Consider the following 57,671-nt stretch of genomic DNA (forward strand, 5'->3'; position numbering starts at 1 on the left):
AGGCCTTAATCTGCACCTTCTCATACCTGGGAACAAAACCTTGGATCGGCCGATCTACGGAGAGACAGCCTTCACTTTCCGGTATATATACCATGGCTGCAGAGTGGCTAATGATTTTGGGATTGAACAGAGCAATTTCTTGATCATCCCCTTGATCATCTGTTAACAACGCTGCGAACATGCGTTTATTCAGGCCAATCTGATTAGCAGACAAGCCTACGCCTGCGCGGAGCTTATATTTTTTGCTAAGTTCAGGGTCTTGACTGTTCTTCAGAAAGAGCAGCATTGACGCCATTTCCTCTTTGTCTTCTTCACTCGGCGGAATACTAACTGGCTCTGTAACCGTTCTGAGGATAGGATCCCCTTCACGCACGATATCGTCCATCATTATGATATAGTCTTTTTTAAATTTACTCATAAATTAAAAACTCATCCACCTTCGTACTTATTATTTGTTCTAGATAGAACATTACATTGAGCTTAGATGTATTTATTATATTATTTTATTGTCATCATGACACTGTAGCCCTATCAAAATACCTTATTCTTTCTCATCATACAATAAAATGACTCATAATACCGTAGCTAATAGAGAAATGTCCTCGTTCTGCACAAAAGAAAACAGAAAAAAAGCTCCGCACGGAGCTTTTCGTTTTATTTGTATTTATGCCAGTCCATATCACTAGTACTTAACAAATGCTCGAAGTTATTATCCAACTGCTTCTGCTTTGCCTTGCGTTCTTCCTCAGCTTTGAGCCGAGCTTGCTCCTTACGCTGTTCTTCTTCCCGCTTCATATCCGCCGCCGTCTCTTTCAGCTTGCTGAGTACATCGGCACTGAGTAAATCTTTTAACGTAGCTGGTTTATCCTCAGAAGCAACGGGAGCTACATGACGTGTTTTCTTTTTGGCCATCTTCAGTTCACCTCAGTTATCTCTGACTTCCCTGTAAGTTCAGAACTAAAGTATCACAGAGTCAAAATCACTGTCAACCACGTCCCAATCCAGCTAGAAAGACGTTTAAGTTGAAGTGGAAGCTGTCCAGCAGATCAAATGGAAGACCGAAACCACCTAACCGCTCCAGTGATGCAAACCCATGAATAAGGCTCCGTAGTCCACGAACAGCATATAATGCTTCTTGTTCACTAAGCGAGTAGTCACTCAGTAATTGAATTGCTAGATGAACAAGGGCCTCGCTCGCCCGGCTAAATTCATCATCTCTTTGATCAGCAGTGATTTGAGCTCCTTCATACAAGCCAGGATGCTCAAAGGCATAATTGATATATGAAGTAGCAAACGCTCGAATCCCCTCTTCACCACTTAGACCCTCTGTAGCTGCGACAATACGAGTATACAATTGCTCAAGAGCATAGGTAGCTATCCTTCTTCGAAGTTCATCCAGTCCATTGACATGATTGTATAAAGAAGGTGAACGAATTCCTAACTTTTGCGCTACGGACGATAAGGTTACGGCACTTATGCCCTGATGATCAGCAATTTCTAAGGCGGCTTGTAGAATCAAATCAGCATTAAGTCCGGCTCTAGGTGACATGATGATGAGTCCCTTCTTCTTTGACAGCTCCGAATTTCCGCTCTGCTATCTTGATCGCTTTCTCAATGGAGTGCTTAGGGTTCATTATCATATTGCCATGTCCAGCAGCCAATAACGTTGGTTGCAACGCAATGAACTTACGAGCGCTCGCAAGCGCCTCTTGTTTATTCCATGTAGCCAGAGCCGGGAAGGGGAACCATGGAGTCATCGTGCCACTGACTGCAACACTTGTGCGAGTGTGCATCGCATCGCCTACCACCAATGCACCACTCCGACGATCCAGCAATGATATTGATCCTGGAGTGTGACCTGGGGTTGCAATGACTAAAAGTGAGCCAATTTCGTCACCGTCTGCAATGAGTACATCAGGACGGGTTTGAAGTGCTTTGGGCACACCTCCACGGATAGGAGTCTGGGCTTCATTAGGATCGAGTGAGGCATCCCCTTCCATCAACCTCGCATCTCTCGATGAAACGTATACTGGGACCTCAGGGAATTGGGACTTTAATGCATCAAGTGAACCAACATGATCATCATGAACATGACTAAGAACAATACGTGTTAGAGGTTTACCAATATTGTTAATCGCTTGAACAATCCCCTTCGCACTGTAAGGTAGCGCTGCATCAATCAACGTCACCCCCTCTTCTTCTTCAACTAAGTAACAATTAACAGGAAAAAGCCGCGGGAGAAATGATAATTGAATTAGGTTTCCCTTTTGAATGATTCTCATTTTATACTCGCCTCCTAATAAACTAATGCCATTAGCTTTAATTTAAACTAATGGCATTAGTTTTGCAAGCCTATTTTTATTCACAAGGTTATGTTAAACGTTATTGTTGATATTCGAAGCTACGAACGAACGTCCTATAATAAGGGCAATATCACTGTTCGGAGATGATTTACCCATGGATTTAAAGGAACTGAAGTGACCTTACAAATCCCCCTCTGCAACGAACGAGGAGAAGGAATACGAGAATACCTCATCGAATAAGAAAAATATGTTGATCAAATCGTGCCTGTTTACTGTAACCGACACGAATACCAAACTTAGGCTAGCATCAAACATAAATTATTGCAGTTAGAAGGGAGTAAGGTATGGCAAATATCGAGCACTTGCAAACCGTAAATGTACCAGCGTCGAAGGTATATGAAACATTAACCACCGCTGAAGGACTGTCGGAAATATGGACCAATGAACTCATTATTAATAATCAAATTGGCTTTATTAATGAATTTCGATTTGGCAGCAATGACATAACTAAGATGAGAATAGAGGAATTGATCACTAATAAAAAAGTCGTTTGGCAGTGTATAGATTCAGATTCAGAATGGATTGGTACGATTATTTCCTTTGATATTCAAGAGAAGAACGGGAAGTCTTTTATTACTTTGCGTCATACGAACTGGAAAGAAGTAACACCATTTTATCGCTCCTGTAACTACAACTGGGCTATTTTCCTTTATAGTCTCAAATCCTATTGTGAAGATGGCGATGGTATCCCCTATCATAAACGTAAGTTTTAATAATTTAAGTTATGCGGCTCATTCCACTCATGGGGAACGAAAGCTTAATAAACCACCTTTTCACCAAGGTGGTTTTCTTATGGTCGAATTTCAACATTAGAATTTAACATATCCATTCACAAAAGAACTCCGGAATCTAATGATTTCCGGAGCTCTCTACATGAACGCAATTATTTAGCTTGGCTATGTTCAACTCTCTGAGCCTTTCCTTCTGCCGTTCCCGGCCAAAACGCCCATTTACCTAACAACATCGTTATTGCCGGAACGAGCAGTGGACGGACAATAAATGTATCTAGCAATACACCGATGGCGCAAATCGTACCAAAATGTACTAATACCTGAATCGGCAGTGTGGCTAGGACAGCAAAAGTACCTGCCAATATCAAGCCCGCCGAGGTGATGACTCCTCCCGTTTCCGACACGCCTTCACGAATGGCTTCTTTGAGCGGCATGCTCTTTCTCTTCTTCCAGATACTAGAGATCAAGAAGATGTTATAATCCTCACCCAATGCAACGAGGAATACGAAAGCATATAGAGGAATGAGACCCTGAATCGCACTGGCACCCATTACATCATGAAGAACAAACCACCCTAAGCCAAGAGCCGAGAAGTACGATAATACGACGGTCAAAATCAAATAAATCATCGCAATGATCGACCGTAGATAGACTAATAGCAAGATTGCGATCAAACCGATTACGATCGGAATAATCACCTGTTGATCACGTGCATTCGTCTCCTCCGTATCATACTGGGTTGAAGTTAGTCCCTGGACCCAAACTTTATCCTCCGGTGATGTTATGCCTGCATCCTTCAAGACCTGCACCGCAACACTTCGTATATCAGGAATATGCTTCATCGCTTCATTGGAATAGGGATTCATACTAAATTCTAAGTCTACAGCGTGAATATTACTATTGTTCTTTCCTTGTGTGATATCTGACACTTTGCTGAGATAAGGTAGATCAGAGAAAGCTTCCTTAAGAGGAACTTCACTACCTTGCGTATCTACCATAAGTTTAACTGGTGCCAGTTCCCCAGGGGTGAATTTTTCTGCTATAACCGCGAATCCTTCTCTGGAGGGACTTTCTTCGGGAAATGAAGACATGATATCCACAGTATATTCAATGCGGAATGTATTCATAGCAAAAGCTCCAAGCAGCACTAAAGTAACAACTACAACCATCCACGGTCTTTTTGTAACAATCTTACCGATCCAATTGCCGACTTTTTTATTTGATTTGACGATCTTGGGCTGAGTCTTCCCATTCTCCCGTGCTCGTTCAGCCTCCATCTCTGGTGTACGGGGAATTTGCGGGAAGAAAGAAACCCTTCCGAAGATTGCCAGCAATGCGGGAACCAAGGTAAGGCTCGCAATGCCCATGATCAATATCGAAAGACTAAACGGTATAGCAAAGCGATGTACAGCTCCATACTTAGCGAATAACAATACAAGTAATGCCATGACAACGGTAAATCCACTCATCGCAATGGCACCGGATGAGTCCTTGAATGCTCTTACCAGAGCCTTTGTTTTGTCGTCTTCTTCTTTTAATAGTTGTCTGAATCGCGATATTAGGAACAAGCAATAGTCCGTTCCCGCACCAAACAGCAAGACGGTCATGATCGAGATTGCTTGTGAATCCACTGTGATCCAGCCCAAATCAGCCATTTTCCCTAAGATAGGGCTAGTCACTCCATATGCAAAACCTACAGCAATTAAAGGTATAATAGCCAAAATGGGAGATCGATAAATTAACAGCAACAGTACCAACACCAATAATACCGTAGCCATGAGTAGTGTCACATCTGCATTAGAGAATAAACCTACTGCATCAAGTGAGACGCCAGCGGGACCAGATACACGAGCGGATAACTGTCCTTGTTCGTCAAGCTTAACCGAGAATGGATCACTCCCAAATTCAGCCTTCGCTTGCTCCTGAATCTTCGCCACTCCAGCCTTAATCTGGTCAGAATCCGTGCTCTTATCGAAAAAGAAAGGTAAGACAATAGCTGAGCCATCCTCGGAAGCCTGCTGTTTCAGTGCAGGTAAAGGAATACGATCAAAAGGCACCACCAATTTCTGCCCTTCCACTGGATTCTGTGTGAAGTAAGCTGTTAATTTCTGCAGATTCTCATAATCCTCATCGAGGAGTCCACCATCCCTTTTCCATACGAGTAACGCCGGTAAACCAGCTTCGCTTGGAAACTCCTGTTCAGCCAATAATGTTGCTTGCACCGATGGCTGCTGGGAATCAAGGTTTGCAGCATTGTTATCTTCTTTCTGATTGACTCCCGGCAATGCTACACTGAGCACCCCTGTAAGTAATATCCATACGACCAGCGTAATCCATTTTGTCCTTTTCCCAGCAACAAAGTGGCTTATACTCTCCAGTAAGTTAGCCATTAATTTTCCCATCTCCCATTTCTCTTTTTTTTGAGAGTGACATATATCACTTTATTAATTATATATACCGGATGGTTAATTATCAATCACATAAAAATATTTTTTTATCCAACGCCGTGTTTTGTCCTCTTTAAATAGCTTATGATATAATAATTCGTTAGTACTAGGTATAGAGGTGATCGGATGAAGCCCTTAAACAAACGGCCCCTGGGAAGGCCTCCCGTACAGCAGGAAGGCTTGCCTACCTCCAAACATATTTTATTTAACGCCTCCAAACTCTTCATGGAAAAAGGATTTGAATCCGTTTCAATGAATGAGGTTGCTAAGCAAACTGGTGTAACTAAAGCAACGGTCTATTATTACTTTCCAACCAAGACAGACTTATTCGTAGCTTCGATGATCGAGGTGCTATCCCGTGTCGACGAACGAATCAGAGTACTTCTAGAGCAACCCGGCAGCTTCTACAATCGATTGATTCATGTTGCAACAAACTACTTAAAGGTCCCTCAGGTCCATATGGATGGAATGCTTGAAAAAGTGAAACACCATTTAACAATAGAACAGCACCAACAATTGATCGCACATGAAAATGCATTATTTCAACGATTGCAGGAGGGCTTTAATTCTGCCAGCAAAAATAATGAAATCGTATGCGACAATCCTGTACTAGCCGCTCATATTTTTGTGTCCATGCTAAAGGTTGGGGAACGTAAATATACCGATGATGAGAAATTATTTGCATCCCCGGAGGAAGCGGCTGAAGGAATCGTATCCTTTCTATGGAGAGGAATTCATAAATAATTTGCATGTTAAAGGATGAGAATAAAATTATGGCTTTTGGCGTCAAAAGAGAAGAACTTCAAGCCTGGAAAGAGGCCGTGTCCCGAGGGGAAATTGCTTTTTTGACTCATTTTTGGCTAGATCCCCGTTTTCCTGGAATAACTACTGTAACCAAGGTAGGTTGTTCAGATTTGCAGCGCCTTGCATCATGGTGTACCGAGCACGACCTTCCACCTGAGCATATTCATCATCGTTCTCCGTTTCCCCATTTCGATCTCATCGGTCCAAAACAGTCAGAGATCCTCCGCCAGGAACAACTTTGGGACCAACTGGAACGCTTCAAATTACAGTAAAATATATGAGGATGGAAGCAATAAATTACAGTACTCCCTAGATGTCCTTTAGGGGATACTGTTTTTTTTGGCAATTTACATAAAAGGAGCTAGGGCTTGAGACGGAGGAAGAATACATCTTGAGCCGCTGTTGTCACGCTTCCTTATTAAATAAACTGTTAATAACATGTTCACCGGGTACATATGCTTCAAGTTTTAGTAGTAAACATTTAAATAAAATTTTTCACTTCACAAAGGTACTACATTAATCTAATGTATATTATGGAGAATTATAACAAGAGAGAAGACCATATTGAAGGGAGATTTCCATGTCCAGTAATGAAAATGCTTCACCCGTTTCTGAAAGTTTATTTCGTAATCGGTTCTACCAAACGGTCCTTATTTCGAATATCTTTCTACAGATTGGTATTTGGGTTAGAAACTTTGCTATCCTCATGTTTGTAACGGATCAGACTAACAATGACCCTCTGGCCATTTCACTTATTTCTGTAGTAGAATTTGCTCCAATCTTCGTATTCTCGTTTATCGGAGGGGCCTTTGCAGACCGTTGGAAACCGAAGAGGACCATGATTTGGTGTGATTTTCTGTCCGCGGTTTCAGTATTCGCAGTGCTACTCACTCTATTGTATGGATCATGGGAAGCCGTTTATTTTGCAACATTTGTCTCAGCTATCCTATCGCAATTCTCGCAGCCTTCCGTCATGAAGCTGTTTAAGCAACATGTTCATCCCGAGAAATTACAGCAAGGGATGGCCTTATTCCAGTCATTAGTTGCCATCTTCATGGTGCTTGGCCCATCACTCGGTATATTCTCATACCATCAATTCGGAATCAAAATTTCGATAGGCGTTATGGGTGTCGCTTTCTTATTATCTGCAGTAGTATTATTCCGACTACCTCCTGATGTGGAAGTACAGAAACATCCAGATCAACAGAAATCCAAATTGTTACGCGAACTAGCCGATGGCTTCCTCTATGTATGGCGTAGTCCAGTATTGAAGGTACTTGGAATTACATTTGCGATTGCAGGGTTCTCCATAGGTACGATTCAGACATTATCCTTATTCGTTGTTACGGAACGGTTAGGTCAACCAAAAGAATTCCTGCAGTTCCTGATGATGATCAATGGAATCGCCATGTTAATCGGAGGCGCCGCCATCGTAACACTCGCTAAAAAGTTTGCTCCCCAGATGTTGCTGGCTTTTGGTATAGCGGTTAGTGCTGTATGTATCGTGGGTATGGGCTTCTCCACCAGTGTTCCATTAACTTTAACTTTGCAGTTCATTAATGGTCTGACTATGCCCTGCATCCAAATCGGTATTAATACGATGATCCTTCAGTGGACAGAGCACTCTTATGTAGGCCGTGTTAACGGCGTACTGAGCCCGATGTTTATGGGAATGATGGTTATTATGATGTCTTTAGCTGGTGTACTCAAAAAGTTCTTCCCGCTAGTCGAAATCTTCGCCGTTTCCGGGATTGTGATGCTCGTGGGTGCGATCATTCTTATTCCGATATTCAAACATAAACCACTTCCTGCACTCACCCCAGAAACCGCTAATCCTTCTTAACATAAAATCGTTCACATGAAAAAGAGTCCTGATCAGAGGATCCACTTGGATCACCTGTTATCAGGACTCTTTCTTCTAACCTACTGAATTATCGCTTATTAAAAATATCCGTTAGTACCGGAACAATTTGCGATTTACGGGATACAACGCCTTTAAGAATAGCTTTGTTATCGGCCAATTTCACGCCGTAAGCCTGTTCAACAGCAGCGGCATCTTTACCAAGAGCCAATCCCACGGAATCATTGTTAAGAATATCTGTTACGACAAAGAGGAATAAACCTAGTCCTTTGCTCTCGATGATCTCGTTCAGAGCAGACTCAATCTCCGCTTGGCGTGATAGTACATCATTTACATCTACTGCATTGACTTGAGCGATTTCTACTTTCGATCCACCCATATCAAATTCCTTGGCATCAAGGGAGATAAGCTGCCCAATCGTTTTGTCACTCAGGTCAGCCCCTGCTTTCAACAGGTCCAAACCATATTCATCAGCATTTACACCAGCAATGTCCGCAAGTTCGCGAGCTGCTTTAACATCCTGCTCTGTGCATGTAGGTGATTTAAACAAGAGAGAATCCGAGATAATAGCAGACAACATAAGCCCAGCTATATTACTAGGAACGCTAATTCCATTTTCTTTATACAATTTATTAAGGATTGTTGCTGTACAACCAACGGGTTCAGCACGATAGTAAAGTGGTCCACTCGTTTCGAAGTTCGCGATACGGTGGTGATCAATTACCTCAACGACCCGAACTTGATCAATGTCAGCAACGCTTTGTTGGCGTTCATTATGATCGACTAGAATAACGTCTTTGACCTCCCCAGCAGCTGCCTCGATGACCCGTGGTGCTTGGAATCCAAAACGATCCAGAGCAAACGCAGTCTCACCATTAACGTTGCCTAAGGCAACAGGTTCAACGTTCCAACCTAGCTTGGACTTCAAGTCCGCATAAGCTATAGCTGAGCAAATAGTATCCGTGTCAGGATTTTTATGACCGAAAATCAATACTTTATCCATCTAATTACTCTCCTTTTCGTCATTAACTTAGAAAAGTATATCTCAGATTCAGATGGACAATCAAGATAACAGCAAAGATTTAAGTATTTTTCACAAAATTCCCTTATAGTGTGTGTTCAAAAAGTTAGATTTTCAGCACCAGAGCTTATGCTTACGATGTAGCGTTTATTTCAAAACGCCTCAGAAGGTTGGATAATGCTAGGGGCTGAGGAGCAGAGCTACACGTTTTCGGAGAAAACGACTACGGACGCATACGCTGGCAAAACCTACGTGAGCACCTGAAATGTTTCCTTAGGAAACATACTTCGAAAGCATATGCTAGTCCCGGCTGAATCCAAGATTCGATGTCGAATATGCCTCTTGTTCTACCTCGTGATCAAAAGATGACTTTTTGAACAACCTCTACTATTGTCCACCTTAGTTTCCTAATGTCACTTCATATAGTGTCGAGTTACTCACCTGTATTTCCTTCCCATGTTCTTTAATCCAATCTGTTATTTCTGAGCTACCACCACGGCCTCCCTGTGATATCATAAAAAATTTCACTTGGCCGCTAGCCACCAGATGCGCCAATTTGTCCGTAGTATACACGGGGTCTGACCCAGAATAACCACCTAAAATAATGACGTGCTCCCCTTTATCAATGATATATGGGGCTGCCGTTCCATAATTCGCAGCTGCGAACAAATAGGTTTCGCCCGTATTGTTCTCCTTCAAATAGGATAACAAGTCGGAATTCACCCCTTGGCTCGAATTGCCCCCCGGCATACCACCGCCACCAAAGACGTTACCCATTCCTATCCCATTTCCGATTCCTTTTCCTATGCTAAAATCCTTACCACCTACTAGTCCCATACCATCATGTCCAGCAGATCTTGAAGGGCCTGCCTGAGGGAGTTGGCTATTCTGGCCATAAACGATCGGTGTAGCGGACCAGAATAAAGGCCCAATGAGTAGAACTAGAAGACCGATCAATGCAGACCAGTAAGTGATATTTCGCCCCTTTCCTCTCACTACAATTAACAAACCTGCTGCTAGCACCCCTGCGATAAGTATCCCCATCGACCAGTAAGCACCAATTGTATCGTCATATGGCTGGATGATATACCATTCTAGTAACGCAGTTGTTACAATCGCTGTAGGTAATAACCAAGAAGTCCATCCGCTTTTGCCCGAAAAAGACTCCCATAGAGAAGTCCAACCCGCTCCGACAAGCGCTGCTACGGGTGGAGCAAGCATGATCAAATAGTACTGGTGAAAAAATCCGGCAACACTGAAGAAAGCCATTCCAGGTATTAGCCACGCGAGCCAAAATAAGCCTTCTTTGTGTCTTGGAGTGAAATTATTTCTGCGTAATCCACTAAATAAGGCGATGCAAGCCCAGGCTGCAAATGGAATGAGCCAGCTCGTTTGCCCAGATAACCCCGATTGAAATAACCGGAACACACCTTTCTCACCTGTACCAAATATATTACCGCCACCATTTGAGAAACCTTTAGGATTTGCCCCTCCACCTATAAAACCATTACCCTGCATAATCCCGGGAAAAGGAGACTCCGTTCGTTGAGTACCTCCTCTTAAAGTAGTTTCATTCAGCGGCGCGTCTTCCTTACCAATAAATTGTCTCGTACGACTGTCTGCTGCGTCGCTACCTTCCACTTTATCCATCTTGTCATCTACCGATGGGACCGTTGCCTCAACACTATGGGATACACTTCGTATAACCCCGCCGCCTTTATTTCCAGTCAAACGGGCGATACCGTTATAACCAAAAGCAAGCTCGAGTACGGAATTTGTCTGGCTGCTGCCAATATAAGGACGCTCATTTTCAGGAATTGAATCAACTATGACCGCCCATGACAACGAGACCACAATTAACATAACTGTGGCACCCGCAAGAATACTTAATTTTTTCTTCCAATTCAGTTTAACAGCAAGTAAATAGAACAAATAAAACGCAGGTACTACCATATAAGCTTCAAGCATTTTCATGTTGAATCCTACACCAATAACAGCGAAAGCCCCAAGTATACTCCAAGTCTTATTTCCTCTAACTCCTCTAAATAAAAACCACGTACCAAGCAGAAGATCAAATACTAACATACTGTCGATATTATTCGTTCTACTTACAGAAGCTACAATAGGAGTACAAGCTAATACGAGCGCCGAAAGTCTGGCAGCGGTAAGACCAAATGTAGGTTTGATCAATAGATAAATGAGCCATACTGAACCTACTCCCGTCAAAGCCTGAGGTAGAATTACACTCCAACCATAAAGCCCGAAGACATAGGCAAAGATACTCTGAATCCAAAATGTAACCGGTGGTTTATCAACTGTTACTGACCCCGCTGAGTCCAATGAGGCGTAGAAAAAGTTATGGAAGCTCTGAAGCATGCTGCCTACGGCAGTCGTGTAGTATGTATTTACGTAGTGGTCTCTCCAAATGCCGAATCCATTTAAGAATGCTGCTAACAATAATGTTAAAACGATAGGGATATCCACTCGATGCTTTTTAACAAAGCCCATCTAATCTTCCACTCCTCTAATATATAGGTTTGATAAAAAACAATTTAACTTACATAATGTAGACAAAAGCATTCATCGAGATAACAATATCCATTGTTATCCAATTTTCTGAAGCTTACATGAAAGAAAGCTTAACTTTAGCTGAAAAATTTGAATTTTATTCTGACATTCAGTCATCACTCAGGTAGTCTTCAGCAGGCGCTCAGCCTGGTCATAGATAATAAATTTGCAGAAGCAGCTTTCAAATTGGGAGGCCCATAATATGAACAACACAAAAGGAATCAAAATTATGCTAGTCGATGACGAACCACATATTCTTCAATTCTTGGAATTTGGTTTGGCTAATGAAGGCTTCGAAGTACGAACTGCTATTGATGGGATGAGTGCTATTAATTTGGCAGCAGAATTCCATCCTCATATTGTGGTACTCGATGTCATGATGCCTGGAATGGATGGGTGGGAAGTTTGTCGACTTTTGAAAAAAAATATGAGTAACATCGCCATTATTATGCTGACAGCCAAAGATGAGGTTGATGATCGCGTAAAGGGGCTAACGATTGGCGCCGACGATTATGTGGTGAAACCCTTCAGTTTTGAAGAACTACTGGCCCGCATTGGAGCGCGGTTACGGAATCAATTTCCGGCTCTGTTTGGGGAAGTCATGCTGGGGCCCTTTCGCATTGATGACCGTAGGAAAGAGATCACCTATCTGGAGCAAGTGCTGGAGCTGTCTCCAACGGAATATGAGCTCCTTAAATATTTAGTAATTAATCAAGGTATTGTACTCAGCAAAACCACTATCCTAGATCAAGTATGGGGCTATGATTTTGGGGGAGAGGAAAATATCGTCGAGGTATACATCCGTTCCCTGCGCGAGAAATTGAATGACAAGGAGCACAAACTCATTCGAACGCTACGAGGCGCTGGCTATCGCGTCGATCTGCCATGAAGATTAAATGGTTCGATCGATTGAAGGGGCTCGTGTTTCCACGTTCGCTTCGCTTTCAATTGCTCTCTCGCTCCTTGTTCATCTTGGCAGCACTGCTCATTCTCATTGGATCGTTTCAATACGTTCTGATGAAAGACTTCCTATATCGCAATCAATCGGATACATTGATTTCGCAAATGAGAAGCATACCGAAGAACCTGTTTGGGATTAATCCCCCTTCCCTAGATCGAAGAGGTGAAGGAGTTCCAAGCTCCGATATATTGACCCCTGATAATAGAGGGTATAATAGAAGCCCTGTCTTTTTCTTTCCCGGCACCTCGATGGCCTATATAAGTGAAGATGGAAGCTTTACGGACTTAACAGATGAATATGGGATTCCGTCCCCCCGTCTTTCCGACAAAGATTATGCTGAGGTTACTAAGAAGCCAAGCAAAGAGAACCAAGGCGTATACCACGTAGTTCAAGACGTCGATGGAAATGAACAACTCGTCGTGAGTACAGCTGTTGGCGGACCCGATAACCACAACGGGATCATTCAAATGGGTACGCTCACCGCCCCACTACGCGAAGTGGCTCTGCGACAACTCATGACTTTCGGATCCCTTTCACTTCTCGCACTCGCAGGAGGTTTGATGCTATACCTACCGATTTTGCGCCGAACTTTGAACCCACTTGACCAGATGATTAGCACGGTTGAGGATACCAATGCTGGCAACTTGAATAACAGGTTTCCCGACACGCTAGGGCAATCCGAAATCGATCGGTTAGCGAAATCATTTAATGGGATGCTTGAACGACTAGAGGAGTCCTTTGAAGCTGAACGGGAAGCAAAGGAGCAGATGAGACGATTCATCGCCGACGCTTCGCATGAACTACGTACCCCTCTTACATCGATTCACGGATTTGTGGAGGTACTTTTACGTGGTGCCGTTGATAGACCGGAGCAATTGAATGCCGCATTGAACAGCATGCATGGGGAATCCAAACGCATGAAGAAGCTTGTAGAGGATCTGCTGATGCTGGCCAAATTAGATCGTGCTCCGGAGCTTCAGGTAACCGAGACTAACTTAAATGAACTTATCGCAGAAATGGAACCAAGTCTGCAAATCCTCGCAGGAGACCGAACATTCATACTGAAAATAGACTCTTGCAGGCCGGGTATGTACGATTCTGATAAAATTAAACAGGTCATTCTGAATCTATTCCATAATGCAGTCCAGCACACGGATCCTAAGGATGGAATGATTACTCTTACCTTGTCTGGTTACAAGGACCGGGTCAAATTAACGATTAAAGATAACGGGCCGGGGATCCCTAAGGAGCATCTACCGCATGTCTTTGAACGATTCTATCGCAGTGATTCATCCCGTACACGCAAGCAAGGTGGTGCTGGTTTAGGTCTCGCCATATCCCATTCCATTATCGAAGCCCATGGAGGCAGCATTAGCGTCTACAGTGAACCTGGTGATGGTGCTCTGTTTCAAGTCGTCCTTCCAACTATACTGACCTAACATCAAAAAAGGCCGTGGGGCCGCACATTGCATGTGCTTGCTCCACGACCTTTTTCTACGTGTATTTATTCAACTATTCTGTTGCTTCAACAACATACTGCTTATATTTCCCGTAATCACTCAATCTGCACTCCATGCTTATTTTCGTTCCTGCTTCTTCATATTCTGTCGACAGGATATGTGCACTCTCATTTAAATAAGACACAACAGCCCCTTGATCATAAGGAATTAACATATCACAACGGATATAATCTTTGAAGATTCGTTCTCTAATCGCCTCCACTAATTCAGGAATTCCGATTCGTGGTTTGGCGGCAAGGTATATCTTATCTCCCTCAACTTGAGGAATATGTCTGTCCGTGAGATCAGATTTATTATAGGCATAGAGAGTCGGAATGTCTGTAATTCCAATTTCCTTTAGGGTTTGAATGGTAATATCGATCAGACGATCGTACTCTGGATTGCTATAATCCACCACATGAATGAGCAAATCCGCCTCAGCCACTTCTTCAAGTGTTGAACGAAATGCTTTGATCAAATGATGCGGTAGCTTACTGACAAAACCAACGGTATCCGTGAGTAGAAAAGACTTATTGTCTGGCTGTGGAATGTTACGTACTGATGTTTCCAGCGTTGCGAACAACATGTCTTTCTCAAGGACTAGCTTCTCAGGAGCTGTGCTGAACTGCTCCATCAACGCATTCATAATCGTCGACTTCCCTGCGTTTGTATAACCTACGAGTGAAACAACGGGCACATCATTTTTTTTACGTTGTTTACGTTGTGTTTGTCGATGGGATACAAGTACCTCCAACTCTTTGCTCATAACCGTGATCTTCTCTTCAATCCGGCGCCGATCCAGCTCAAGCCGTGTCTCACCAGCACCACGGTTCTTGGTTCCAACTCCCCCGCTCTGCCGACCTAACGACTCACGAAGCCCGATCAAGCGAGGTAGCATGTATTTAAGCTGTGCAATCTCGACCTGCAATTGAGCTTCTCTCGTCTTCGCTCTTCTTGCAAATATATCGAGGATCAAAATCGTCCGGTCGATTACCTTGCACTGCAAATCAGCTTCAAGATTACGAATTTGCGAAGGGGACAACTCGTCATTGAAAATCACAAGATTACCCTCTTGCCCTTCCAGCAATGCTAATACCTCACCACTTTTTCCGGTACCGATGTAATGAGATTTATTTACGCGAGGCAAATTTTGTGTCATCGTTCCTACGACCTCAATATCACAGGCCTCAGCCAAATTCGCCAGCTCTTCCATCGAATATTCGAAGTCTTCCTGGTGATTCAGATTAACTCCAACTAATATCGCTTTTTGTTCTAATTGTTCCATAAACTGCATTCCTCCTAGAGAAAAAAATAAAAACACAGGCAGCAGGCCTGTGTAGAATGCAAACGGGATAACAACAAAATGGCGGACCTACGGCGTAATAAACGCTTACCGTAAGCGACGTCAACAAGTCGGTATATTCTATTCTAAAGTTCCCCTTATCATAGCAGACCAATCCCGTTCACCCTGCACAGGAGCAGAGCCTTTGAGCACTATTCAATTAGCCGCGCAAAGTGGAAAAACGGAATTTAATGTATAACACGGGGAACCCTCCGTTCAAGTAAATTTGAAACCAGTTTAACATATTTTATATCTATTCACAATGTACCGGGTAACTGAGAGTGGATTACACTTTAATATTTTACCGAAACATATCAGACTCTATACCGTAAAATAGAATAACAAACGACGAAGACTGTAGTTATGCAATCAATCATCGACATAAGTTATAAAGGAGGAAAAATGATGTCAGGTTTCCCTTCACCTGGTGGTGGCGGTTTTGAATTCATGAGCACGTTATTCCCGATCTTTTTCATTATCGTACTTGGCTTGATTATCTTTAGCATCATCCGAAGCGGTGCACGATACGTCAGCAATGCCAGTTCACCACGAAAATCGATATATGCGACCATTATCTCCAAACGAATGGACGTTCAGAACCATGCCCATACCCATGCAGGCGACAACATGCATACCACGCACTCTTCGCGCACTTACTACTACATCACGCTGCAGTTTGACAATGGAGAACGTAAAGAGTACTTAGATGTCAAAAATATTTACGGACTAGTTGCCGAAGGCGATATAGGATATGCGGCAACACAGGGTGATTGGATTGTTGCATTTGAACGTGATATGCAAGTCAGCCCCGGGGGTAGTCGATTTTAATCTTAGTTAATGCTTAATCCCTGCTTCTTGGCATAGTTTCCCCAATGCGGCCTGCGACCATCAATATCGCTAAAGCCGTATTGGTCGGACAGCCCCCAACTCGTCAGCACTTGCCCTGTTTTCGCAAATACATTGGGGTCAGCAGCTAATGCAGCAATGCCTTGCCCGACAAAATATGGTGTTTCTGATTCAATATAATGTGGTTCCTGTTGTACAGCATCTCGCCAATTGTGTTCCTCCACGCCGAAATGCTCAAGCATCTGCTCTGACCTCAGAAAACCCGGTGTTACGGCAAGAGCTGTAACATGATGTGGACGCAATTCCTCCGCCATAGCTGCAGCAAGATGAATAGGAGAAATTTTAGCCAAGCTATAATATAAATTACCCCGATAGTTGTAGGTCTCTCCGTCGGTTATTTCAATGATCAGTCCTTGTTTTCGTTCGACCATCATAGGGGCACCATAATAACTCGTAATTAAATGTGTCTTAACGGCACGTTCCTGCATAAGTAATGCATCTTGTAAGGGTTGTTCCCAAAATGGTGTATTCCAATGGGTTAGAGATTCCCCGCCCCAAATATCGTTAACCAGGATATCGAGTACACCCTCTTGCTCTTCGTTCACCCTATCAAAGAGAGCTTTAACTTCTTTCTCAACCGTATGGTCTGTACGAACCGGGATACCCACTCCGCCATGTGCAGTTACCATTTCTGCTGTCTCTTCAATCGTCTCCGGGCGATCCAAATCAGAACGATGTCCACGTACGCTTCGTCCAGTACAATATACTGTTGCACCTGCAGCCCCCAGCATGACTGCAATCCCCCGCCCCGCTCCTCGCGTGGAGCCCGCTACTACAGCAATTTTACCTTGTAAAGGTTTCTTGTTCGTATTATTCATAACTTTACCTCCCAATGATTTAATCCCTAAAATTTCATCAATACAACTGTAGTTTAGCAAACCATATATGACATCTTCTGTCGTATATGTATGATACAATGAGCTTAAATTGGACTTGGGGGAAGGAGATTATTCATTTGCGAGCTGATCGATTGCTAACCATATTACTACTACTACAAAATGGTGGTAAAATGACCTCCCGTAGTCTAGCAGAGCAATTGGAAGTATCGAATCGAACCATCATTCGTGACATGGAAGCTCTGTGCGCTGCAGGACTACCTATATATGCCGAACGTGGCGCAAATGGTGGATGGGTCTTGGATGAGAAATATCGAACCAATTTGACGGGTATGACTCCAGAAGAGATTGTATCTCTGCTCATCTCCAGCCATGATAGTCTGTTAAGGGATTTGGGCATCAAGCGACATTTTGACGCTGCCTACCAGAAGTTGTTGACCTCCTCGCCTGTAACAATCCAGCAGGACGCCGAAATCATTAGACAACGGATTCATGTTGACGGCTTGAGTTGGCATCCGTCAGATGAATCCTTCCCTTATTTATCTGTGATACAGGAGGCTGTTTGGAGTGATCGGCAACTATTCATTCGTTATCAAAAAGAACATGAACAGGTTGAGCGAGTAGTGCATCCACTCGGCCTTGTTGCTAAACGCAAAGTATGGTATCTAGTTGCGGATACAAATCAAGAATTGCGAACTTATCGGATCTCACGACTATTGGATGCCCAGTTACTCATGGATACTTTTCAAAGACCCGCGAGCTTCAACTTAGCACAGTATTGGGAACAGTCTACTGAACAATTCAAAGCAAGGCTTCCGCGTTATCCAGCGTTAGTTAGATTAACCGAGCAGCAGTTATCTAGGATCCAAAGGGATAGATATGTCAAGATTCTTCATTTCGAGTTCGAGGAAGACGGATGGAGAAAGGCTCAAGTGGAATTCCACACGCTGGAATCGGCATGTCAATTGGTTCTAAGCTGCGGTCAGGAGATGGTGGTGTTAGAGCCGTCAGAACTTCGTGACAAAGTAATTTTGGAAGCCAAAGCTATCTGTGCGATCTATCAAAGTAATCTGTAAATTGAACGGTTCGTTCGATGGCCAATATTCTAAAACATAAAAAAGGCAACGGCTGATTAGCCATTGCCTTTCTTGTTATATTTGTTCTGTAAATGCTTGTGCTTGCTGCTGTTGTTCAAGCAATGTGTCTTTTCGCGTCGATGTATAGTAGGCTTGTAGCTTTCTGTTCAACCATAAGGAAAAAGCAATAAATCCTACAACTCCAAGGAGCTTTAATGGCTGGGAAGCAAAATCTGAAATATGAGTTCCAATATAGGATACACAGAACACCATGATCCCTTTACCCAGAGCTACCGCGATTATAAAGGAACGAATGGACATACGGGATAGCCCCGCTGCCATGTTAATCACTACGAATGGACCAACTGGTAACATGCTCAATAAGAATACAAAACTAAATCCATTCCGACGAGCCCATACCATGGCTCGCTGCACCTTAGGTTTTCTCTCCCACCGTTGTAAAAAAGCAGACGAAGCTACTTTACGTATGATTAAGAATGTTACAAGACAACCTGCTACTAATCCAATCCATGAATATAAAAATCCCATCCACATACCATAAATGGCTGCATTCGCACCAACAATCAAAATTGTGGGCAATGGGGGAATAAAAGATTTCATAAACGTAAGGAAGATCCCGGGAAGAGGCCCCAAGGACCGGTATTTATCCAGCAAAAGTTCTAGGTTTGGCTCGGTAAAATAATCCATTAAATCCACGATACCTTCCATTCATTCACCCGCTTTTTGTTAATAGTCATAATCAATTATATCCTTGAATCGCATCTCAAATCACTACAATATATTATCCATATATACGAGTTCAACAACCTCTTAAGGAGAAAAAAAGGTCGTCATGGCGATCCATTATAGGATACCACAACGACCAGGTGTAGACTAAATCTTTTATATGTCCGTATGAATAATCAAAAATTGCTTCGGTTGCAGTGTAAAGCTTAAGCCGTCCGAGTCAAGTTGTAGTGGTTCATGGGTCCAAGCATTCGTAATGTTCTTACCTACAGCTTGCACTGGTAGAATAATTTTCTTGTCTTCTGCCCCGTTATTCAGCGCAACGATGACTTTCTCATTCTCATAAGTTCTACTAAAGACGAGGTGATTTGAATCATTGTCGGCCTCCACAATGGAATACTGTGCATTCCCAGTAAGCGGTCCCAGTGTCTTTCTAAGCTGGATCAGGCGTTGAACAAAAGCTAATAAATCAGTGTCCTGTTGATCCTTCTCCCACACCATGCATTTACGATAGTAGGCAAAGTCATCCCCATCTCCCGTTAAGCCAATCTCATCTCCGTAGAAAACACAAGGCGATCCCGGATAGGTCATCAGAAGTAAGAAAGTTAACTTTAGCTTTTCCGTATCTTCTCCGCACAATGTCAAAATTCTAGCAGTATCATGACTACCGAGTAAATTAAACATCACTTCGTTTACATTTTCGGGATACAGATGGAGATGCTTCACGATTTGATCCCCATACTCACGTGCCCCTATTTTATTCTTAGCGATAAAGTCATTCGTAGCTTCCGTGAACGGATAGTTCATAACAGAGTCCATTTGATCACCTTGCAGCCAAGGCATCGCATCATTCCATATTTCAGCTATGATATAAGTTTGATCATTAACCGATCTTACAGTCTTCCGGAACTCCCGCCAAAATTCATGGTCAATTTCATTACCAACATCCATACGCCAGCCGTCGATATTAAATTGTTCAATCCAATATTTTGCTACACCAAGCAAATATTGTTTCACTTCAGGGTTGCTCGTATTTAATTTGGGCATTTCCGGAACAAAAGCGAACGTTTCGTAGGAGGGAAGTTCGCCCTCCTCTACTGCATGCTCATAGATATGGAACCAATCTGCATATGGGGATTTAGCTCCATTTTTCAGTACGTTCTGAAACGGCTCGAATTGATACCCAGCATGATTAAATACCCCATCCAGCATGACACGGATCCCGCGCTCGTGACAGACATCAACTAATTTCTTGAAGGTCTGTTTATCTCCAAACTGCGGATCGATCTCCATGTAGTCTGTCGTATCGTATTTGTGATTGGTCGGAGATTCAAAGATAGGATTTAAATAAATACCATTTATCCCTAGCTCTACGAGATAATCAATATGCTGGATGATCCCTTCCAGATCGCCTCCGAAAAAGCTATGTGGCTTAGGTCCATCCCCCCAAGCGTCGGTAACATTACTTTTACTCTCAGGATTACCATTAGCGAAGCGTTCCGGAAAGATTTGATACCATACCGTGTCTTTAACCCACGCCGGTGCATCAAATACATCGATGGCATTCAGATAAGGGAACCGGAAGAAACGGTTCTCTTTCTCATCTAATGTGAATCCTTTCTCACCGTATACGAGGCACTCCGTTCCGTCAGATACTTCAAATACATAGACAAACCGTTTATTCTCAGGTCTCATAGCGATGAACCAATAATCAAACAGCTCGTCAGAACCTGAAATCTCCATCGGTATTTTATCCGACAACATCGCATCCTCTGCCCAGCGATAAGGATCTCCATAAATCAATTTTACACTCTCAAGGTCACCTTTCTTACTACGGAGCCGAATATGCAGGGTATCTGCATCGTAGGCATAAGCATAATTGTTCTTGGGACGATGGTATAAGGCTTCTCTGATCATAATTCATTTCCTCCTGTCTAATTTGAATAAATCAAAAAAGAGCACACCCCCCGGAGATTGACGTGGGGTTGTGCTCTTCATCCATAAACGGTGGATAAAAAAGACATGCATTGCCCTTAAGTTTAGAAAAAGTTGTACACCTATAGAATAAAATCAATTGATGATTGTGTCAATATTTTCCTACATTTCGGCTCGCTGTGTATAGACATGGTCGGCTGAAAATAAAGTGACCTTAAGAAGTAGGCATATTCATTTTTCAGATAACCATGATAGGGGTAATGTACCTGTAACTTGTAATATGAAAGGTGAGTGACATTATGGTACAAGCGAAAAAGGTTGCTTTCTTATTGGCAGATGGCTTTGAGGATTCTGAAATGAAAAACCCATACGATGAAATGGTGAAGAACGGGCATGAAGCCGTTATTATTGGATTAAAAGATAAGGAAGAATTGAAGGGTAAAAAAGGAACGATTAGCTATACGTCACATTTGGCTATAGCAGATGCAAATGCGGATGATTATGACGCTGTTATTATTCCCGGTGGCAGTTCGCCCGCTCACTTAATGAACAACAAGGATATACAAAATTTTGTACAACAGGCGAACAAAGCAAACAAAACCATCGCAGCCATCTGCCACGGGCCGCAAATATTGAGTGCTGCAGGCTTGCTTGAAGGTCGGACATTAACTTCCTATCCCGGACTAGCCTATGAGATTAAGGAAGCTGGCGGGTTTTTCGTAGATCAAGAAGTCGTCGTTGATCGTAATCTAGTAACATCACGCAGACCAGAAGATGAGCCAGCCTTTATTAGCGAAACGATTAAGAAGCTTGGTGTGAATGCTTGGTAACCGTTAATAACTTAAGATCACGACAAAGCCCTATACCTGATAAATAAGGTATAGGGCTTTGATTCATTCTTATAAAATCTCTGCGTTCTTCAATGCATGATCCCAACTCGGAAAATAAAACAAAGCATTCCGCATTAACTCAGGGTCAGTTTGCTTTACTTGCTTTTTACTAACCGCTTCTCCATTAGAATGAAGTCGCCTAATTCGATTAATAACCTCATCTGCACCAAATGTAGCATCCAATGCACTCACCTCTTTCCTGTTCAAACCTCTACATCCTATTTTTCACAATAGCGGTTCGTTTTATACGATTAGGAGGTGTTCATAACATGCACCATCGGTTCAGGTCATTCAACGTCGTTGCCATATCAACTTATTTACAATAAAACAAGGCGAATCGTCTTATCATTGGACGCTCAAATGCTTCGAGCACCGTTAATCGTACCTTGTCGGCAGAGATCGGCGTAAACCTGTCGATCTTTTTGTGCCCGATTGCACTCCCATGGATAATCTCCATCCATTGGCCATCGGAGTAAACCTCAATGATATAGTCCCGTACCCGCTCTCCAAAAGCAATGTCTTCCATAGTGATAATATGGTCGATAACGAGACTCTCTGGCAACTCAATTTCAATCACTTCACCCTCACCCGTTATTTCTGCAAGTGAATGATCGAATCGGCGATGTATCTCATCCCCAAAAGCAATAACGCGACTCACATCCGCCTCAGGTATAAGTCCCCGGTTGTCCGGCGCTAAATTCAATAGTAACGTTGCCCCATGGCCAACGGACCTGTAATAGATATCCATTAATTGCTCCAATGGGAGCAGTAAATGTTCCTCATCTGGATGCCAGAACCATCGATCCTTGCGAATGGGTACATCGCATTCGGCTGGTACCCAGCGGGGTGTCCCCGTTAGCCATTTCAAAGATGCTTCACTAAACATACTCTCGCGGTCGGATTCAGCTGCATTCCAGCAAGGGTAAGGGGCAAGCCCCTCATTCCCTACCCAGCATATGGTTGGTGTTCCCATATTAAAAACCATAGCATCCGGCTGATACTGCTTGACCAAGTTCATAATTCGTTTCCAATCATATTCTCTACCTTCTGAGCCTACCCCATCAAACCAGATCTCAACGAGTGGGCCATAACCCGTTAGCAGCTCCTCTAATTGATTAGCATAGAAATTATCATACGCCTGCGGATCAGAGTAACATGGTTCATGTCGATCCCAAGGGGATAAATATATACCAAATCCAATTCCCTCTTCGCGGCAAGCATCCGCACAATCCCGTACAACATCTCCTTTCCCATCCCTCCAAGGACTAGAGCTTATCGAATAATCGGTCGTTGAGGTCGGCCAAAGACAGAAGCCGTCTTGATGCTTGGCTGTGAGCACGAAGTAGCGAAATCCTGCTTCCTTGGCGGTACGTACCCACTGATGAGCATCAAGCTCAACCGGATTAAATAAGGACGGCGAATCATTTCCCTCGCCCCACTCCTGATCACAGAACGTGTTCATTCCAAAGTGACAGAACATTCCCAGCTCAAGATCCTGCCATGCTAATGTCAATTGCTCTGGGCTTGGTATGGTCATAAGATAATCCGATTGCTGCTTATTCAATTCATTATTCATCTTTATTCACTCCTTTATATGATTTCTGTTGTATTAAGTACGACTAGATACGTCCCCCAGGCCCAGCAGCAAATGTATATCGATAAAGTTATCATTTATAATTAGATAAAAAGGGCCGTCTCATATGTTCAAAAGATCATTGAGAGGGCCCTTGCATGTCAATTGCAATTATAATTTTACTATCTAGCCAGGCTCGTATTATTCAACGTAGCCTTTCTCGTTGATGTACTTCGTCGCTTCATCTACCATCCACTTCAGTACATCATCAAGCGACTCATTGCTAAGCATAAATTTGCTGAAACCATCATCGATAACTTTCGTGATTTCTGCATTAGCTTTGGTCATTTTCGCACCAGCATCAAGGAACTTAATGTCATCGCCGAACAAAGAGTATTTGAGTGAATCCATATCATACATGTCTTCATGGCCAGCAACCAACTTGTTCAACAACTCTTCGTTGTTCGCTTTCTTGTAGCCAGCGAATTCTTGTCTGCTTGGTGAATCTGCTGTAGTCATGAATCTCATCAGCTTATAAGACTCTTCTTTATGCTTGGAAGTAGCACCCATTACAATTTGCGAACCACTAGTGAAGTATTTGCCTTCATAATCTTTAGGTTCAGCTCCTGCCGGAGGTACTGGTACCGGCGCAAACGCAGTCTTGAAGTCATGCGGATATTGCTCTGTATTACCTGGATCCGCAATAGTAAAGTTACCAGTAAGAATCATAGCAGCTTCTTCGTTGAAGAACTCTGTACGATAAGCAAGCTTAGCAGCGAGTACGTCTGAATAAGGCTTAGCCGACTTGTCAAGGGTCTCCATATCTTTACGTAATTGGAAGAAATATTTATACGATGGATCAGACAGGATCGTTGAACCGTCATCATACACGAACGGGTCCTTCATCATTGTCTGAGCAGGAGCGTTCATGTAAAGCTCCCAAGTATGGAAGTAAGTACCATAACGTTTATCAACGCCTTCGCCTTTCGTCAACTTCTTCGCATATTCACGGTAGTCATCCCAAGTCCATCCGTATTTAGGAACTTCAAGACCAACTTCATCCAAGGCATCTTTGTTCATCATAACGTAGTTGATGCTCTTGGTATATTGCATGCCATAGTACTTATCGTCAATCTTAGCATTAACCCAGTATTCATCTTCAGGTTTAACGCCTTCCTTATCATAGAACTCATTCAAAGGTGCGAAAGCTCCGCGACCTGAGCGTTCAATAGCAGAGCCCAAGCTTGACAATTGTACTACGTCAACGGATTCTCCAGAGGAGATCAAGAAGTCGAGTTTCTTTTCCATTTCAACAGAATCACCAGGTACAAGAATGACATGCTCAACCTTAATGTCCGGATTCTGTTCCATGAATTCCTTCAGCATTCCATCTGTTCCAACCGCTTGAGCATCGTTATCCCAGTTGTAGTACTTGATCGTAACCTGTTTGTCAGATTTAGTATTACCGGAATTGTTTGCGCCCGATGTTGCATTTCCGTTACCAGATTTTCCGCATCCGCTTAAAATCAAGCTGATGGTAAGAATCGTACCGAGAATGATCGAAAAACTTCTTTTACTCTTGTGTTTCATCTTGTTCCCCCCGCACTGAAGATTTTTTTTGTGTAGTGCTTGTACAAGTCTCATTATAGGCGGTTGCCTCGAAGGCCTAGTGCAAAATTTTGATGTTATAGGATTACATTTTTGACTTTTCGATAGCGCTTTCTTTCTTGATAAGGCTGATCAGAGATCAGCCTTTCACGCCACCAAGTGCAATTCCGTTAATAACCTGTTTCTGCAGAGCGATGAACACGATCAGCAGTGGAATAATTGCTGATACAGCTGCTGTCATCATAATCGCATAGTTGTTTGTGAAGTCATCACGGAACAGTGTCATTCCAAGTGGAATGGTGTACAGATCCCTGTCCAGTAAGAAAATGAGCGGATTCTGATAGTCATTCCAGGTCCAGATGAATTTGATAATAGCTACGGTTGCCAATACCGGCTTACAGAGCGGCACCATAATGGACAAGAAGATTTTCACATGACCTGCGCCATCGATTCTTGCTGCTTCAACAAACTCATCACTGATGCCGATCATAAATTGCCGAAGTAAGAATGTAAAGTAGATCGAGAACATGCTCATAAATATAATCGCTGCATGTGTGTTATAGAGCCCGAACCAGCGAACCAGCAAGAAGCGCGGAATTAATGTCGCTTGATCTGGAATAATCATGAAAGATAAAAGTCCCAGGAATACGAAATTTCGTCCTTTAAAATTGATTTTTGTTAAAGCGTAAGCCGACATCGATGAGATAATCAGCGTAATAATAGTTGTAATAATAGCGATCTTAAATGAGTTGAAATAAAATTCATAGAAGGGAACCTTCCCCATCCAGACTGTCTTAAAATTATACGCTACATTGATCTTCTCGGGAATCCATTGAATCGGAAAGCGCATTACGTCCTTCTCATATTTAAATGCTGCCGATACCATCCAAACGAGAGGTATTAGGAATACGATGGACAGAGCACCCATGAAGACGGTGATTATCGCTTTTGACATGTTTTTTCTAATTAGCTGCATTTGATATTCCCCCTAGTCTTCATTTCTCATTTTCCAGGTCAGTGCTGTAATTATGCCGATAATGCCAAATAGCAACCAGGAAATGGTGGAAGCATAGCCCATGTTATGGTATACGAAGCCCTCCTCGTAAATGCGGTATACCAGTACCATGGAAGAGTTGTTCGGACCACCTTCGGTCAGATACGCGATGACGTCGAACACTTTGAACGAGCCGATCAGCATCGTAATCAACAAGAAGAAGGTTGTTGGACGCAGCATAGGTATAGTGATTGAGAAGAATTTCTTCAAAGGTCCTGCTCCGTCAATATCTGCTGCTTCATACATTTCATTGGAGATGTTCGTTAGACCAGCCATGTAGATAATAATGGTGTAACCGAGGCTCGCCCATGAACTGATAATGGCAATCGACAATAATGATGTCTTCGGATCAACCAACCATTTTGGTGGATTGGAAATACCGATATCCATCAAGAACTGGTTAATTGGACCGAGAGACGGGTGGAACAATGCGCTCCATACCGCGGCTACCGCGATAATCGACGAAATGTACGGAATGAAGAATGCTACTTTGAAATAATCTTTGAAGAAAACGCTGTTTTGAATGAGCACTGCCAGCACCAAAGCGATTGCAATCGGAATTGGTACGGTCAGTATCATATAGATAAGATTGTTCTTAACAGCTTGGATAATCGTCGGATCATGGAACAACTTCACATAGTTATCGAATCCGGTAAATTCAATTCCCTTCACACCGGTTAGTAGATCCCATTTCGATAAACTCAAATATAGGGAAAATCCAAGAGCAAATACATTAAGGAACAGCATACCGATAATTTCAGGCGTAAGAAAAAGCCAACCGATCAATGCTTCCTTGCGATGCGGAGTCCAAAATTTCTTACGTGGTTCTCTTTGGATGTCCGGCACGGGTTGTTTGACTACCTCCACGTTGTATCACCTCTACAATTAATAAGTTACCATTATAGTAATATATCCGTAGGTAACTAGAAGGAGTGATTATGACTAGGATTGTGCACGATTTTGACCTTCTAGTTATGTGCCGATGTTATGGATATACAGATCTTTTGGTAATACAAAAAGCGCGGTAAATTGTTCTACAATTTACCACGCCTTTTCAAGTCTATATGATTATTTGCGAGCCGTATGCTTGGCCTTATATTCACTAGGCGTTGTACCTACGTACTTCTTAAATACTTTAGAGAAATAGGTTCTGTCCGAATACCCCAGACCGATCGCCATCGATTCTAAGTTCTGATTGGACATCTTCAGCATCTTTGTCGCCAGCTTCATCTTGTACTGATGCACATAATCGGTAAAGGTCAGCCCAGTCATCCGCTTGAAAAAACGAGAGAAATAGCTCGGATTCAAATACAGATAACGCGCCATATCAATCGAAGTGATATTATCAGAAAGATGCTGCTCGATATATTGCTGAATGACCTGCAGCTTCGGCTCCTGAGTTGTACTCGTTCCCTGCTTGTCCCTACTCTCCGTAATCTGGACGAGCTTCCTCTCAATCAGCTCCATAGAGTCGCTTAATGTACGAGATGAGGTAAGATATTTGAACAGATCCTCTTCAAACTTCAAATTAGAGAACATCAGCTCAATACCCCGCAGCATAAAAGAAAGCTCCTTCGCAAAATCACTCGGTTCGATCATCGATTCCCGCGCATTTCTAGCGATCTCTAGCAGAATACTGTGTATACCGTTCAGGTCTTGCTTGATTACCGCCTGCTCCAGCTGCGACACGCAGCTATTTAAGAAACCTTGCGGAACCTGCTGGAAGATCGAGGCAGCACTCTGGGAAATATCGGTGATCGTGTACTCGGCTACTTCATAGAATTCCAATTTTCTATCCAAAATTTGCTGATAGACTGGCCCCACGGAATCCAGCTCCATTTTATCCGTTACCGATACAATACTAGGCTGAATCTTAAGGTAGTTAACACACTGAGAACGCAGCTGCTGCAGGAAATTGCTGAAATGCAGAGTGGCATTCTGAGCTAAGTTCATCCGGAAATTGTACAGAACCGCGATGTTGTCTTTTCCTAGAATAGGTGTAACTCCCTCAAAGGATTCAGACAGCTCCAGCGCAATGTTGTATATCGCGTACAGAATAAGCTGATATTCACTCTTTTTATAACGCTTATCGAAGCTGGCAAATTGTACATTCACGACCCCTAGTAGGAACCACGGATAATTCCATGAGATCCCGATTTGCGAAGCATACGCCATCGTCATCTCAGAAGGATCCCGGTCAATAACTCTTTTCAGTAAATCCTGCCGGAATAGCTGGCTGTTATAATTAGAAGTCTTCCAACGAATCAGACCGCTTCTGGACTTCAAGATCGTAACGGACTTCTCTAAGCTCTTCTGCAGCTGCTCCGCTGTCAGCTGGTCTTTGATGAGATAGTCATCCGCCTTAAGCTTGACCGCCTGCTGGGCATAATTGAAATCTTCATAACAGGTCAGGAAGATCACCCGTACATCCGGCTTCATCGTGCTAAAGCTGTCTGCCAGCTCAATTCCGTTCTTCTGCGGCAGGCCAATGTCTGTAATTACGATATCAGGCTGTACCTCTTCAAACATATGCATGGCCTTTACACTTGAATAGGTCGTCCCGACAATCTGCAGATTGTTCGCTTCCCAATCGATCATCTGCTGCAGAACTTTAAGCATGGGAACATCATCGTCGATAAGCATGACTCTATACATCATTCATTCCCCCCAGATAGAAAAACATGGTGCATCCCCAGAGGCAAATACAGAGCAACCAAAGTACCTTTCTGCTGGAGGTTACTGATCGTCATTGTAGCTTCCTCTCCAAAGGTCAATCTCAATCTCTGAACAACATTGATCAACCCTACTCTCTGATAAGTACCTTCCTCATCATCGTTGAACATGAGTCTGCGGTTAAGCCGTCCTAGCGTCTCTTCTTCTATACCGCTTCCATTATCCTCAATCTCAATCATGATTCCGCCTTCGGTATACCGCGAGCTAACTCGAATCGTTGGTGACGGATGATCCACAAATCCATGCACGATCGCATTCTCTACAAGCGGCTGCAGGATAAGCTTAGGTACGATCAGTTCTTTCGTCATAGGCTCCAGATCAATCTCAAGCTTCAACGGAATTTCACTGCGTATCTTCATAATATCTACATAGTGAGCGAGCAGCTTACATTCTTCTTCCAATGTGGTTGGTTCGTTCACCTTCAGATAAGCCCGCAGTAGACTTATAAGGGAATCAATAATTCCACTATGCAGCTTGTCCTGCTGTAATATGAGACTGCATTTAATCGAATTGAGCGTATTGATTAGAAAATGAGGGCGAATCTGCATAAACAGCGCTTCCAATTCCATGACTCGCTTCTGTTCCTGCTCCTGCTCGATATCATGGATTAACTGCTGCAGTTGATCCAGCATAATGTTCAGCGTATAGCCCAGTTCAGCAATTTCATCCTTGCCTTTGACCTCCAGCCGTACATCCAGATTACCGAGTCCGAATTGGCGAACGACCCGCTGCAGCTTATGGACCGGACTATGCAGCCTCTTGGCGACCCAGACCGAAGTCATCGAGAAGACCAAGAACAGCAGAATGACGACGATCAGTCCGGTATAAAACGTCCGAGAAATCTGACCAGACCATTCCCTCTCCGACGCCTCATAGACGAGCGTCCAGCTTGACTTGGAAATATTACGGGACGATCGCACATTACCATTCGGTTCCGTTTTAGCTAAGGACAATTCCGGATTCCCGGAGATCAACTCCCCCGAAGAATCGAACAACGCCACTTTACCGAATTCCACAGAACTTAATAGCTTGTTAAAATAGGATTCCGCAATCGAGACAAGCAGCACGGACACGTACTGCTTCTCCCGGCTATCATAGATAACTCTGGCTATATAGTAGCTTCTTTTGCCGAGACCATTATCAGCCATGCCAAGCCACTGCAGCTTCTCAGGCTCATTCAGATCCACTCGCTTCATCAACTGTGTCACACTGGCCTTCATCCCGGTCAAATCCTCCGTTCCAGAAGAAGAGACAAAATGCTGGCGGTTAACGAGATACATGCGAATATTGTTGTTCAGCGGCTTCGTGTTTATCAGATTGAATAAATCCTGAATTTGTGTAAACAGCAAATAATCGTTGTAATTATTGATTCGCTCCGTGTCAGCAAAAGACTTCAAATTGGCTCGTACATTGGCATCGTTTACAATAAAGTGAGAAGCAAACGTGACGTCATCAACAGTCTTGTTCATCTCCTCGGTCATTACGTTCAGGAAATTCTCATTACTGAGCTGCAGCTTCTCGACCATCGAACTGCGAATTAGCAAATATGAGACGGTCGAGACGACAATCAACGGGATGAAAATAAGAACTAGGAATGAAAGCTGAATACGTCTATAGTACGTTAGTTTGAACATGCACTCCCGCGCCTCTCTCACTCTTTTTCTTCTATATGTAGTGTATTGAACTCTCATTTCTATTTTATCAGTTTACCATCCCATCAGCATTCATTAATTAATGACCTTTATCTTTATTTTGCTCTTATCGGCAGAACTCGTAATAAGCACGACCTCCCCGAAAATCTGTACGCCGTCTACGACATAGGAATCATAGTGACCCGACGGTACCTTATGACTGATCACTAGGATATGCTCCGTGCCTAAGTCAGGATGGACAATCCGGCAAGCCTCGGCCTGTGCATCATCTACCTGTTCACCGGTATGACGGAACACAGGAATCTTGCTTACTTGCGGGGCTTGCGACTCGCCAGGACGCAGCGGGTAGAGCAGTTGCATCATCGATGTCATTCCGCTTCCGCTCCGTGAATAAGTCACTTGATGGTTAGATTCCAACAAATTATATTCACGAGAAATGACGCCCTCGGAGATTTCGGCCTGTAGCCCCTCACGCTGAACCGGGATCATGAGCAGGTTCGCTTCCCCTTCATTTTGTGTACGACAGATTTGCGAGCCTTCCTCTAGTCCAATGACACCCGATCCGAAGTGGAAATGCTGCTTGAACTGATGTTGTCCCTTACTTTGAAAACGGTCGACGAGCAGCCAGTAATGCGGCTTGATAAAAATAATTCTCCGATTCACAAACACTGGATCGTCTAAATGCAGGTAGCCATCATGGCTGCCTTCGACATAGTCGTAGGTAGGGCGACTGATCCATTTGCTGCCTGACGGCCCAGCAATGCGATGAAAACCCCAAGTGTCGATAATATCTGTAAATCCAATACCATCGACTGTCGTCGTATTATGGGCTGCGCCTTCTTTTAACTTACGTCGGAGCGGTGTATGGTCACTGTAGTTGTATCTGCCGAGATCCGTCAGAAATTCCTTTCCGTAGGCGTGCAGGTCAATATGCAACATATCCGCATGCCCATGTCCACCGCCCTGCGGCCCACAGTGGAAGTACAGATACAGATCCTGCTCACTCCAGCCCGAACGCATCACATAATGCCCGGAGTGGATAAAGGCGTGAGAAGTGTCCGTTGGCTCCGTAGGAGTCAAGCTCTCATAGCTTCTGATTGCTTCCATGCCAAGCAGCCATGCGCTATCATAGTCCATACGCTGATTAGCGCCGAAGCGAAGCATTTCGTCTTTAAACAGAACAGCTGCATACGTCAATAACGAACGAATGTCATTATCATCGCTATCGCCAAACATAGGCTGCCTATGGCTAGGATTAGCCCAGTACAGGGAAGCCATGGCCATCTCATGTACTTTACCACGGAAATCCCCGTCCAGCTTAATCCCATGTTGCTCGGCAAAATAAAGACAATCGAGGTAGCAGCACATCACCTCATGATGATAGGTTGGCGATTGCTCCCAGTGAATTCCATCTGCCATAACCTGAATACGCGCCGTCTCTCCAAGGCGCTCTTCAGCCAGGCTGCACCACTGCTCGGAACCCTGCAGTTCAGGAAAGGTTAAGGCAATCGGAAGCAAGCCGTTCGTCTCCAGGACGCCCCAGTTGCTGATCCGCTTCCAGCTTGTAAATGCGTCCGCCAGGTATCGGGCGTGCTCCGACAAGGAGATCAGCAATTTAGCCAGCAAGGTAGGCGTGAGTTGCGGACATTCCCACACATAACGCAGCGTCTTGATCCAGTTGCTGCCGCGAAGACCCGCTTCAATCGTACGCCAGTTAAGCGTATCGCTGGTAGGCTCGCTCGGTTTCGGGTTGCGATCGATCCAATCTTCAAGCTGGCGGCATAACGCCGCCGAATATTTATCATCTCCGGTCATGGCGTAAGCCTGGCCAAGAGCAATCCAGTAGCGATGCCGGTTCAGCATGTACGCCCATTCGGGATCGACATCAGGAATGTAGTTCCAGTCAATTGCTCCATCGAACGTAACTGGAACCTGCGTCCGCTCCATATCCCATGGGAACTGGAACAGAAATGTCTGGTTAACGACTTCATCCGCCGTCTTCATGACCATAGCGACTTCATCCGACCAATACTCTTTGACGTAATCGGTAATTTGTGCAGTTTCCTCTTGTGACCATCGGTTGCCAGGAATATGACGCTCCATATAATACCGATGCAAGGCATTCAGCGCATCTTCATAGCGATTCTGCCTAACCGCTTGAGCTACATCAGTTAATTCAGGCTTCTCCAGATGAAGCAACGAAAAGACAGAGAATACTTCGTCCTGATAACAATCTCCCGTATTGTTAACGTTCATACCAATACCCTCTTATCCCTTTTTCAAGACGCATCAAGGCTTCCAGATAGTAGTAATCGCCCCAGATCATATAATCATCAGGTGATAACCCTCCATGCACATAATACGAGCCATGCTTGAGTAGTCCCTCTGCATCTTCTTCCCCAATCGTGGCGTATCGCTGAACAAGTGATGTCATCGACCTCGTAAGCATTTCCTGGAAGTAGTTACGGTCTTGATCCTGCTCATCCAAATGGGATAACAGTTCCAGTAGACCAGATGCTACAATCGCAGAGGCTGAGCTATCCCGGTAAGTATCTGCCGTCACAGGGGCATTAAAGTCCCAGTAAGCTACATCGTCTTCTGGTAAATGTTCAAGGAAGTACCGAGCAAGACGTTTGGAGGATTCCAAGAACAAGGGATCCTTCGTATATCGATAAGAGAGCGCGAATCCGTATACGCCCCAGGCCTGCCCTCTCGTCCAGGTTGATCCGTTCGTATAACCTTGATGCGTCGCCCCTCCGATAGGTTCTCCCGTTTCCGGGTTGAAGAAGAATGTATGATAAGAGCTGTCATCCCCTCTAACGAGGTAGCGTCTTGATTTCTCCGCTTGAGCTATAGCAACATCCCGATATGCTAAGTCACCTGTCTGTTCACTCGCCCAGTACAACAGTGGAAGGTTCAGCAGACAATCAATAATAATCCGCCCTTCCTCCTTAGCATCTCCCTTCTGCCCCCAAGCTTGAATGTAGCGACCTGGTTCACGCCATCGATTCATAAGTACGTCGGCTGCTTGCAGCGTCAATTGGCGAGCGGATTCGTCCTTCTCCACAATCCATTGTGCTTTGGAGGATAACGAATATAGGAACCCGATATCATGATGATCAAGTACTACGTGATCTTGCAGACGCCTTTGAAAGCTAGCAACCGATTTCTCTGCCGCATTTCGAAAACGTTCGTCATTGGTATATTCGTAGCATAACCAGAGCATTCCGGTCCAAAATCCGTTAGTCCAGTCATTATTATCATTCAATTCATAATTACCGCCCCGACTCACGTGAGGAAATTTCTCACCGAACCGATCTATATTTCTTAATGTCTTGGTAATAGCGTCATCAATTGCATTTTTCCACATGATGATATCCCCCATCCACTTGATCATTGATTAAGGTTCATCATAGCAGACATATTTTATCTTAATAGGTTTAAATTTTAGTAGGAATGTGCAAAATTTTGACTTTTTTTGTGCAGCATGTGATCAAATGAAAAATGAGGGCGGAGCGCCCTCGGTTTATCAAATATGTGCTTTTACTTTGCTGATTCGGTACATTGCTCCTGCTGGAATAATGAAATGATAAGTGCTCTCTATCTTATTAACCGTTATTGGTTTGTCTTCGGGCCCACGAATCTCAAGTGGCACCTCGCTATAAATCGCGCACCCTCTTTCAGACTCTGTATAAATCTTCGCTTCTTGTAAAACACTATCCGCCCATTCGATATCAATGATATATCCACCTCTGGCGCGCAACCCTTTAACAATACCTGAGGTCCATCCAGAAGGAAGTGCAGGCAACAAGCGGAGTTCGCCTCCATGCGACTGCAAGAGCATCTCTTGAATTGCGGCTGCTCCTCCAAAATTGGCATCAATCTGAAACGGTGGATGATCGCCGAATAAATTCGGATGCACAGCTTTGCATAATAGATCATGCAGACTGTTATACGAGTTATCACCATCACCCAGCCGGGCCCAAAAATTGGCGATCCAGGCTTGACTCCACCCGGTATGGCCACCTCCGTGCGCCAACCTCCGTTCAAGAGTCACTCGCGCAGCTGCTCCTAATTCCGGCATCCGATGAGGTAAAATTTGTTCACCCGGATGTAAGGCAAATAAATGTGAAATGTGGCGATGACCAGGCTCCGCTTCTTCATAATCAACTGACCATTCCATGATCTGTCCATGACGACCGATTTGCGGCTTAGGAAGCCTGCCCCGAGCTTTCATACATTCATGCTGAAATGATTGATCAAGGTCAAGACATTCTGATGCCTCCATACAGGCGGTAAATATAGCATATACTATCTGAGAATCCATAGACGGTCCGGCACATAGCGCACCAATCTCCCCACCTGCTGTAACATAACTGTTCTCTGGGGATAGAGATGGTGAAGTTACAAGCTGACCGTTCCCATCTTCGACTAAATAGTCTAAGAAGAATAATGCAGCTTCTTTAAGTACCGGATATGCTCGTTCACGCAAGAATGATTCCGAATCGTTGTATTTGTAGTGCTCCCATAAGTGCAGTGCAAGCCAGGCACCGCCTGTAGGCCAAAAAATGGCCGGAACCCATGCGCTGAAAATCCCGCTTTCCGCCCAAATATTAGTTGTAGAATGGGCCACAAATCCCCTTGCACCATATAATTTGTGCGCTGTATCCCGTCCGTTCACTACTAAACGATCAATTAGATCGAATAGCGGCTCATGACATTCCGGTAAATTGCCCGTCTCCGCGATCCAATAATTCATCTGTAAATTGATATTCAAATGAAAATCAGATTCCCAAGGCGGAGTGAAACTTTCGTTCCATATCCCTTGCAGATTGGCGGGTAGGCTGCCAGGTCTCGAACTTGCAATCAGCAGATAACGCCCGTATTGATAGAATAGCGCCTCAAGTCCCTGATCGATATTCCCCTTCTTGTAACTCAAAAGCCGATCAGAAGTAGGCATTTCTTCGAGGTCTTGATTGTCGTCGGCGCCTAGTTCCAATGATACTCTATCAAATAATTTACGGTGATCTTGAACATGCAATTTCTTATGCTCTGCATACGGTATTGAAGCTGCATGATCTGCCTGTTGTAGTGCTTCACTGTAAGGGTCGCTATATCGGAAAGAGGTCTGTGCCGCGAGGATGAGGGTAACGGAACTAGCTTGGTCAATATCCAAATAATTTCCAATCACCTGGGTCTCACCCCCATCAACGACTGCCTTTAATATTGCTGCATAATTTATTCCATCCGGTCCGCACTGGCCCTTCAATGTGAGTATGTTGCCACTTTCTCTACCCATTTTTCCCTCGAAGGGCCTACGACTCAGCCGGGCTGTCAATGAAAGAGCACCTGGTTGTGAAGTCGTCAAATGTAGGATCATAACTTGACTGACTGCGCTTGAAAAGACTTCTCTACTATACTGAATAGTTCCTATCTTATATTTAACTGAAGCCACACCCGTCTGAATATCCAGTTCGCGCTGATAATGAGACGTTGTCTCTGCACCTTCAATGTTGATCAATAAATCGCCTAATGGCTGATATGGGCCAAAATAATGTGGTGCGTTTGTCATGTTCAGCAAGGCTAACTTTTCGGCCTCCTGTGGTTTGCCTTCCTGGAGCAGCCTTCTGATTTCCTCCAGCTTTCCTACTGAGGCCGAGTTGTCATTCCCTTGGGGACCCCCGTACCATATCGAATCTTCATTTAACTGGATTCGTTCATTCTGCACACCACCGAAGACCATGCCACCTAAACGTCCATTGCCGATGGGAAATGCCTCTGTCCAAACACCCGCAGGTTGTTTCTCTATTAATTTGCAGTTTTTATTACCCATAATTTCACCCCTGAGACAATCTGTTCAATAATTTAGCATCTTGCATCTAATATAGAGTAATCAATGCAAAATCCTAGGATGAATACTGACCTTAGACAGGTCATATTTTTACCTCTTATAGATCAAATTTGACGTCCCATACGAAAAATAGCCTTAGAAACCGTTCTAGAACTTGTTTTATAATTTAATCTCAATTGTTGTCCCATGACCAAGGATACTATTCACCTTGATCTCTCCATTGTGTGCTTGAATAATATCATTTGCAATCGCCATGCCGAGTCCGGAACCTTTATGTAACTCGCCTGTGTTTGTTCCCCGATAATAGCGATCAAAAATCCGATCGACTTCTTGTTTCTGAATCCCTTTTCCATCATCTTGTATTGTAATGTGGATCTGTTCCTTCTTTTCAATACGAACAACAATTTTTACATGGTTATCATTATGAACAATCGCATTATAGATCAAATTGTTAATGGCTCTACGAATTAAAATCTCATCAGCATCGAACAGAATCGTTTCTTGATTACACTGAAATTCAATGTCGCGGTCGGAATACTTGGCGTCATTCAGAATATCGATCACAGTATTCCGTAATAGAGTTACCAGGTTGATCGTCTTGGTGTTCAAAGTTAATTCTTTACTCTTCAATCTAGTAGTTAAGTTTAAATCTTCAATAACTTCTTTTATATATAATGATTTACTTTCAATAATTCCAGCGTATTCCATCATTTCCGCTAATGAAAAATGGTATTCTGCATCCTTCATCATTTCTGCATAGCCTTGAATCGAAGCTAATGGCGTTTTGATATCATGAGAGATATTCGAAATCCACTCTTCCTTCATTTTATCTAGTTTTTTACGCTCATTTTCATTCACCCTGAGTTCATTAGATAAATAATTAACATTATAAAAAACATCTTTATAGATTCCTTTAGGCTCATAATTTAAATTATATTCTTTATTGGCCAACCTCTTGATCCCCTCAATGATCGAGTTTACTGGCTTAGCAAGTCTTTTACTGAAAAAATACCCGATCAATACAGCAATTAATCCATCAATAATGATAAACAGAAGCCCACCTACTTTGAACACATGGAAAATATCCCGATAATCATATGACAAAACATATTTACCGATGTTTGGATCAGCAATTCCAATAAAGTAGCTGTAATAGGTTTGATTTATTTCTTTTCCACTAACAAAAACTGTGGTTTTCCCATCAACTTCCTTATACTTGTACATTTGAATCACATCTAGAGGTGTATATTTCTTCTGTACCTGCTTCGGCAAGCGATAACTATATATTTCTCTGCCGTTTTCGTTTAATATTTGTATCCAGGCATTTTTTGCTTCAAGCTCCTTTTTTCCCTGTTCATTAATTACCACATAACCATGAACCGTCGTTATATGATCACCGAACCCTGTCGTAAATGCTTCTGCAGATATCTCCCTGTTGTTAAACAAAATAGGTTTCTTAGCCGTGGTCTGGGCCACAAGTAAACCCACCACAAGCACAATATTTATCACAAGCACTAATATGACAACTAAAACAACAGATAATAAATATCTTCCGGTTAGCCACCACTTCATGGTTTAATCGTCCTTTACAACTAGTTTATAACCTAAGCCTTTGACTGTAATTAGATACTCTGGATCTGAAGGCTGCACCTCAATTTTCTCCCTCAACCTGCGGATATGTACCATGACCGTATTATCAAAACCTATAAAGTCCTCCCCCCACACTTGCTCACATAGGCTCTCTTTACTTATAATCCGATTCACATTCTTAAGCAGATACGTGATTAATCCAAGTTCTTTTGGCCTTAGCTCAATGGTCTCCCCATTCTTTCTGAATTCTGCTCTTTGCTCATCTAATTCGAAGGGACCTACTTTCAATAGGTTATCTTCTTTATCGGTCTGAACATATTCAGCTCTACGCAATTGTGCCTTTACACGATAAGCAACTTCCTTAGGGCTAAATGGCTTTACAATATAGTCATCTCCACCAATAGCAAATCCGAGAATCTTATCAATTTCCTCCGTCTTTGCAGACAAGAACAAAATTGGCACATTAGAGATGCTTCTTATCTGTTTACAAACATCGTATCCCTCTCCATCAGGCAGCATAATGTCCAATAAAACGATGTCAGGTTGTGTCTGCCTAAATTGAATTAATCCGTCTTGTACGGTTGTCGACGTATACACATGATCTATTCCTTCTTTGGTTAATACAGTATTCAAAATCCTTAAAATATCTTCTTCATCATCTATAATCAGAACCTTTGCGTCTTTTAGCGACATGTAATGACTCCTCCCCTGAAAATTTCTCTGTCGTAATGTTAGTATAATGCACAGATCACCAGTTTAATCAAAATAAGGACTTAGTTATCTTTGATTAGGATAACTAAGTCCTTCGTCACACTTGTTCAAGTGGTGCCTTCTAATTTTTCCTTCGCTTTATTCGGAATCTCCTCTTTCTGAACCTCTTGATAGGAAGTTACGCCTTTGCTGTCCTTCACAAATAAGTTTAGATACGCTTCTTCACGAAGCTGTTTACTACTTGTAAATGTAAATACTTTTTCTTCTCCTGCTTCATTATAGGCGGGTAAAGTATATTCATACGTCACAAACTTCTCCCCACGATCTGATTTACTTTCTATCTTTTCTCCCCCACCTTTAATCTGAACATAATAATTATCTGCACCTAGCCTGTTTAAATTAACATTTTGCATGAAGACCAGTAGTCCAACGACCACTACGATGATTGTTGATACAGCTATGATTATCTTTTTCATGGGTTGCTCCCTCACATTCATTTATTTAGTTAGTTGTCGTCACGGTTTTATAGTAAGCATGTACAGTTAAGAAGTAATAAACGATATAGATACCTGTGTAAACTCCCATGCAGATCATCACAGGAATAACTAAGTTCATCTGTAACATCCTTGAAAAAGCCGTCAATGCCACCGCACAATGAGCTATACCAGCAATCAAAGGTAGGCCAAAAATAAATAACATTTGCTTAGCGATGGTTCGTTTTACTTCTTTTTTATTCACACCGATTTTGTGTAAAATCTCATACCGCTCTTTGTCTGAGTTGGCTTCTGTTAATTGTTTGAAGTAGATAATGCTACCTGTCGCCGTAAGGAATACGAGTCCTAAAAAGCCCCCCATAAAAATCATTAGCCCTGAGGATTCTAAGCCGGCAGCATAATCCTCATAGAAGCTAGAAAAGTTAGCTTGCTCTGGCATGATCGCTTGAATTTGTTCTGTTAGTTGCTTTGCATGATCTTCTTTGGTGATTTTATATGCAACCATATTCTGTAGGGTTGTTTCTTGTTTCAAGTCGGTAAATAGTTCATCACTGACAACAATAGTAGCGCCAGCAGTTCTTAGATTGAGTACATTAAACTTCTTCAAAACCTTAAATGTAATATCCTCATCGCGATCATTCAGTTGTAAAGAAACTGTTGATCCGACATATGCAGGTGAGAACTTTTCGTTGTAGCCGGCATCTAACACAGCTGCTTCATTTGCTTCTAACGATAGCGTGTCATTTCTGGATTGTAATGTAGCTAATTTATTAAAATCACGGTTTGAAATGACGGTATAGATCATCTCATCACTTGAAAATAGACTATTTAAGTTAGTTACATCTGCATCTATCTGAAGCGTTGGTATCGTCTCATGATAGACCAGCCCATGATCTCTGTTATTAATGATTATGTCTTTTACTTTTGCATCCTCATTATTATCTCCCTCAATAAACATCATGCTACTCGGGTCGGCCATCTCAACATTACTTCTGTTGTTGTAATACAAACTATAGGCTGTGCCGACTGCTGTTAATGTCGTAGCACTAAGCACGGCGATAATCGTTAATGTCCGAGCATTTCCTTTGATTCTGAATAATAGCTGGGAGGTGCCGATCAAGTTAATTCCATTCCAATATCTCTTTGTGTTTTTTCTGGATACCTTCAATAAATACACTGTCAAACTACTAAATAAGAAATACGTCCCCAGGATCACGGTGATTAAGATAACAAGCGGAGTGATCATTAAACCCATTGTTCTCCACAACTTAGAATCCAACATGTCCTGGAGCGCAAGTCCATAACCAATCCCTATGAATACGACGGATAACAAAGCGATGATAAAAGATCCTCGTGGCTCTCGTTCTCCTTCTTTGTCTGCTTGGAAAAGTTCGATTAATTTAAAACGATAAATTAAACGATATCCATGGAACGATGTAACAAGCGTAATGATCGTGAATACAACAATCGTGTTTACAATCGCTGCAAATGAAATGGTGAAGTTCGTCATCACTTCATAGCCCATAACGTTCATTAAAATCATCACAAAAAACTTCGACAATACCGAACCGAGTACAATACCCACAATGAGAGCTAAAAATCCCATGATAAAGTTCTCATAAAAAAGCATGCGACCGATTTGTTTCTTACGAACTCCAAGTAGAGAATATAACCCGACTTCTTTTTTACGTTTACGTGTAAAGAACGAGTTGGAATACCAAATAAAAATAGCTACAAAAATAATTAATACAAACGCCGCTCCACTAAATACGGAACTAATTTTAGGCGACGCCTCAGATGTAGCCTGAATTGTTGTATCGTACTTCAACGAAACGAATACAAAGTAAATCACAATACTAAATATCATCGAAGCAAAGTAGAGAAAATAATTACTGAAATTCTTCTTTATACTTTTACTAGCAATACTAAATAACGTCATGATCACCACCTCCGAGCGAAGCGAGGATGTCTAATATCTTTTGAAAGAACTCCTTTCGTTGCAATTGTCCTTTATGAAGTTCCGTAACCAGCCTGCCATCTTTAATAAATAAAACCCGTTTACAGAAGCTCGCCGCATATACATCGTGGGTCACCATCATAATGGTGGCTTGTTTCCCTTCGTTTAACGTGCTCAAACTTTCTAATAAACTAGTAGCAGATTTCGAATCCAGTGCACCCGTTGGCTCATCGGCCAGGATTAGACTTGGATTTGCCACAATCGCCCTTGAGGCTGCTGTTCTTTGCTTCTGACCTCCAGAGATATGGTATGGATATTTATTTAGAATTTCCCGAATTCCAAAGGTATCCGCCATTTCATTAACCCGTTGTTCGATTTCCTTTGCAGGTACCTTCGACAAGGCTAGTGGTAGCAAGATATTTTCCTTAACAGTTAACGTATCCAGTAGGTTGTAGTCTTGAAAAATAAAACCTAATTTATTGCGGCGAAAATCTGATAATTGTTCCTCATTCATTTGGATAATGTTCTGATTATCAATAATGACATCACCTGAAGTAGGTGTATCAATTGTGGACAGTATATTGAGTAATGTTGATTTCCCAGAACCCGATGGGCCCATGATTCCAACAAACTCACCTTGTTGAATCTCTATATGAATATCCTCCAACGCTTTGTATACGTTGCCTTTACCACCATATACTTTTTGAACATTTACAGCCTTTAATATGGGTCTCATTAGTACCTCCTGTTAACTCTTGTTAAGGCTATTATAATTTGTCCGTCTTACACCCTTTTAATGTGAACCTTACAGAAACCTTAAATATGAGAGCATAAGAAAAAGCAGCACCCTCTCCTGGGCATCTGCGTATGATGAAGAAAAATATGTACACCGTATATGGAGGTCCTGCAATGAGCTGGCAATTCTACGAATACCCCCATCAAAGAATGGGAATGAATACGATGCCTAATACCAATTTCTTATTGGACATGAAGCAAGCTGACATTAATGGGGATGGGATATTGGATACCGTATTTTTATACGGCAATAAGCAGGGTGGAGCCTCAGCCATCTTTGCTGATCATATTACCCTTGTTATTCAAGACGGGTACTCCCACCAAAAAACAGTGGTTAGTCTTAAGAATAACGCCGGATATAATGCGAGGTTATTCCTTGGGGATTTTAATAAGGATCATGTAGCGGATATTTTAGTAAGTATTGATTCAGGAGGAAGCGGAGGATACATTAGTGCTTATATCTATTCCTTCAGAGATAATGATCTACGTGAATTGTTTGATTCTGAAGTCTATAATCGTCAATATATGTTTAATGTGAATTATGAAGACTTCTACAAAGTTAGTGTTGGAAGTCCTCAGTTAGATGTGCTGTTCACAATAGATATAAGCAATAAAGGCGCCGATTATTTATCCCAATATTACAATGATAATGGAAAACTCAAAAGTCCAGTCCAAGGTGAGGTACTTGCGCTAGGTGGGCTATATCCGATTGTTACAGATTTACAAAGCATGAGCTATGATTTAATCGCTTTGCAGCGAATTATTGGCACAATTAATGCAGACACATTAGGTTATGTCGAAAACCTTTTAACATGGAATGGTACTACTTTTACTTCATCAAGGCTCATGGTGTCCATCCCACCTACAAAGTTAATTGCGCTGTATTAACTTAACTACTAGCGTTACCTCTTCTTGCGAATAAACCTTTTAGATTAATTAGGCTAATTCCGATTCCAATACAAGCTCCCAGGATAATAAAGCTGATTCGCATAGGAATGGATACAGAATAATCAAATAATACGAGAGCGGCGCTTAATGCATTGATGGTTACAAAAATCATTTGAATACGATATTCTACAACAAACATATAAATATAGCTGAGAGCTAGCGTGACTAACATGCTGTATTGTGGAGGCAACATGATGAATAGAACGACAAATACTGCAGCACCAATGAGATTTCCCATTAGTCTGTGCTTTACCCGCTCCTTGCTATGTGTAAAATGAGGTTGCATGATCGAGAATATCGTAAGGCTAATCCACATCCCCTTCTGAGCATGAGATAGATCACCAATCAACATTCCGATGCTTACACCTACCGCCATCTTAATGGCATATTCAACACGAAGTGGAGATTTGGAAAGTTGACGAAAGATACTCTGTAGATTCATAGCATTCGAATCATCGCTTTTACGGTGCTTAAGGTAATAAATAATGGCAATGAGGATACCGCCAGCCAGCAAACCAAATATTCTAACCTTAATTTCGGAATATATGACTGGGTTACCTTGAGCGAAAACATAACAAAGCATAAAAGGCAAAAATGCTTTTGTTTCTAACTTCTCTGAGAATAACATCATAATAAGGAATATACTCACAAGGTGAATGATTAACCCCAGCACTGGATTCATGCCGGAAAGATACGACAATACTCCTATAATCGGGAATGAAATTGCAAGGAGCAGAGTCGCTTGGATCTTTTTAATCCCTATGTCCATGCTCAAAAACATAAGTAGCCCCGTGATTATGGCCACCCCCATGAGTAAATTAGACTCACCAAATAGAGCATTATATCCCATAACAAAAGTCAAAATAAAAATAAGAAGTATAAGCTTTGATACTAGGGTTTTAAATTTCACTGTTTTTAACACGGTTATGCCCCCTTCTTTCACTAACAAAAACAACAACAGAATGTGAAGTATATCACAGCATAACCTAAACAGCTTGGCTCGTCCACTTTTTTATCCAAACAATGATTTAAACTGCTATAAATAACCATCTGCTTAGATGATTATTGTAATGATTTAGGCATCTGCCCAAACCTATGAATTGAATCCAACATACATTGTTTTAGCCCACTTTATAAGGAGTGAAATCTTATGGGATTTACGCCACCACCATCTCAAGGACCAATGGGACAGTTTTTCCCACCACCAGGACCTCCGGGGACTCCGGGACCTCCAGGATCTATTGGACAACAGGCACCAACTGCTCCTCCCCCTTCGTTTGTACCACAGATATCACCTTTTGCAGTTGACCCAGGAGCTATTGCCGGTTGCTTATTCCGAAATACTTACGTTTGGCTGAGAAATAGGGATAGTTTCTGGTTCTTCCCCATTTTTGTCGGACCTAGATCGGTCGCCGGTTTTAGATTTTTCGCGGGACGATGGGTGTACTTTGGGATTGATTTGAATCAAATTAGTTCGTTTACTTGTTTTTAGCTTAAAAATGTTACTATGGACATTAAAAAACGCTTGGATTTGCATCCAAGCGTTGTTTCTTTGGTGTCATATATAGTGAACCTATTCTAAGTGTGGAGGAAAACGATGATGGGTTGCTTGCTCAAACCCATAGGCTAGTTTTATAAGCGTAGGCTCACTATAAGCTTTACCGGAGAAGACTACACCGAAAGGGCCCTTCGTATGATCACCATCTGAGTCAACAACTCCCTCTGTGGAATACCCTGCCGGGACGGTAATTAGTGGATACCCTAACCGCGCAGCAATATACAGACCATCCACATCACCAGGTAACAACAATGCATCTAAACTATATTTTTCTAAGACATAATCGATTCCTTGCGTAAGTGCTAATTCGTTATATTCTTCCCTCTTCTGGATATATGTTTCTTCTGTTAATGTTGACCCTTCTGATCTAATTAACGTGTCTTGTCCATATCTGGATGCAACTTCTGCATGATTGTTATTATACTCAATCAATTCATGCAAAGAATGTACCGGAACGGAGTCAGCTAATTGTGATAAATAATCATTAAGACCTTTCTTAAACTCATAACAGATAACATCATTATTCCAATTATTATGTTCAACGTGGATTGTAACAGGGTCAATAATTGTGGCACCTTCGTTTTTCAGGGTCGTAATCGCAGCTTCCATTATAGAAAGCCTATCCTTATCTAAATGCTTATAATAATGTCTTGGAATACCGATCCTTGCATGTTGTAAAAAAGTAGCATCCAAAAATGGAGTGTAATCCACAAAACTACGATTTTCGCTCGATGATGTAGCCGTATCTTTGTCATCAACACCTGTTAATGCACCCAAAATAATAGTTGCGTCCGTAACAGTTCTAGCTAATGGTCCAGGAGTATCTTGACTAGTAGAGATAGGTATAATCCCCGCTCGACTAACTAATCCAACAGTAGGTTTGATACCTACAAGGAAATTTTGACATGCAGGACCAACAATGGATCCCGCCGTTTCCGTCCCTATTGATGCCGCAGCCAAATTTGCGGCTATAGCTGCCGCTGGTCCAGAACTAGATCCACTAATGAATACCTCCCCAGGTCCATACGGGTTAAGAACAAGTCCACCTCGTGAGCTATACCCCGCCGGCATCGAACTAGACATAAAATTGGACCATTCCGACATATTCGTCTTCCCAAGTAGTACGGCGCCTGCCTCTCGAAGCTTGATTGCAACGAATGAATCTCTTGCTGCAATGGACTGGGCTAAAGCTACCGAGCCAGCACTGGTATGCATGTTATCATGGGTATCAATATTATCCTTCAACAAAATAGGAATACCGTGAAGCCTTCCACGGCTCCCTTGTTCTATACGTTCTTTATCTAAATCTCGCGCGATTTGAAGAGCATCGGGGTTGATTTCTAGTACCGAATTTATTTGTACATCATAGGTATGAATTCGGTCTAAATATAATTGAACTAGATCCACTGAGCTTATTTGACCAGTTTCCATAGCCGTCTGCATACTTCTAATATCCGCTTCAATAATCCACTCTTGTAGATTTATACTCATGCGCTCCCCCCTGAAATATGTAATATTTAGCAATCTCAACCCTATCATATTTCATAGCCCCATGGTATGTAGAGTATGATTATTAGGAGTTCTTAACCTTGACTCTCTTTTCAAATTTTTATCCCAAAGCCGGTACCGAGTTTCTTGCCAGCCATTAGATAAGCTTTCGCATTTCGTTGCAAAGATGATAGCTCATCGTATTCGGATGGGTCAGAACATAATTTATTAAATATCCGTTCTTCGGCTTGTCTCGCTTCATGATCCACCTGATAGATGGAGAATTTCTTTTGGAATTGCATAATATTAGAGCTTGGCTGTAATACCTCGCTTAAGTTCGGATAAAGCATCCATGAGTTACAAATGAATATCGGCGTAATCCCCCTGAAAAATTCCCTTGCGCGTTCAAAGGATTCTTCGACTTGTTGAGCTTCTAAAGATTCACCTGATGGAATATGCACACCGAGTACAATTTGGTGTTTGGAGATCTTTTTACCTTCTACCTCTAACTCGCGATCAAAGACACAAGGTTGAAATTGTAATCTTCCGAGCTTAAATAACCGTAACTGGATATGTTCTGAAAGCCAGTCATATTCTTGAATACCGTATTCACCAAAATCTCGTTTACAGTTAGAGCACCACAGCCCTATATCTGAGAACGTGTCAAAATAAATCTGCTCCTCGATGCCTCGGATAACATACTCTTCATAAGCGTCAATAGCGAATCTGACATATAAATATAAGAATAGCTGCCGATAATTTGAGGACTGCTTAACAGCGTCAAAGAAAGACAATCTATCGTTGTAAAACTGTTGCTTATGTTGTTGATACCCTGCTTCATCCTTTTGAAAATCAAGTAATAACTGTCTGGCTTCTGGGTTAAGTCTTATGCCTTCACAGAATGATTGCAAATTCACGTCCAAAATCCTCCTTCATTTAATTAAACCTAGTAAGGTACTCAGATGGAGTCACATGATAATACTTCTTGAACATTCTGCTGAAATACAGCTGATCCTCAAAACCTACTAAATTTGAAATCTGCTGAATATTTAAATGCGTATGCTTCATGAGCTCACATGCCTTCTCCAATCTAAATCTATTGATATACTGCAGCGGTGTCGTACCTGTCGTAATTTTGAACAAAGTTGTATACCTATCCGTGCTAAGATACGCGATTTCAGCAAGTTTGGTCACATATATTTCTTGCGCATAATTGTCATGGATATATTTGATGGTGTCATAGATCTCAGCGCGGTTGCTGTTGGCTCTAACATCGGAACCCTGTTCAATCAATCTTGAAATAAGTGCTAGCAGATAAGAGAGAAGCGAGGCTGAAGCAAGTTCATAGCTAGCTTTTTTATCACGTAGTTCATTCATCATATCTTCGAATATTGCAGCTATATCATTATTAATTCCCACAAAGAAAGGACCATCTTCAGCAAGTTTGGCGTTAAGTAGAAGCTCATCAACTCCATAACCGGTAAAATGCACCCAATAGGAAATGAATTTCTGTTCGGCGTAATGACCATAGTATTGTTCTTCATATGGACGATATATAAATAGGCTTCCGGGTTCCAATATATGATCTTGCCCGTTTCGACGCACTGTCATCGGTCCAGAATAATTATACGCAAGGTAAAAGTCCTTACGCCCCTCCTTCCTATGAGTCATTTTAAAATATGCCTCGTATTCGTAGAAACCGACGGAGTTAACGATCAAATTGCTACTTAGATCATGAGCTCCCTTGTCATCTTCGTCTGGAATACGATACATGCTAGAATATTTCACCCTCGTCACCTCTTAAGTGTATTCTAGCACAATCTTATTTTGATACGTGAAATATCCATATAAATAAGGAAAATATACATATGGTTTAGACCACTTGAGACCTATACTTTGAATGACAAATACTTGAATAGGTTGGAGGATCTACGATGAATATATCACTGGCTTTAGAGGATGCAAGCTATAAGTATGTACATGGAGTACTGAACAAACCTGGATTTCCTGCTGACGAGCATAAACAGATTTCGCTAGTATGCGGAAGGAATGATCGAGCTGCCGTTCAACTCCTTGTCTATTCCGAGCAGGAAATGTTGGTATCTGTAAATGAGGACACTTGCTTCTATGAAAGAGGCGCCATCGATATTGTTCGCGTGAATGTAGACGTTCCTGGCTTACAGGAAGGGAGCATTACAGCCAATCTAATTGGACTTGTCGAGGATGATGATCGGCAGTTAAAGTCTGATATTATTCTACAGCAACCATTCATCCATGTGGATGGCAGAAGAATTCAACCCGTGTGGATCGAAGTCGTGATCGATAAAGATGTTAAGCCTGGCCTTTACACTCCTCAGATCACCGTTCTTGGCCACCGAATGTTTGAAGACGAGGAATTGATTAGACAACTAACATTTGAAATACAGGTCATGAACACGACGCTAAGCGATGCACAGAATTATTCATTTAACCTGAACTTATGGCAGCACAATTCTAACATTGCTAGAAAATACGACGTAGATCTATGGAGTGATGAGCATTTTGCCATCATGGATAACTATGTCGCCTCTTTGGCCAATCTCGGGCAAAAAGCTCTATCAGTCATCGTTTCTGAAATTCCTTGGTCAGGTCAATTCTCCAGCTATGATCGTATCGACCCTGCAAACATGTTCGAATATAATATCGTAAAAGCAAATCTGTTAGCCAATGGTGAATGGTCTTTTGATTTCAATGCCTTAAATCGATACATTGAATTAGGTATGAAGCATGGAATCACACAAGAAATTGAAGTATTCGGATTAATCAATATTTGGGTGATTGAGGATGCCGGATTCGGCGGTGTGATGGAAGACTACAATGATGCAGTCCGTATCCGGTATTGGGATGAGAGCAGTAATACCTTTAAATATATGAAACACAAGCAAGACTTCGCGAAATATGTTCAAGCACTGGAACAAAATTTCATCCAACAGGGATGGATCGACAAGGTACGGGTCACAGCTGATGAACCAGCGGATATCGAGCTTTATACGGCACGACTTGACGAGCTTAAGCAAATGGCTCCTTCCTTCAAATATAAAGCAGCCATGAACCATGCTTCATTCATAGAGCAAAAGATCGAAGGTATTGTGGATTATGTTCCCGTCCTAGACTGTATCACCAGTGAGTATCAGAAAATACAACAATTAAAGAACGAAATTAAGGGTAGCATGACCTATTATGTCTGCTGTGTTCCTGAGCTTCCTAATACATTCATTAGCTCTCACTTGCTAGAAAGCAGGCTTATCCCTTGGCTGGCCTTTCATATGAACATGGATGGCTTCTTAAGATGGAATTATACCGTTTGGCCAAATGATCCATTAAACAAAATCACGTATCATTATCCGATCTTCTCTGCGGGTGATACCAACTTTGTCTATCCCGGAAGAAACGGTCAACCTATGCTTACGCTGAGATATAAGCTGCTCCAGAAAGGGATTCGGGATTACGAAATCCTGAATAGCTATATCAAACAAGGAGGAGACCGGGAGAAGCTCGAACAACAAATGAAAAAAATATTCCTATGGCAATCCATTGATGAACTCCATCCAAGCGCTAGAAAGAATAGGGAAGAACTCTTTTCATTATTGAATACGGATTACGAAGAGATTATCACTGAAATTTTAACTGAGCTAGTAGAGGAAGGATCACTATGAGAATTGGTATAATTGGATATGGATTGCGCATTCGCTCTCTATATAATCTTTTGCCTAAAATTTCAACGGACTGCAAAGTCGTCGCTATTGCCGATCCTCGTATTGAGGAGATCAGAACAGATCTAGGATCGGAATCGGAATCAATCACCTTTTTTGAAAGTGCAGATGACATGCTTCAGCACATGCAATTAGATGGAGTGATGGTGGGTACAAGATGTGATTTGCATACGGATATCGCACTAAAAATACTTGAAAGGAATTTGCCGCTTTTTCTTGAAAAACCTGTAGCAACTAACATCCATGATTTAACTCGACTTAAAGCAGGATATGAAGACTCGAAGTCGCAAGTGGTCGTCTCATTTCCTCTACGCCATACAGCTTTGGTTGAACTAGCTAAGGAAATAGTTGACTCCGGCAAAATTGGCACCATAGAACACGTACAAGCTGTGAACAACGTTCCTTACGGCGGTGTCTATTATCACAGTTGGTATCGAGACGAACAGATTACCGGTGGTTTATTCTTACAGAAAGCAACACATGATTTCGACTACATTAACTATCTGGTTGGACTTAAACCCCTAGCCATTTGCGCAATGAAATCCAAGCAGATCTTTAAAGGAAATAAACCCGCCAATCTGAAGTGTACGGACTGTGACGAAAAGTATACTTGTGCCGAAAGTACGATCGTTAATCAAATTGGAGAGTACTGCAGTTTTGCTGAGGATACAGGGAACGAAGATTCAGGCAGTGCGCTAATTCATTACGAATCGGGAATGCATCTCTCCTACTCCCAAAACTTCTTCGCCCGCCGTGGTGCAGCTAAACGGGGAGTACGCTTACTCGGTTATAAAGGAACTTTAGAATTTGATTGGTATAGTAATAAATTAGAGATTCATATGCATCATGAACCTCGAGTTGAAACCCATCAACTTGATGTTGATCCCAATGGACATTCGGGTGGAGACTCCAAGCTTCTGCTTAACTTCATTCAAGTTATGCGAGGACAAGAGCAGTCCCTCACTTCACTGGATGACGGCCTCCTTAGTGCCTTAATGTGCATAAAGGCAAACGAATCTGCCAATTCGCACACTTTCTGCAATATAAATTGGGACTGATAGATTAATTGTCAGGTATGTATTTAAAGAGGCTATCCTGTAGCAGCCATAATTATGGCCTACTTGGGATAGCCTTCTTTTTCTAAATTAACTTTAAGTTTAATATGACGACCTGGTTTCAACACGTAACGTTTACATCATGGGTATGCATAAACATAGCGATAGTTTTAAAAAGCACCCACACTATTTTGACATTAAAATACCCCCTTAGATAAACGTATCTAAAGGGGTATACCATACTAATTTCTCATACTAACTATAACGCTTAATTTCGGATCAGATAATCGAAAGCACCTAGAGCTGCGGTAGCACCAGATCCCATCGAAATGATGATCTGTTTATATGGGCTATTAGTGCAGTCGCCGGCAGCAAACACGCCAGGAACGTTTGTAGCACCATGGCTGTTTACAACGATTTCTCCGCGTACGCGTTCAACCGTGTCACCTAACCAATCTGTATTTGGCACAAGACCGATTTGTACGAATACACCCTGCAATTCAACATGATGTGTTTCGCCTGTCTCACGATCAATATAGGAAATACCGTCGACTTTGTCCGTTCCGGTAATTTCTTTAGTTTGAACGTTCTTATGCACAGTTACATTAGGCAAGCTGTAAAGACGATCTTGTAACACAGCATCAGCTTTGAGTTCTGGAGCAAATTCAAGCACAGTAACATGCTTTACGATACCTGCGAGATCAATTGCCGCTTCGATACCCGAATTACCACCGCCAACAACCGCTACATCTTTACCGATGAACAAAGGTCCATCACAATGTGGGCAGTAAGCCACACCCTTGTTCTTGAATTCTACTTCGCCAGGTACGCCCATATTACGCCAACGAGCACCTGTCGACAGGATAACGGTCTTACTCTTGAGAACAGCACCGTTTTCGAGTTCGACTTCGATGAGATCTTTCTTTTCTAGACGCTTAGCGCGTTGAAGTTTCATCACATCAATGTCGTACTCTTTCACTTGCTGTTCAATATTCGCTACGAGCTGAGGACCTTCCGTATGTTTCACACTGATAAAGTTCTCAATGCCCAAGGTGTCATTGACCTGACCGCCAAAGCGTTCAGCAACAATACCTGTACGAATCCCTTTACGTGCCGCATAAATCGCTGCACTTGCACCTGCTGGGCCACCACCAACAACAAGCACATCATAAGGCTCTTTATTATCAAACTCAGATGCGTCTGGTGCATTACCCATCTTGGCAAGAATTTCTTCAACCGTCATACGACCGCTTTCGAAAAATTCGCCATTGAGGTAGACGCTTGGTACTGACATAATATCCTTACTTTCTACCTCTTCTTTGAATGCTCCACCGTCAATCATCGTATGAGAAATACCAGGATTGAGAACGCTCATCAAGTTCAGCGCTTGTACAACATCAGGACAATTATGACAGCTCAAGCTGATATAAGTTTCAAACGTGTATTCGCCACGAATGTTCTTGATTTGATCAATCACATTTTGCTCAACCTTTGGAGCTCGTCCGCTAACCTGCAATAGGGCGAGTACTAATGAAGTAAACTCGTGACCTAATGGAGTTCCAGCGAATGTTACCCCCGTGTCTTCACCTACACGATTGACACTAAAACTTGGTGTTCTAGTTAATTGTGTCTTCTCCAACGTTATCTTTGAAGACATGCTCGCTAGTTCATCTACCAGAGCAAGCATCTCAGCAGATGCTTCATCCGAGCCTGCACTGACTTTGAGAACAATATCACTTTCCAAGAGCTCGAGATATTGTTTTAATTGATTTTTTATTTCTTGATCTAGTGCCATATTATCTACCTACCTTAAATTTTTCCTACAAGATCGAGACTTGGTTTCAGTGTTTCCGCACCTTCAGACCATTTCGCTGGGCAAACTTCACCTGGATGATTACGTACATATTGTGCTGCTTTAATTTTGTTAACGAGTGCACTTGCATCACGGCCAATGCCGCCTGCATTAATTTCAACGGTTTGGATAATACCGTCTGGGTCAATGATGAATGTACCACGATCTGCTAGACCATCAGCTTCGATCAGTACGTCAAAGTTACGAGAAACCACATGTGAAGGATCACCGATCATGATATATTTTACTTTGCCAATTGCAGCAGAGCTTTCGTGCCATGCTTTATGTGTAAAGTGCGTATCCGTTGAAACGGAATACACTTCAACTCCAAGGCTCTTTAAAGTTTCGTATTGGTTCTGTAGATCTTCAAGTTCTGTAGGACAAACGAATGTAAAGTCAGCTGGATAAAAACAAACAACACTCCATTTACCTTTGAAATTCTCTTCTGTTACATCGATAAATTTACCGTCTTGAAATGCGGATGCTTTGAATGGTAGGACTTCTGTTCCAATTAGTGACATGTTTTTTATATCTCCTTTTAGTTTCTATTGTAGTGGATAGTATATTCATGTGCTGTAAACAGTCATTTTGAATACACTTGTTAATAATCATTCTCAACTAAATCGCGAAATATGTCAAGCTATTTTATAATAATTCTAATCTGAGAACTGTTACAAAAAGGTGAACTCATCATTTATTCTGCTGCTAAGTTTATCAGAGTATTCATTTTCTGAATATTTGTAGATTTGTGACTAATGAAACTATCTTTTGCCACTAAACAAGGAAAAATCCCGATTTAATCCATCGGGACCTTTCCTTGTTTTATATAGTACTGATTATTAAAGGTGCAAATGAATACGGGAAAGTCTATCAGAGGAGAACCGTCCGGATCCGTCCATCTTCTTCATAATGGAGTTCCGTAAATTTGATACAGCGTTTGTGGTCCACACCGCCAGACATAGATGCATCATGATAAAACAAGTACCACTTCCCGTTAAATTCCACGATAGAATGGTGGGTCGTCCAGCCAACGACAGGATTCAGAATTACTCCTTGATAGACAAAGGGTCCGCAAGGCTTGTCACTCACTGCGTAGACGATTTTATGAGTCGTGCCTGTGGAGTAAGACAAATAGTATTTCCCATTATACTTGTGCATCCATGGACCCTCGAAATATCTCCGGTCTTCATCCCCCACAAGAATAGAGTTCCCTTCTTCGTCCATAATGGCGATTTCCTTCGGAGCCGATTTGAATGACAGCAAGTCTTCACTGAGCTCCGCCACCTGGGGTCCATAAGCCGGTTCAAGTGGGCCTTTTTCCTCTGCGTCAGGTTGGAAGACGTCGGTCTGCCACTTTTCTAATTGCCCGCCCCATAAGCCGCCAAAATACATATAGGCTCTCTCGTCCTCGTCAACGAATACTGCGGGATCGATGCTAAAGCTCCCTTCAATATAGCTTTCTTGAGCACGAAAAGGACCAGCCGGCGAGGTCGCAGTAGCCACTCCGATGCGGAAAATTCCCTCCTTATCCCGGGCCGGGAAGAACAAGTAATACGTCCCCCGCCGATAGGCGGCGTCAGGTGCCCACATTTGCTTCGAAGCCCACGGCACATCCCGAAGATGAAGTGCTATCCCATGATCCTCGCACGGAGACGTCGGATTCTCCATAGAAAACACATGATAATCTTCCATCGCATATTGGTCGCCGTTATCGTTCGTAGATCCATCGTGATCGATATCATGGGATGGGTAAATGTATAGCTTGCCTTCAAATACATGAGCCGAGGGATCGGCTGTATAGAGATGGGTAACTAACGGCTCATTGTATGTTGCCATTGTAGGATTCTCCTCTTCGTTGAAATTTTCCAGCTTGATTGGATTATTCTTTCACGCCTCCTAGCGCTACGCCCGCGATAATATACCGAGATAATAGGAAGTATACTATAAACAACGGTAATGCCGTCAGCGCTAGCCCCAGGTAGATCGAGCCGAACTCCGTCTTGTATATATCACCGCGCAGCAAGCTTACCATGATCGGCATCGTATACTTATCCTTATTGGTCAATAGAATCAACGGCATGAACAAGTTGTTCCAGTTACCTACAAAGGCAAAGATGGCCTGCGTCGCCACTGCTGGAATCATCAACGGGAGAATGATTCGGTTGAACGTTTTGAATTCGCCTGATCCGTCTACACGCGCTGCTTCCACGATTTCTACCGACAGCGTTGCAAGTAGATATTGGCGCATGAAGAACACCACTGCCGGAGCCGCAATCGCAGGCAGAATCAGTGGAAGGAAGTTGTTCGTCCAATGCAATTTATACATAAACTGATAGAATCCAATTGCGCTTGCTTGAGAAGGAATCATCATTACGCACAGGATAAAGGTAAAGAATGCACTGCGCATTTTCCAGTTGTAGGTCACAAGTCCATAGGCTGCCAAGGACGAGAAGTAGACCGTGAGGATTGTTGCTGACCCGGAGATAATGAATGAGTTCAAGAATCCTTGAATCGGATCGAAGCTCTTATCGATCAGCACATGCCAGTTATCCATAAAGTGGGTAGAAGGAAGCAGCGAAAGACCTCTTTGGATTTCAACAGATGAGCGTGTGGCGTTTACAAACATGATCCAAAACGGAAAGATGCTGAGAATCGCCAATAGAATACAGACAATATAGATAACAATTTTGCTTACCTTCAGGCCAACGGCTCCGCTTCTTTGAGTCTTATCCATGTGTTACACCTCCCTCTCAACTGCTGCATGGGCGGACCGTCTATACATCTTTTCTGCTTTTTTCAATCTAGCAGCATCACGATCGCGCATTAGATAGAACACTAGTCCAGACAATATCGCTGAGATCACGAATAGGATCATACTTGCCGCTGCTGCGCGATTATACATGTAGCTACCCTTGAACGCTTGCCCATAGATGAACATGGTTGCGGTAGTTGTGGAGCTGTCTGGTCCGCCATTAAGGAACAGCTGCGGAATATCGAACATCGTCAGACCGCCGACCATCGATGTAATCAGGGTGAACAGCAATATCGTACGAAGACTCGGTAACGTAATACGGAAGAAAGTTTGAGCTCCGCTCGCACCGTCGATCGCTGCGGACTCGAAGAGAGCTGGATTTATACCCATAACGCCTGCAATTAGAATAATCATAGTGTTGCCGTACCACATCCAGAATTGGATGAACGATACAATACCGCGTGCTGTCGCTTTACTCTGTAGGAAGTAGATGGGAGCGTCGGACCATCCTAGCATCTGAAACAAACTATTCATGGGACCCATCGGATACGCGAACAGAGAGCTAAAAAGTACGGCGATCGTACTCGCAGTGATAATATTAGGCATATAGAGCAGAACCTTGAAAACTCCTTGTCCCTTTATGTTAAGGCGCCGATTCGTGAACCATGCAGTGAGTAAAAGCGCAAGACCGATCTGAGGAACGAAGTTAACAATCCAGAGCAGTCCCGTGTTACGCAGAGACTTAATGAACAAGGGATTATCAAAGAGGAGATCTTTGAAGTTTTGAAAAGGGTTATCCATAATGTGGATTGGTTTTGGTATTAATCCTTTCATGTCGGTGAACCCAATAATTGCGGTGTATAAAATTGGATATAGCGAAAAAATCAGAAATGCAGCTACAAAAGGTAAGGTAAAAATATAGCCGAATCTCGAATAGTTGACATTTTTGCGACGCATGCTCTCACCTCACTAATTGATATAAAAGGAGCGGGGGAACTCCCCCGCCCCTCCAGCTTCTTCTTATTCGCTATCAATGCCAAGTTGGTCTTTGACTTGCTGCTTGAACTCCGCGAGCGCACTATCGCGATCCTTATTGCCTGCGCTGTATTCGCGTACTTGATCACGCCAGAGTGTATTTATTGTCTCATCGTACTGAGTCAAGTTCTTACCTGAAGCGTTAGCATTGGCCGGAACGAACACGTCGAACATGTTCTGTCCGCCAAGCAGATCAATTTGGCCGTTCGATTTAGACATAACAACGGAGGATGCAACGCTATCTTTCGTGCCTTGCTCGCCGTCTTTCATCGTACCGTTAGCCCAGTAACTTTGGAGGCCTGTGTCAGAAGTATCGAGCGTTACCCATTTGACAAAGTCAGCTACAGCCTGCTTCTTGGCGTCGTCCTTGGTAACATCCTTGTTAGCGAGCAGCCAGGTTCCTCCCCAGAAGAAGCCTGTCGGCGGCTCAGTAACAGCCCAGTCGCCAAAAGTATCTTTCACATTATCTTTCATTACGTAGTTGATGAGCCATGCAGGACCGAAGAAACCGAAGACCGGTTTAGTGCCAGTACCGGACATATCTGCAAACCAGCCTTCCTGCCAGTCTTGAGTATCATTATGATAGCCATTGTCTTTCAGCTTCTTGGAGAGATCGAGGAACTGTTCACGCTTCGGATCGATATGAAGCTTCCCATCAACAATCCAACCCTTGTCAGAACTGTTCTCGATCGGGTGCCAAATATCTCCGTCGCCGGAAACAATGCCATACCCTTTAGCTTTCAGCTTCGCAGCTGCTTCGAAGAACTTATCCCAGCCAGGTCCAATCTCATTCTTGATTGTAGCTGGATCGTCCGTTCCAAAAACATCCTTGGCAAGCGAGCGACGATAGATGAAGGCGCCGCCAGTCGCTTGATAGCCGAGACCTTTCAGTTGACCGTCTATACTGCCGATGTCAACCGAGTATTGGGCGATACCCGCATCCTTAACCATTTGGTCGTCAAGGCCCAGGTCAGCATAGTTGGCGGCATAGGTGGATGCGTCTCCTTGTGTATACTTGAGCACGAACGCACCTTCAGCTGCATAAATATCCGGGGCATCTTTACCGCCTCCGGCCAGAGCCTGGTCAAGAGCCGGCTGATAAGCGCCATCAGTGGTTGCGATAATCGTAGTTTTGAATTCCACATTCGCATCAGGATGGGTATCCAAATACTTTTGGGTCATTTTCGGAATCTCATCCGTGAAGCTCCAAAGATTGACGGTGACTT

General features: G+C 42.7%; 49 protein-coding genes (2 of these 49 cut by a window edge). 13 read left to right on the plus strand and 36 right to left on the minus strand.

What is annotated here, in order from left to right; translation table 11 throughout:
- The 4 genes from def to IEW05_RS23985 form a co-directional block, all read right to left on the minus strand.
- A protein-coding gene (gene def, locus IEW05_RS23970; protein ID WP_188542408.1) for a peptide deformylase crosses the window boundary here: on the minus strand, positions 1 to 418 show its 5' portion. The gene continues 164 nt to the left of window position 1, outside the view; only the first 418 of its 582 coding nucleotides appear in the window; the start codon lies at positions 416 to 418; its stop codon lies beyond the left edge, outside the window.
- 236 nt (positions 419 to 654) lie between these two features.
- Entirely contained in the window at positions 655 to 912 is a 258-nt protein-coding gene (locus IEW05_RS23975) for a YqkE family protein (RefSeq protein ID WP_188542409.1), read from the minus strand.
- A gap of 73 nt (positions 913 to 985) precedes the next feature.
- Positions 986 to 1,549 (minus strand): TetR/AcrR family transcriptional regulator, encoded by a 564-nt coding sequence (locus IEW05_RS23980; RefSeq protein WP_188542410.1) that lies wholly within the window; start codon positions 1,547 to 1,549, stop codon positions 986 to 988.
- Complete coding sequence (locus IEW05_RS23985) at positions 1,539 to 2,282, minus strand: MBL fold metallo-hydrolase (RefSeq protein ID WP_188542411.1); 744 nt, start codon at positions 2,280 to 2,282, stop codon at positions 1,539 to 1,541. Before IEW05_RS23985 ends, IEW05_RS23980 begins: the two co-directional genes overlap by 11 nt.
- A gap of 365 nt (positions 2,283 to 2,647) precedes the next feature.
- Here IEW05_RS23985 and IEW05_RS23990 point away from each other — a divergent pair, with 365 nt between their 5' ends.
- Positions 2,648 to 3,076, plus strand: a complete 429-nt coding sequence (locus IEW05_RS23990) for an SRPBCC family protein (protein ID WP_188542412.1) — start codon at positions 2,648 to 2,650, stop codon at positions 3,074 to 3,076.
- A 170-nt stretch (positions 3,077 to 3,246) separates the two neighbouring features.
- Here IEW05_RS23990 and IEW05_RS23995 read toward each other — a convergent pair whose 3' ends face one another.
- Positions 3,247 to 5,496, minus strand: a complete 2,250-nt coding sequence (locus tag IEW05_RS23995; protein WP_229753722.1) for an MMPL family transporter — start codon at positions 5,494 to 5,496, stop codon at positions 3,247 to 3,249.
- A 171-nt stretch (positions 5,497 to 5,667) separates the two neighbouring features.
- Here IEW05_RS23995 and IEW05_RS24000 point away from each other — a divergent pair, with 171 nt between their 5' ends.
- The 3 genes from IEW05_RS24000 to IEW05_RS24010 all read left to right on the plus strand — a co-directional run bounded on the left by IEW05_RS24000 (position 5,668) and on the right by IEW05_RS24010 (position 8,188).
- On the plus strand, positions 5,668 to 6,285 hold the full coding sequence (locus IEW05_RS24000; protein WP_188542413.1) for a TetR/AcrR family transcriptional regulator: 618 nt from the start codon (positions 5,668 to 5,670) through the stop codon (positions 6,283 to 6,285).
- 29 nt (positions 6,286 to 6,314) lie between these two features.
- Entirely contained in the window at positions 6,315 to 6,617 is a 303-nt protein-coding gene (locus IEW05_RS24005) for a hypothetical protein (RefSeq protein ID WP_188542414.1), read from the plus strand.
- Between the two features lie 308 nt (positions 6,618 to 6,925).
- The gene (locus IEW05_RS24010; RefSeq protein WP_188542415.1) at positions 6,926 to 8,188 is read left to right on the plus strand and encodes an MFS transporter; all 1,263 of its coding nucleotides are present in this window, start codon (positions 6,926 to 6,928) and stop codon (positions 8,186 to 8,188) included.
- Positions 8,189 to 8,276: 88 nt separating this feature from the next.
- Here IEW05_RS24010 and IEW05_RS24015 read toward each other — a convergent pair whose 3' ends face one another.
- Both IEW05_RS24015 and IEW05_RS24020 read right to left on the minus strand, forming a co-directional pair.
- Positions 8,277 to 9,209, minus strand: coding sequence for a manganese-dependent inorganic pyrophosphatase (locus IEW05_RS24015; protein WP_188542416.1), 933 nt, complete (start codon positions 9,207 to 9,209; stop codon positions 8,277 to 8,279).
- Between the two features lie 417 nt (positions 9,210 to 9,626).
- Positions 9,627 to 11,735: a glycosyltransferase family 39 protein gene (locus IEW05_RS24020; protein ID WP_188542417.1), complete on the minus strand. Its 2,109-nt coding sequence runs from the start codon at positions 11,733 to 11,735 to the stop codon at positions 9,627 to 9,629.
- 262 nt (positions 11,736 to 11,997) lie between these two features.
- Here IEW05_RS24020 and IEW05_RS24025 point away from each other — a divergent pair, with 262 nt between their 5' ends.
- Together IEW05_RS24025 and IEW05_RS24030 are read left to right on the plus strand one after the other, a co-directional pair.
- Positions 11,998 to 12,684, plus strand: coding sequence for a response regulator transcription factor (locus tag IEW05_RS24025; RefSeq protein WP_188542418.1), 687 nt, complete (start codon positions 11,998 to 12,000; stop codon positions 12,682 to 12,684).
- Positions 12,681 to 14,195: a sensor histidine kinase gene (locus IEW05_RS24030; protein ID WP_188542419.1), complete on the plus strand. Its 1,515-nt coding sequence runs from the start codon at positions 12,681 to 12,683 to the stop codon at positions 14,193 to 14,195. The genes IEW05_RS24025 and IEW05_RS24030 overlap by 4 nt, the downstream gene beginning before the upstream one ends.
- Positions 14,196 to 14,268: 73 nt before the next feature.
- On the opposite strand, the gene hflX is transcribed toward IEW05_RS24030, so the two are convergent.
- Positions 14,269 to 15,540 (minus strand): GTPase HflX, encoded by a 1,272-nt coding sequence (gene hflX / locus IEW05_RS24035; protein WP_188542420.1) that lies wholly within the window; start codon positions 15,538 to 15,540, stop codon positions 14,269 to 14,271.
- Positions 15,541 to 15,999: 459 nt separating this feature from the next.
- On the opposite strand from hflX, the gene IEW05_RS24040 reads away from it, so the two are divergent.
- A complete protein-coding gene (locus tag IEW05_RS24040; protein WP_229753726.1) occupies positions 16,000 to 16,425 on the plus strand; it encodes a DUF2500 domain-containing protein in 426 nt (141 codons plus the stop codon).
- 2 nt (positions 16,426 to 16,427) lie between these two features.
- Here the strand turns inward: IEW05_RS24040 and IEW05_RS24045 are convergent, their stop codons facing one another.
- Positions 16,428 to 17,321: an SDR family oxidoreductase gene (locus IEW05_RS24045; RefSeq protein WP_188542421.1), complete on the minus strand. Its 894-nt coding sequence runs from the start codon at positions 17,319 to 17,321 to the stop codon at positions 16,428 to 16,430.
- 137 nt (positions 17,322 to 17,458) lie between these two features.
- On the opposite strand from IEW05_RS24045, the gene IEW05_RS24050 reads away from it, so the two are divergent.
- The gene (locus tag IEW05_RS24050) at positions 17,459 to 18,415 is read left to right on the plus strand and encodes a helix-turn-helix transcriptional regulator (RefSeq protein WP_188542422.1); all 957 of its coding nucleotides are present in this window, start codon (positions 17,459 to 17,461) and stop codon (positions 18,413 to 18,415) included.
- Positions 18,416 to 18,490: 75 nt separating this feature from the next.
- Here IEW05_RS24050 and IEW05_RS24055 read toward each other — a convergent pair whose 3' ends face one another.
- A complete protein-coding gene (locus IEW05_RS24055; RefSeq protein WP_188542423.1) occupies positions 18,491 to 19,144 on the minus strand; it encodes a TVP38/TMEM64 family protein in 654 nt (217 codons plus the stop codon).
- 174 nt (positions 19,145 to 19,318) lie between these two features.
- The gene (locus tag IEW05_RS24060; protein ID WP_188542424.1) at positions 19,319 to 21,079 is read right to left on the minus strand and encodes an alpha-glycosidase; all 1,761 of its coding nucleotides are present in this window, start codon (positions 21,077 to 21,079) and stop codon (positions 19,319 to 19,321) included.
- A gap of 317 nt (positions 21,080 to 21,396) precedes the next feature.
- Between IEW05_RS24060 and IEW05_RS24065 the strand changes: the two genes are divergently transcribed.
- Positions 21,397 to 21,927 carry a DJ-1/PfpI/YhbO family deglycase/protease gene (locus IEW05_RS24065; protein WP_188542425.1) on the plus strand — a complete coding sequence of 177 codons (531 nt, stop codon included), beginning with the start codon at positions 21,397 to 21,399 and terminating at the stop codon, positions 21,925 to 21,927.
- 69 nt (positions 21,928 to 21,996) lie between these two features.
- Here IEW05_RS24065 and IEW05_RS24070 read toward each other — a convergent pair whose 3' ends face one another.
- The 15 genes from IEW05_RS24070 to IEW05_RS24140 all read right to left on the minus strand — a co-directional run bounded on the left by IEW05_RS24070 (position 21,997) and on the right by IEW05_RS24140 (position 41,946).
- Complete coding sequence (locus tag IEW05_RS24070; RefSeq protein ID WP_188542470.1) at positions 21,997 to 22,194, minus strand: hypothetical protein; 198 nt, start codon at positions 22,192 to 22,194, stop codon at positions 21,997 to 21,999.
- A 106-nt stretch (positions 22,195 to 22,300) separates the two neighbouring features.
- On the minus strand, positions 22,301 to 23,563 hold the full coding sequence (locus tag IEW05_RS24075; RefSeq protein WP_188542426.1) for an alpha-L-fucosidase: 1,263 nt from the start codon (positions 23,561 to 23,563) through the stop codon (positions 22,301 to 22,303).
- A 198-nt stretch (positions 23,564 to 23,761) separates the two neighbouring features.
- Positions 23,762 to 25,150, minus strand: coding sequence for an ABC transporter substrate-binding protein (locus IEW05_RS24080; protein WP_188542427.1), 1,389 nt, complete (start codon positions 25,148 to 25,150; stop codon positions 23,762 to 23,764).
- A gap of 157 nt (positions 25,151 to 25,307) precedes the next feature.
- The gene (locus tag IEW05_RS24085) at positions 25,308 to 26,144 is read right to left on the minus strand and encodes a carbohydrate ABC transporter permease (protein ID WP_188542428.1); all 837 of its coding nucleotides are present in this window, start codon (positions 26,142 to 26,144) and stop codon (positions 25,308 to 25,310) included.
- Positions 26,145 to 26,156: 12 nt separating this feature from the next.
- Complete coding sequence (locus tag IEW05_RS24090) at positions 26,157 to 27,089, minus strand: carbohydrate ABC transporter permease (protein ID WP_188542429.1); 933 nt, start codon at positions 27,087 to 27,089, stop codon at positions 26,157 to 26,159.
- 201 nt (positions 27,090 to 27,290) lie between these two features.
- A complete protein-coding gene (locus tag IEW05_RS24095) occupies positions 27,291 to 28,877 on the minus strand; it encodes a response regulator transcription factor (protein WP_444543958.1) in 1,587 nt (528 codons plus the stop codon).
- A complete protein-coding gene (locus IEW05_RS24100) occupies positions 28,877 to 30,589 on the minus strand; it encodes a cache domain-containing sensor histidine kinase (protein ID WP_188542431.1) in 1,713 nt (570 codons plus the stop codon). The genes IEW05_RS24095 and IEW05_RS24100 overlap by 1 nt, the downstream gene beginning before the upstream one ends.
- 93 nt (positions 30,590 to 30,682) lie before the next feature.
- Positions 30,683 to 32,863, minus strand: a complete 2,181-nt coding sequence (locus tag IEW05_RS24105) for an alginate lyase family protein (RefSeq protein WP_188542432.1) — start codon at positions 32,861 to 32,863, stop codon at positions 30,683 to 30,685.
- Complete coding sequence (locus tag IEW05_RS24110; protein ID WP_188542433.1) at positions 32,853 to 33,977, minus strand: glycoside hydrolase family 88 protein; 1,125 nt, start codon at positions 33,975 to 33,977, stop codon at positions 32,853 to 32,855. Before IEW05_RS24110 ends, IEW05_RS24105 begins: the two co-directional genes overlap by 11 nt.
- Before the next feature lie 159 nt (positions 33,978 to 34,136).
- Positions 34,137 to 36,440: a glycoside hydrolase family 95 protein gene (locus IEW05_RS24115; RefSeq protein ID WP_188542434.1), complete on the minus strand. Its 2,304-nt coding sequence runs from the start codon at positions 36,438 to 36,440 to the stop codon at positions 34,137 to 34,139.
- Positions 36,441 to 36,617: 177 nt separating this feature from the next.
- A complete protein-coding gene (locus IEW05_RS24120) occupies positions 36,618 to 38,030 on the minus strand; it encodes a sensor histidine kinase (protein WP_188542435.1) in 1,413 nt (470 codons plus the stop codon).
- 3 nt (positions 38,031 to 38,033) lie between these two features.
- Positions 38,034 to 38,741 carry a response regulator transcription factor gene (locus tag IEW05_RS24125; RefSeq protein WP_188542436.1) on the minus strand — a complete coding sequence of 236 codons (708 nt, stop codon included), beginning with the start codon at positions 38,739 to 38,741 and terminating at the stop codon, positions 38,034 to 38,036.
- A gap of 125 nt (positions 38,742 to 38,866) precedes the next feature.
- Positions 38,867 to 39,235 carry a YxeA family protein gene (locus IEW05_RS24130; RefSeq protein WP_188542437.1) on the minus strand — a complete coding sequence of 123 codons (369 nt, stop codon included), beginning with the start codon at positions 39,233 to 39,235 and terminating at the stop codon, positions 38,867 to 38,869.
- A 25-nt stretch (positions 39,236 to 39,260) separates the two neighbouring features.
- Positions 39,261 to 41,192 (minus strand): FtsX-like permease family protein, encoded by a 1,932-nt coding sequence (locus tag IEW05_RS24135; protein ID WP_188542438.1) that lies wholly within the window; start codon positions 41,190 to 41,192, stop codon positions 39,261 to 39,263.
- A complete protein-coding gene (locus tag IEW05_RS24140; protein ID WP_188542439.1) occupies positions 41,179 to 41,946 on the minus strand; it encodes an ABC transporter ATP-binding protein in 768 nt (255 codons plus the stop codon). The genes IEW05_RS24135 and IEW05_RS24140 overlap by 14 nt, the downstream gene beginning before the upstream one ends.
- 173 nt (positions 41,947 to 42,119) lie before the next feature.
- Between IEW05_RS24140 and IEW05_RS24145 the strand changes: the two genes are divergently transcribed.
- A complete protein-coding gene (locus tag IEW05_RS24145; RefSeq protein ID WP_229753728.1) occupies positions 42,120 to 42,893 on the plus strand; it encodes a YybI family spore inner coat protein in 774 nt (257 codons plus the stop codon).
- A gap of 1 nt (position 42,894) precedes the next feature.
- Here the strand turns inward: IEW05_RS24145 and IEW05_RS24150 are convergent, their stop codons facing one another.
- Positions 42,895 to 43,722 (minus strand): FUSC family protein, encoded by an 828-nt coding sequence (locus tag IEW05_RS24150; protein WP_194434163.1) that lies wholly within the window; start codon positions 43,720 to 43,722, stop codon positions 42,895 to 42,897.
- A gap of 381 nt (positions 43,723 to 44,103) precedes the next feature.
- Here IEW05_RS24150 and IEW05_RS24155 point away from each other — a divergent pair, with 381 nt between their 5' ends.
- The gene (locus tag IEW05_RS24155; protein ID WP_188542441.1) at positions 44,104 to 44,445 is read left to right on the plus strand and encodes a collagen-like protein; all 342 of its coding nucleotides are present in this window, start codon (positions 44,104 to 44,106) and stop codon (positions 44,443 to 44,445) included.
- Positions 44,446 to 44,526: 81 nt separating this feature from the next.
- On the opposite strand, the gene IEW05_RS24160 is transcribed toward IEW05_RS24155, so the two are convergent.
- The 3 genes from IEW05_RS24160 to IEW05_RS24170 form a co-directional block, all read right to left on the minus strand.
- A complete protein-coding gene (locus IEW05_RS24160) occupies positions 44,527 to 46,002 on the minus strand; it encodes an amidase family protein (RefSeq protein WP_188542442.1) in 1,476 nt (491 codons plus the stop codon).
- 110 nt (positions 46,003 to 46,112) lie between these two features.
- The gene (locus IEW05_RS24165; RefSeq protein WP_188542443.1) at positions 46,113 to 46,916 is read right to left on the minus strand and encodes an acyltransferase domain-containing protein; all 804 of its coding nucleotides are present in this window, start codon (positions 46,914 to 46,916) and stop codon (positions 46,113 to 46,115) included.
- A gap of 19 nt (positions 46,917 to 46,935) precedes the next feature.
- Positions 46,936 to 47,787: a helix-turn-helix transcriptional regulator gene (locus IEW05_RS24170; RefSeq protein WP_188542444.1), complete on the minus strand. Its 852-nt coding sequence runs from the start codon at positions 47,785 to 47,787 to the stop codon at positions 46,936 to 46,938.
- A gap of 146 nt (positions 47,788 to 47,933) precedes the next feature.
- Between IEW05_RS24170 and IEW05_RS24175 the strand changes: the two genes are divergently transcribed.
- Entirely contained in the window at positions 47,934 to 49,694 is a 1,761-nt protein-coding gene (locus IEW05_RS24175) for a DUF4091 domain-containing protein (protein ID WP_188542445.1), read from the plus strand.
- Entirely contained in the window at positions 49,691 to 50,809 is a 1,119-nt protein-coding gene (locus tag IEW05_RS24180) for a Gfo/Idh/MocA family protein (RefSeq protein ID WP_188542446.1), read from the plus strand. The genes IEW05_RS24175 and IEW05_RS24180 overlap by 4 nt, the downstream gene beginning before the upstream one ends.
- Positions 50,810 to 51,074: 265 nt before the next feature.
- On the opposite strand, the gene ahpF is transcribed toward IEW05_RS24180, so the two are convergent.
- From ahpF to IEW05_RS24210, 6 genes are all read right to left on the minus strand, one after another.
- Positions 51,075 to 52,601: an alkyl hydroperoxide reductase subunit F gene (gene ahpF / locus IEW05_RS24185; protein ID WP_188542447.1), complete on the minus strand. Its 1,527-nt coding sequence runs from the start codon at positions 52,599 to 52,601 to the stop codon at positions 51,075 to 51,077.
- Between the two features lie 14 nt (positions 52,602 to 52,615).
- Positions 52,616 to 53,179 (minus strand): alkyl hydroperoxide reductase subunit C, encoded by a 564-nt coding sequence (gene ahpC / locus IEW05_RS24190; protein ID WP_188542448.1) that lies wholly within the window; start codon positions 53,177 to 53,179, stop codon positions 52,616 to 52,618.
- Positions 53,180 to 53,528: 349 nt separating this feature from the next.
- Positions 53,529 to 54,494, minus strand: coding sequence for a glycoside hydrolase family 43 protein (locus IEW05_RS24195; protein ID WP_188542449.1), 966 nt, complete (start codon positions 54,492 to 54,494; stop codon positions 53,529 to 53,531).
- A gap of 43 nt (positions 54,495 to 54,537) precedes the next feature.
- A complete protein-coding gene (locus IEW05_RS24200) occupies positions 54,538 to 55,392 on the minus strand; it encodes a carbohydrate ABC transporter permease (protein ID WP_188542450.1) in 855 nt (284 codons plus the stop codon).
- Positions 55,393 to 55,395: 3 nt separating this feature from the next.
- Positions 55,396 to 56,367 carry a carbohydrate ABC transporter permease gene (locus tag IEW05_RS24205; protein WP_188542451.1) on the minus strand — a complete coding sequence of 324 codons (972 nt, stop codon included), beginning with the start codon at positions 56,365 to 56,367 and terminating at the stop codon, positions 55,396 to 55,398.
- A gap of 63 nt (positions 56,368 to 56,430) precedes the next feature.
- A protein-coding gene (locus tag IEW05_RS24210) for an ABC transporter substrate-binding protein (RefSeq protein WP_229753730.1) crosses the window boundary here: on the minus strand, positions 56,431 to 57,671 show its 3' portion. 175 nt of this gene lie beyond the right edge of the window; 1,241 of the gene's 1,416 nt are visible here — the last part of the coding sequence; the start codon falls outside the window, past its right edge — the gene reads right to left on this strand; the stop codon is at positions 56,431 to 56,433.

Source organism: Paenibacillus segetis, assembly GCF_014639155.1.
Classification (GTDB): Bacteria; Bacillota; Bacilli; order Paenibacillales; family Paenibacillaceae; genus Fontibacillus; species Fontibacillus segetis.

Bases quoted from the DNA above. Each gene is read 5' to 3' on its own strand.
- IEW05_RS23975 (WP_188542409.1), bottom strand. From the start codon at position 912: ATGGCCAAAAAGAAAACACGTCATGTAGCTCCCGTTGCTTCTGAGGAT.
- IEW05_RS23980 (WP_188542410.1), bottom strand. From the start codon at position 1,549: ATGTCACCTAGAGCCGGACTTAATGCTGATTTGATTCTACAAGCCGCC.
- IEW05_RS23985 (WP_188542411.1), bottom strand. From the start codon at position 2,282: ATGAGAATCATTCAAAAGGGAAACCTAATTCAATTATCATTTCTCCCG.
- IEW05_RS23990 (WP_188542412.1), top strand. From the start codon at position 2,648: ATGGCAAATATCGAGCACTTGCAAACCGTAAATGTACCAGCGTCGAAG.
- IEW05_RS23995 (WP_229753722.1), bottom strand. From the start codon at position 5,496: ATGGGAAAATTAATGGCTAACTTACTGGAGAGTATAAGCCACTTTGTT.
- IEW05_RS24000 (WP_188542413.1), top strand. From the start codon at position 5,668: ATGAAGCCCTTAAACAAACGGCCCCTGGGAAGGCCTCCCGTACAGCAG.
- IEW05_RS24005 (WP_188542414.1), top strand. From the start codon at position 6,315: ATGGCTTTTGGCGTCAAAAGAGAAGAACTTCAAGCCTGGAAAGAGGCC.
- IEW05_RS24010 (WP_188542415.1), top strand. From the start codon at position 6,926: ATGTCCAGTAATGAAAATGCTTCACCCGTTTCTGAAAGTTTATTTCGT.
- IEW05_RS24015 (WP_188542416.1), bottom strand. From the start codon at position 9,209: ATGGATAAAGTATTGATTTTCGGTCATAAAAATCCTGACACGGATACT.
- IEW05_RS24020 (WP_188542417.1), bottom strand. From the start codon at position 11,735: ATGGGCTTTGTTAAAAAGCATCGAGTGGATATCCCTATCGTTTTAACA.
- IEW05_RS24025 (WP_188542418.1), top strand. From the start codon at position 11,998: ATGAACAACACAAAAGGAATCAAAATTATGCTAGTCGATGACGAACCA.
- IEW05_RS24030 (WP_188542419.1), top strand. From the start codon at position 12,681: ATGAAGATTAAATGGTTCGATCGATTGAAGGGGCTCGTGTTTCCACGT.
- hflX (WP_188542420.1), bottom strand. From the start codon at position 15,540: ATGGAACAATTAGAACAAAAAGCGATATTAGTTGGAGTTAATCTGAAT.
- IEW05_RS24040 (WP_229753726.1), top strand. From the start codon at position 16,000: ATGATGTCAGGTTTCCCTTCACCTGGTGGTGGCGGTTTTGAATTCATG.
- IEW05_RS24045 (WP_188542421.1), bottom strand. From the start codon at position 17,321: ATGAATAATACGAACAAGAAACCTTTACAAGGTAAAATTGCTGTAGTA.
- IEW05_RS24055 (WP_188542423.1), bottom strand. From the start codon at position 19,144: ATGGAAGGTATCGTGGATTTAATGGATTATTTTACCGAGCCAAACCTA.
- IEW05_RS24060 (WP_188542424.1), bottom strand. From the start codon at position 21,079: ATGATCAGAGAAGCCTTATACCATCGTCCCAAGAACAATTATGCTTAT.
- IEW05_RS24065 (WP_188542425.1), top strand. From the start codon at position 21,397: ATGGTACAAGCGAAAAAGGTTGCTTTCTTATTGGCAGATGGCTTTGAG.
- IEW05_RS24075 (WP_188542426.1), bottom strand. From the start codon at position 23,563: ATGAATAATGAATTGAATAAGCAGCAATCGGATTATCTTATGACCATA.
- IEW05_RS24080 (WP_188542427.1), bottom strand. From the start codon at position 25,150: ATGAAACACAAGAGTAAAAGAAGTTTTTCGATCATTCTCGGTACGATT.
- IEW05_RS24085 (WP_188542428.1), bottom strand. From the start codon at position 26,144: ATGCAGCTAATTAGAAAAAACATGTCAAAAGCGATAATCACCGTCTTC.
- IEW05_RS24095 (WP_444543958.1), bottom strand. From the start codon at position 28,877: ATGTATAGAGTCATGCTTATCGACGATGATGTTCCCATGCTTAAAGTT.
- IEW05_RS24100 (WP_188542431.1), bottom strand. From the start codon at position 30,589: ATGTTCAAACTAACGTACTATAGACGTATTCAGCTTTCATTCCTAGTT.
- IEW05_RS24105 (WP_188542432.1), bottom strand. From the start codon at position 32,863: ATGAACGTTAACAATACGGGAGATTGTTATCAGGACGAAGTATTCTCT.
- IEW05_RS24110 (WP_188542433.1), bottom strand. From the start codon at position 33,977: ATGTGGAAAAATGCAATTGATGACGCTATTACCAAGACATTAAGAAAT.
- IEW05_RS24115 (WP_188542434.1), bottom strand. From the start codon at position 36,440: ATGGGTAATAAAAACTGCAAATTAATAGAGAAACAACCTGCGGGTGTT.
- IEW05_RS24120 (WP_188542435.1), bottom strand. From the start codon at position 38,030: ATGAAGTGGTGGCTAACCGGAAGATATTTATTATCTGTTGTTTTAGTT.
- IEW05_RS24125 (WP_188542436.1), bottom strand. From the start codon at position 38,741: ATGTCGCTAAAAGACGCAAAGGTTCTGATTATAGATGATGAAGAAGAT.
- IEW05_RS24130 (WP_188542437.1), bottom strand. From the start codon at position 39,235: ATGAAAAAGATAATCATAGCTGTATCAACAATCATCGTAGTGGTCGTT.
- IEW05_RS24135 (WP_188542438.1), bottom strand. From the start codon at position 41,192: ATGACGTTATTTAGTATTGCTAGTAAAAGTATAAAGAAGAATTTCAGT.
- IEW05_RS24140 (WP_188542439.1), bottom strand. From the start codon at position 41,946: ATGAGACCCATATTAAAGGCTGTAAATGTTCAAAAAGTATATGGTGGT.
- IEW05_RS24145 (WP_229753728.1), top strand. From the start codon at position 42,120: ATGAGCTGGCAATTCTACGAATACCCCCATCAAAGAATGGGAATGAAT.
- IEW05_RS24150 (WP_194434163.1), bottom strand. From the start codon at position 43,722: ATGGACATAGGGATTAAAAAGATCCAAGCGACTCTGCTCCTTGCAATT.
- IEW05_RS24155 (WP_188542441.1), top strand. From the start codon at position 44,104: ATGGGATTTACGCCACCACCATCTCAAGGACCAATGGGACAGTTTTTC.
- IEW05_RS24160 (WP_188542442.1), bottom strand. From the start codon at position 46,002: ATGAGTATAAATCTACAAGAGTGGATTATTGAAGCGGATATTAGAAGT.
- IEW05_RS24175 (WP_188542445.1), top strand. From the start codon at position 47,934: ATGAATATATCACTGGCTTTAGAGGATGCAAGCTATAAGTATGTACAT.
- IEW05_RS24180 (WP_188542446.1), top strand. From the start codon at position 49,691: ATGAGAATTGGTATAATTGGATATGGATTGCGCATTCGCTCTCTATAT.
- ahpF (WP_188542447.1), bottom strand. From the start codon at position 52,601: ATGGCACTAGATCAAGAAATAAAAAATCAATTAAAACAATATCTCGAG.
- ahpC (WP_188542448.1), bottom strand. From the start codon at position 53,179: ATGTCACTAATTGGAACAGAAGTCCTACCATTCAAAGCATCCGCATTT.
- IEW05_RS24195 (WP_188542449.1), bottom strand. From the start codon at position 54,494: ATGGCAACATACAATGAGCCGTTAGTTACCCATCTCTATACAGCCGAT.
- IEW05_RS24200 (WP_188542450.1), bottom strand. From the start codon at position 55,392: ATGGATAAGACTCAAAGAAGCGGAGCCGTTGGCCTGAAGGTAAGCAAA.
- IEW05_RS24205 (WP_188542451.1), bottom strand. From the start codon at position 56,367: ATGCGTCGCAAAAATGTCAACTATTCGAGATTCGGCTATATTTTTACC.